39 protein-coding genes, 1 tRNA gene and 1 pseudogene are annotated in these 51,333 nt (G+C 50.2%); 9 read left to right on the top strand and 32 right to left on the bottom strand.

The features are described from left to right. Together rpoC and rpoB are read right to left on the bottom strand one after the other, a co-directional pair. On the bottom strand, positions 1-2,997 hold a 2,997-nt coding region (gene rpoC, locus VGS28_02800), incomplete at its 3' end, for a DNA-directed RNA polymerase subunit beta' (protein HEV2412713.1). Next, on the bottom strand, positions 2,990-6,613 hold the full coding sequence (rpoB, locus tag VGS28_02795) for a DNA-directed RNA polymerase subunit beta (GenBank protein HEV2412712.1): 3,624 nt from the start codon (positions 6,611-6,613) through the stop codon (positions 2,990-2,992). The genes rpoC and rpoB, both read right to left, overlap by 8 nt. Positions 6,614-6,921: 308 nt before the next feature. Here rpoB and VGS28_02790 point away from each other — a divergent pair, with 308 nt between their 5' ends. Next, positions 6,922-7,365 carry a pilin gene (locus VGS28_02790; GenBank protein HEV2412711.1) on the top strand — a complete coding sequence of 148 codons (444 nt, stop codon included), beginning with the start codon at positions 6,922-6,924 and terminating at the stop codon, positions 7,363-7,365. Positions 7,366-7,379: 14 nt separating this feature from the next. Next, positions 7,380-7,925 carry a hypothetical protein gene (locus VGS28_02785; GenBank protein ID HEV2412710.1) on the top strand — a complete coding sequence of 182 codons (546 nt, stop codon included), beginning with the start codon at positions 7,380-7,382 and terminating at the stop codon, positions 7,923-7,925. On the opposite strand, the gene VGS28_02780 is transcribed toward VGS28_02785, so the two are convergent. Further along, entirely contained in the window at positions 7,922-8,401 is a 480-nt protein-coding gene (locus tag VGS28_02780) for a hypothetical protein (GenBank protein ID HEV2412709.1), read from the bottom strand. The two genes, VGS28_02785 and VGS28_02780, sit on opposite strands and share 4 nt — an antisense overlap. A gap of 114 nt (positions 8,402-8,515) precedes the next feature. Here VGS28_02780 and VGS28_02775 point away from each other — a divergent pair, with 114 nt between their 5' ends. Further along, a complete protein-coding gene (locus VGS28_02775) occupies positions 8,516-9,085 on the top strand; it encodes a hypothetical protein (protein ID HEV2412708.1) in 570 nt (189 codons plus the stop codon). 26 nt (positions 9,086-9,111) lie between these two features. On the opposite strand, the gene VGS28_02770 is transcribed toward VGS28_02775, so the two are convergent. Next, positions 9,112-9,711, bottom strand: a complete 600-nt coding sequence (locus VGS28_02770) for an ATP-dependent Clp protease proteolytic subunit (protein ID HEV2412707.1) — start codon at positions 9,709-9,711, stop codon at positions 9,112-9,114. Positions 9,712-9,813: 102 nt separating this feature from the next. On the opposite strand from VGS28_02770, the gene VGS28_02765 reads away from it, so the two are divergent. Next, the gene (locus VGS28_02765; protein HEV2412706.1) at positions 9,814-10,332 is read left to right on the top strand and encodes a hypothetical protein; all 519 of its coding nucleotides are present in this window, start codon (positions 9,814-9,816) and stop codon (positions 10,330-10,332) included. A gap of 13 nt (positions 10,333-10,345) precedes the next feature. Here VGS28_02765 and tig read toward each other — a convergent pair whose 3' ends face one another. The 7 genes from tig to recG all read right to left on the bottom strand — a co-directional run bounded on the left by tig (position 10,346) and on the right by recG (position 17,330). Continuing rightward, on the bottom strand, positions 10,346-11,689 hold the full coding sequence (tig, locus tag VGS28_02760) for a trigger factor (GenBank protein ID HEV2412705.1): 1,344 nt from the start codon (positions 11,687-11,689) through the stop codon (positions 10,346-10,348). Between the two features lie 43 nt (positions 11,690-11,732). Next, positions 11,733-13,043 carry a histidine--tRNA ligase gene (gene hisS / locus VGS28_02755; GenBank protein ID HEV2412704.1) on the bottom strand — a complete coding sequence of 437 codons (1,311 nt, stop codon included), beginning with the start codon at positions 13,041-13,043 and terminating at the stop codon, positions 11,733-11,735. Between the two features lie 203 nt (positions 13,044-13,246). Continuing rightward, the gene (locus tag VGS28_02750; GenBank protein HEV2412703.1) at positions 13,247-13,753 is read right to left on the bottom strand and encodes a hypothetical protein; all 507 of its coding nucleotides are present in this window, start codon (positions 13,751-13,753) and stop codon (positions 13,247-13,249) included. 23 nt (positions 13,754-13,776) lie between these two features. Next, positions 13,777-13,862, bottom strand: a tRNA-Leu gene (locus VGS28_02745). Positions 13,863-13,939: 77 nt separating this feature from the next. After that, positions 13,940-14,488: an RsmD family RNA methyltransferase gene (locus VGS28_02740; protein ID HEV2412702.1), complete on the bottom strand. Its 549-nt coding sequence runs from the start codon at positions 14,486-14,488 to the stop codon at positions 13,940-13,942. Next, a complete protein-coding gene (locus VGS28_02735; protein ID HEV2412701.1) occupies positions 14,478-15,290 on the bottom strand; it encodes a hypothetical protein in 813 nt (270 codons plus the stop codon). Before VGS28_02735 ends, VGS28_02740 begins: the two co-directional genes overlap by 11 nt. 6 nt (positions 15,291-15,296) lie before the next feature. Next, complete coding sequence (recG, locus tag VGS28_02730) at positions 15,297-17,330, bottom strand: ATP-dependent DNA helicase RecG (GenBank protein ID HEV2412700.1); 2,034 nt, start codon at positions 17,328-17,330, stop codon at positions 15,297-15,299. 125 nt (positions 17,331-17,455) lie between these two features. Between recG and VGS28_02725 the strand changes: the two genes are divergently transcribed. After that, on the top strand, positions 17,456-20,194 hold the full coding sequence (locus tag VGS28_02725; protein HEV2412699.1) for a transglycosylase domain-containing protein: 2,739 nt from the start codon (positions 17,456-17,458) through the stop codon (positions 20,192-20,194). Positions 20,195-20,197: 3 nt separating this feature from the next. Here VGS28_02725 and VGS28_02720 read toward each other — a convergent pair whose 3' ends face one another. From VGS28_02720 to nusA, 5 genes are all read right to left on the bottom strand, one after another. Continuing rightward, positions 20,198-20,914 carry a hypothetical protein gene (locus VGS28_02720; protein ID HEV2412698.1) on the bottom strand — a complete coding sequence of 239 codons (717 nt, stop codon included), beginning with the start codon at positions 20,912-20,914 and terminating at the stop codon, positions 20,198-20,200. A gap of 1 nt (position 20,915) precedes the next feature. Next, the gene (gene radA, locus VGS28_02715) at positions 20,916-22,271 is read right to left on the bottom strand and encodes a DNA repair protein RadA (protein HEV2412697.1); all 1,356 of its coding nucleotides are present in this window, start codon (positions 22,269-22,271) and stop codon (positions 20,916-20,918) included. Positions 22,272-22,273: 2 nt separating this feature from the next. Further along, positions 22,274-23,260: a hypothetical protein gene (locus tag VGS28_02710; protein HEV2412696.1), complete on the bottom strand. Its 987-nt coding sequence runs from the start codon at positions 23,258-23,260 to the stop codon at positions 22,274-22,276. Between the two features lie 7 nt (positions 23,261-23,267). After that, positions 23,268-25,745, bottom strand: coding sequence for an ATP-dependent Clp protease ATP-binding subunit (locus tag VGS28_02705; GenBank protein ID HEV2412695.1), 2,478 nt, complete (start codon positions 25,743-25,745; stop codon positions 23,268-23,270). Positions 25,746-25,850: 105 nt separating this feature from the next. Further along, entirely contained in the window at positions 25,851-27,011 is a 1,161-nt protein-coding gene (gene nusA / locus VGS28_02700) for a transcription termination factor NusA (protein ID HEV2412694.1), read from the bottom strand. Between the two features lie 134 nt (positions 27,012-27,145). On the opposite strand from nusA, the gene VGS28_02695 reads away from it, so the two are divergent. Next, positions 27,146-29,671 (top strand): M1 family metallopeptidase, encoded by a 2,526-nt coding sequence (locus VGS28_02695; protein HEV2412693.1) that lies wholly within the window; start codon positions 27,146-27,148, stop codon positions 29,669-29,671. On the opposite strand, the gene VGS28_02690 is transcribed toward VGS28_02695, so the two are convergent. Continuing rightward, positions 29,660-30,217 (bottom strand): ribonuclease HII, encoded by a 558-nt coding sequence (locus VGS28_02690; protein HEV2412692.1) that lies wholly within the window; start codon positions 30,215-30,217, stop codon positions 29,660-29,662. The two genes, VGS28_02695 and VGS28_02690, sit on opposite strands and share 12 nt — an antisense overlap. Positions 30,218-30,463: 246 nt before the next feature. Then, positions 30,464-30,799: pseudogene (gene rplS / locus VGS28_02685) on the bottom strand (50S ribosomal protein L19). Between the two features lie 110 nt (positions 30,800-30,909). Here rplS and VGS28_02680 point away from each other — a divergent pair. Then, a complete protein-coding gene (locus VGS28_02680) occupies positions 30,910-32,052 on the top strand; it encodes an NADP-dependent malic enzyme (GenBank protein HEV2412691.1) in 1,143 nt (380 codons plus the stop codon). On the opposite strand, the gene VGS28_02675 is transcribed toward VGS28_02680, so the two are convergent. Continuing rightward, positions 32,045-33,661, bottom strand: a complete 1,617-nt coding sequence (locus VGS28_02675) for a GspE/PulE family protein (GenBank protein ID HEV2412690.1) — start codon at positions 33,659-33,661, stop codon at positions 32,045-32,047. The genes VGS28_02680 and VGS28_02675 overlap by 8 nt on opposite strands. Before the next feature lie 82 nt (positions 33,662-33,743). Here VGS28_02675 and VGS28_02670 point away from each other — a divergent pair, with 82 nt between their 5' ends. Further along, entirely contained in the window at positions 33,744-35,711 is a 1,968-nt protein-coding gene (locus VGS28_02670; protein HEV2412689.1) for a M13 family metallopeptidase, read from the top strand. A gap of 5 nt (positions 35,712-35,716) precedes the next feature. After that, positions 35,717-36,217 (top strand): TrmH family RNA methyltransferase, encoded by a 501-nt coding sequence (locus VGS28_02665; protein ID HEV2412688.1) that lies wholly within the window; start codon positions 35,717-35,719, stop codon positions 36,215-36,217. Here the strand turns inward: VGS28_02665 and VGS28_02660 are convergent. The 13 genes from VGS28_02660 to VGS28_02600 form a co-directional block, all read right to left on the bottom strand. Continuing rightward, on the bottom strand, positions 36,210-39,857 hold the full coding sequence (locus tag VGS28_02660) for a DNA polymerase III subunit alpha (GenBank protein ID HEV2412687.1): 3,648 nt from the start codon (positions 39,855-39,857) through the stop codon (positions 36,210-36,212). The genes VGS28_02665 and VGS28_02660 overlap by 8 nt on opposite strands. Positions 39,858-39,971: 114 nt before the next feature. After that, the gene (locus VGS28_02655; GenBank protein ID HEV2412686.1) at positions 39,972-40,424 is read right to left on the bottom strand and encodes a YtxH domain-containing protein; all 453 of its coding nucleotides are present in this window, start codon (positions 40,422-40,424) and stop codon (positions 39,972-39,974) included. A gap of 20 nt (positions 40,425-40,444) precedes the next feature. Further along, positions 40,445-40,711, bottom strand: a complete 267-nt coding sequence (locus VGS28_02650) for a hypothetical protein (protein ID HEV2412685.1) — start codon at positions 40,709-40,711, stop codon at positions 40,445-40,447. Positions 40,712-40,756: 45 nt separating this feature from the next. Beyond that, on the bottom strand, positions 40,757-41,641 hold the full coding sequence (locus VGS28_02645; GenBank protein HEV2412684.1) for a UTP--glucose-1-phosphate uridylyltransferase: 885 nt from the start codon (positions 41,639-41,641) through the stop codon (positions 40,757-40,759). Positions 41,642-41,650: 9 nt separating this feature from the next. Next, complete coding sequence (gene gatB / locus VGS28_02640; protein HEV2412683.1) at positions 41,651-43,150, bottom strand: Asp-tRNA(Asn)/Glu-tRNA(Gln) amidotransferase subunit GatB; 1,500 nt, start codon at positions 43,148-43,150, stop codon at positions 41,651-41,653. After that, positions 43,143-44,555, bottom strand: coding sequence for an Asp-tRNA(Asn)/Glu-tRNA(Gln) amidotransferase subunit GatA (gene gatA / locus VGS28_02635; protein HEV2412682.1), 1,413 nt, complete (start codon positions 44,553-44,555; stop codon positions 43,143-43,145). Before gatA ends, gatB begins: the two co-directional genes overlap by 8 nt. A gap of 1 nt (position 44,556) precedes the next feature. Continuing rightward, positions 44,557-44,847, bottom strand: coding sequence for an Asp-tRNA(Asn)/Glu-tRNA(Gln) amidotransferase subunit GatC (gene gatC / locus VGS28_02630; GenBank protein HEV2412681.1), 291 nt, complete (start codon positions 44,845-44,847; stop codon positions 44,557-44,559). Positions 44,848-44,920: 73 nt separating this feature from the next. After that, positions 44,921-45,922 carry a hypothetical protein gene (locus VGS28_02625; GenBank protein HEV2412680.1) on the bottom strand — a complete coding sequence of 334 codons (1,002 nt, stop codon included), beginning with the start codon at positions 45,920-45,922 and terminating at the stop codon, positions 44,921-44,923. A gap of 63 nt (positions 45,923-45,985) precedes the next feature. Then, the gene (uvrB, locus tag VGS28_02620) at positions 45,986-47,953 is read right to left on the bottom strand and encodes an excinuclease ABC subunit UvrB (GenBank protein ID HEV2412679.1); all 1,968 of its coding nucleotides are present in this window, start codon (positions 47,951-47,953) and stop codon (positions 45,986-45,988) included. A 34-nt stretch (positions 47,954-47,987) separates the two neighbouring features. Beyond that, positions 47,988-48,731: a flavodoxin family protein gene (locus VGS28_02615; protein ID HEV2412678.1), complete on the bottom strand. Its 744-nt coding sequence runs from the start codon at positions 48,729-48,731 to the stop codon at positions 47,988-47,990. Positions 48,732-48,856: 125 nt separating this feature from the next. After that, positions 48,857-49,465: a hypothetical protein gene (locus VGS28_02610; protein ID HEV2412677.1), complete on the bottom strand. Its 609-nt coding sequence runs from the start codon at positions 49,463-49,465 to the stop codon at positions 48,857-48,859. A 14-nt stretch (positions 49,466-49,479) separates the two neighbouring features. Further along, entirely contained in the window at positions 49,480-50,739 is a 1,260-nt protein-coding gene (locus VGS28_02605; protein HEV2412676.1) for a hypothetical protein, read from the bottom strand. Positions 50,740-50,774: 35 nt separating this feature from the next. Continuing rightward, on the bottom strand, positions 50,775-51,333 hold a 559-nt coding region (locus tag VGS28_02600), incomplete at its 5' end, for a carbohydrate kinase family protein (GenBank protein ID HEV2412675.1).

The raw sequence follows: 51,333 nt of genomic DNA, 5'->3' as shown, positions 1-51,333 counted from the left end.
AATCTCAGATACGAAAGCTTGACCTTTCGGAGTGCGGGCTTCGAAGAGTTCCTCGACACGTGGCAGACCAGTGGTCACGTCTTCAGCGCCCTTAGTACCGGCATCATGCTTGGTGTCGAGTGTTAGCTGGGTGCCGGGTTCACCGACTGATTGAGCGGCGATAACACCGGCCGGCTGGTAAGCAACCACGGTAACGCCAGTGGCCATATCGATACCGTATGATCGTGGGCTGATACCTCGGAGACTGGTGTCAGAGAGGACGCTCATGATCTTCACTTCATTCAGATCGCTAGCATCAACAGCGTCGGCCACCTCGCGGCTGATGATCTCACCTTTCTTGGTGACTGTCTTGCCATCTAACTTGATAGCCTCAGCTGCAGCACGACCGTAGATTCTGTCTGCGAACGCCACCATAGTATCCTCAGTCTCACTTCGGTAGATTGCAAAACCTGGGTCATCGGAATCTTCGATAGCCGTGAAGACATCCTGGCTGACGTCAACGAGGCGCCTGGTCAGGTAACCGGAGTCGGCAGTCTTAAGAGCGGTGTCGATGAGACCCTTACGGGCACCACGGGTTGCGACGAAGGCTTCCAGTGGAGAGAGACCGCGCTTGAAGCTTGAGCGAACCGGCAGCTCGATGGCTTTGTTAGTCGCATCGACGACGATACCGATCAGACCGGATGCCAGCTTGACGTTATTGAGTGTTCCACGGGCTCCAGAGTCGACCATGACCGAGATAGAGGTGTCCTGGTCGCTTAGTAAGGTCTGGAAGATGTCCTGAGCTTTCTTGTCGACGGCTCGCCAGTTGGCAACGGTCAGGTTGTAGCGCTCCTCGTTGGTGATTAGACCCATCTCGTACTGTTCTTGGATCTCAGCAGCCTTGACGCCACCTTCAGCAATAGCCTCGTCGATGCCAGGAGCCTCAACATAGTCGGTCATGGCCGTTGAGATAGCGGCTTGGGTGGCATATTCAAGGGCCAACTCTTTCATCTTGTCGGCCAGCTGGGCAGTGGTCTCAGGTCCATACTTTTCGAAGACCGCAGCAAGTACTTTGTTGAGCTGCTTCTTGTTCATCGTTGCTTCCTGGTAGGCAAAGTCTTCGGGGAAGATCTCGTTGAAGAGGAAGCGTCCGAGAGTCGTCTCGCGGGTCTTGCCTTTGGCTGGTATGGAGATTGGGTTCTGTAGTTTGATCAGGCCCTGCTCATATGCGTAGACAGCTTCAGCGACCGACGAGAATGGCTTGAGCTTGAGCTGAGCACTAGGCTTCGGGTAGGTCAGGTAGTAACAACCAAGGACGATGTCCTGGGCAATGTTAAGGACCGGAGCACCGTCAGCAGGCTTCAAAAGGTTGCGAGCAGAGGCCATCAGTTCTGCGGCCTCAAGCTGTGAACTCTCTGAAAGTGGCAGGTGGACAGCCATCTGGTCACCATCAAAGTCAGCGTTGAAACCCTTGGCAACCAGCGGGTTGAGCTGGATAGCCTTACCTTCGATCAGTTTGGGCTGGAAAGCTTGGATTGAGAGACGGTGAAGGGTTGGAGCACGGTTCAGAAGAACGTACTTGCCCTTAATTACTTCGTCGAGGGCATCCCAGACGACACTGTTCCCTGACTCGATCAGGCGTGTGGCCGACTTGATGTTGTGGGCATGCTCATTGTCGAGCAAGTAGTGGATAACAAACGGCTTGAAGAGTTCGAGGGCCATCAGCTTTGGCAGACCGCACTGGCTGATCTTTAGCTCGGGGCCGGCAACGATGACCGAACGGCCAGAGTAATCGACACGCTTACCGAGCAGGTTTTGTCGGAAACGCCCCTGCTTACCTTTGAGCATGTCGCTTAAGGACTTGAGGCGGCGACGTCCACCGGCTGAGGAGACGGCTCGGCCACTTCGAGTGGCATTGTTATCGACGAGGGCATCAACGGCTTCTTGGAGCATACGCATCTCGTTGCGGCGGATAACTTCAGGGGCATTGAGGTCAATAAGCTTCTTCAGACGGTTGTTTCGGTTAATAACTCGCCGGTATAGGTCGTTTAAGTCACTGGTTGCGAAACGACCACCAGTCAATTGCACCATCGGTCGAAGGTCGGGTGGAATGACGGGCAGGATTGAGATACACATACTGTTGGCCTTGATACCGGCCCGCTGCATACCCTCAAGCATCTTGAGGCGCATCATCAGTTTGCGCTTGCGTTGGCCTTTGGCGGCTTCTACTTCAGTATTGAGATTGGCAATTAGCTCCGAGATGTCGATCTCGTCAAGGAGGGTCTTAATGGCCTGGCCGCCCATACCAACCTTTATAAGAGCAGCATACTCATCTGGCAGGTTGCGGTAGTCAACTTCACTGATAAGGTGGGCTTTCTCAAGACTTTCAAGCTGATTCTTCTGATCGGTGAATTCAGCCATAGCCGTCTCTAGTTCCTTGGTCTGCTGTTCGGCAAGAGCCTTTACGTTAGCCTCTTCCTTAGCCGCTTCAGCCTCAAATCGCTGCTTGATTTCGTTCTTCTTAACGTCCAGTGCAGCTTCGGCATCGGCAAGGTACTGGTCGCGCTTCTCGGTATCAACACTCAGAATCAAGTAACTTGCAAAGTAGGCTACCCGCTCGAGGTTCTTGACCGTTAAGCCAAGTAGTAAACCGATGGCTGACGGTGTGCCGCGGAGGAACCATATGTGCGTAACTGGTGAGGCTAGGGTGATGTGGCCCATTCGCTCACGACGAACGATCGACTTGGTAACGATCTCACCATTCTTATCGACGGCGATCTCGCGCGAACGGACACCTTTTAACTTGGCGTCGTGTGGTGAGAGGTCTTTTACTGGTCCAAAGATTCTTTCACAGAACAGACCGTCGCGCTCCGGCTTCTGGGTGCGGTAGTTGATAGTCTCTGGCTTGGTAACTTCACCGTATGACCAGGATAGAATGTCATCGGCTGAGGCAACTGCAAGCTGCACAGCATCGAAGTCAGAAATAGCGGTGGTCATGGGCGCGCTAAACTTACTCATTGTGGGCCCCCTCTCCTTCATCTTGTAGGTCATCATTGACGAGGTCGTCCTCATCATTTATTACGTCATCGACAACGGCAGCGTCGTCGTCACCTCCGCCCGAGTCATCATGAACGGGCATGTCTGGCACATCGCCACTGACTGGCGTCTCCAGTTCGTCAGCTACCTTTACGGCATCGAACTCATTCACGACCGATTCGTCGCTGACATCTATTGAAGAGATATCAGGTTTGATCTCGGGAGTATTGGCGGCGGCGTCGGCTACTGCGTCGCGGAGAATCTCCTCAGCATCAACCTCTTTTTTCTTGCTGGCTATCAGGTCAACACGAAGGCCGAGACCTTGAAGTTCCTTGACGAGAACATTAAATGACTCAGGAACCTTCGGACCGCTGATGATATCGCCCTTGATGATCGATTCGTACGCCTTGGATCGTCCGAAGACGTCGTCTGACTTGATTGTGAGCATCTCCTGAAGCGTAGAGGCAGCGCCGTAAGCTTCGAGGGCCCAAACTTCCATTTCACCGAATCGCTGACCACCATTTTGGGCCTTACCACCGAGCGGCTGCTGGGTGACCATGGTGTACGGCCCGATTGAACGGGCGTGAATCTTGTCATCAACCATGTGATGTAGCTTGATCATGTGCATAACGCCGACTGCGGTGCGCTCTTTGAAGTATTCTCCAGTGCGACCGTCGATCAGAGGCATCTTACCGTCTTCTGAAAAACCGGCTTTCTTAAGCTCGTCCTGGATGGTACTGATAGGAACGCCATTGAATGGCGGAGTGACGACTTTGTAGCCGAGCGCCCGAGCGGCCATTCCGAGATGGGTTTCGAAGAGCTGTCCAAGGTTCATACGGCTTGGCACGCCGAGTGGGTTTAAGATGACGTCAACTGGCGTCCCGTCTTCGGTGAATGGCATATCTGCCTCCGGCAGAATACGTGCGACAACGCCCTTGTTCCCATGGCGTCCAGCCAGCTTGTCGCCAACTGAGATCTTACGCATTTGAGCGACAAAGACTTGGACCTGCATGAGGACTCCTGCCTTTAGTTCGTGGCCGTTCTCACGGCTGAAGACCTTAACACCAACGACCTTACCGTGCTTGCCGTTCGGCATGCGCTGTGAAGTATCACGGACGTCCTTGGCTTTCTCGCCGAAGATGGCGCGGAGCAGTCGCTCTTCAGAGCTCAGTTCTTGTTCACCCTTTGGAGTGATCTTACCGACGAGGATGTCACCGGCGTGAACCTCTGCTCCGATACGGACAATACCGTTCTCGTCGAGGTGACGCAGCGCCTCCTCTGAAACGTTTGGGATGTCCCGGGTAACAATTTCGGGGCCGAGCTTGGTTTCACGGACTTCAACCATGAAGTCGACGATGTGGATCGAGGTCAGCTCGTCTTCGCGGACGATACGGTCGCTAAGAATGATGGAGTCGTCCATGTTATAGCCGCCCCATGGCATGAAGGCGACAACGAAGTCTCGACCGAGTGCGAGTTCGCCATCAGCGATCGACATACCTTCGATAAGGACGTCGCCTTTCTTGACTTTATCACCCCTGTTAACGACGACTTTCTGGTTGCAACTGGAACCTTCGTTGGTTCGTACAAAGTGCTGCGGCTGGTATATCTTGACGTCCTTCGGGCCATATTTGACCTGAACTTCGTTACCTTCTGCTTTGACGACTTCACCATCGCCTTCGGCGACTATTAGCTGGCCGGTGTTCTGAGCGATATCGGCTTCCATGCCGGTGCCGACGGTCGCAGACGTCGTTCGAATTAGCGGGACAGCCTGCTTCTGCATGTTTGCACCTGTCAGGCTGCGGTCGACACGGTTCTTCTCGATGAATGGAATCAACGAAGCGGTAGCTCCTAGAATCTGTTTACGAGCTGCATCGAGGTAGGTTACCTCATCAGCATCGATCTCACCTGGGATGGAGTTGATTCGGGCACTAATACGGTCACTCGTAAAGTGACCGTTCTCATCGACTGAGCTTCCAGCTTCGGCAATAATCTCCTGTGATTCAGTCGCAGCGTCTAAGTAGATTACTTTGTTAGACACCACTGCCTTTACTGGGAAAGTGACACGGTCAAGCTTGGCGAGCTTAGCGGCAATCTCCTTGGTGATCTTGGTACCTTTCTTAAAGATGACCTTGCCCTTGTCATCGGTAACGCCTTGACGAAGTACATGTCCTTCAGCGTCTTTGGCGGTGACTGCGTTGATAACCTTTCTATATGGAGTCTCCAAGAAACCGTACTCGTTAATACGGGCATAACTTGCAAGGTTGAGTACCAGGCCGATGTTCGGGCCTTCTGGTGTCTCAACAGTACAAAGACGCCCATAGTGAGTAGCGTGAGCATCGCGGACGTCGAAACCTGCACGCTCACGGCTTAGACCACCGGGACCCATTGAACTGAGGCGTCGCTTGTGGGAAAGCTCGGAGAGCGGGTTGGTCTGATCCATAAACTGACTTAGCTGACTGCTGGCGAAGAATTCGCGGACAGCAGCGACAATTGGGCGAGCATTGATTAGCTGGGTTGGAGTAACAGTTTCGATGTCGCTCATCGACATGCGATCTTTTGCGTTTCGCTCCATTCTGAGCATACCGATACGGAATTGGCGCTGAACAAGTTCACCGACCTGCTTAACGCGGCGGTTGTGTAAGGCATCAATGTCGTCCGGTGCTTCCTGGGTGTTATTCAGGCGGATCAGTTCGGCGATAATGGCAGTTAGATCTTCAAGTCTGAGAACGCGGTTTTCGACCGTGTTAGATACTTTAATATCTAGTCGCTGGTTGATCTTGTAGCGGCCGACGCGGCTGACGTCATAACGCTTAAAGGTAAAGAACATATTCTCCAGAAGCCCACGAGCGTTGTCTACGGTAGCCAAATCGCCTGGCCGCAGACGGCGATATACCTCGATCAGGGAGTCATTCTGACCATGGGTCGGATCCTTTTCAAGGGTTGCGTCGATGTAGTTCAAAGGGCCGGTGTCAACGTGTTTGAAGAGATCTTTGATCTGGGCATTGGTTGAGTAGCCGAGGGCGCGCAAGAATGTCGTGACGGGGATCTTACGACGACGGTCAATCTTTACGTAGAGTGCTCCGTTAGCTGAGGTTTCAAACTCGAGCCAGGCACCTCGCCCAGGAATGAGCTTAGCGCCATAGAAAGAGCGGTTTCCAATAGTATCTGCCGTAAAGAAAACACCCGAAGAGCGGATGAGCTGGTTGACGACCACGCGCTCAGCACCGTTGATAACGAACGTTCCTCGTTCTGTCATCCATGGATATTCACCAAGATAGATCTCTTGCTCTTTAACCTCACCGGTGACTTTGTTGGTTAGCTCGAGAATGGCTTTGAGGGGTGCCTCAAAGTTTGTATTGTTCTCGCGAGCTTCACGTTCGCTTAGTTTTGGCTCGCCAAAACGATACTCTTTAAATCGTAGGGCTAGTTTGGTCCCGGTGTAGTCATCGATTGGGTTGATCTCAGCAAAGATTTCGCCTAATCCTTCTTCTACAAACCATTGGAATGAGCTGAGCTGATGAGCGATCAAGTTTGGCAAAGCAATCGCGTCATCTATTTTTGTAAAAGTTTTGCGCTTTAAAGCCGTACTAGTGGGCATGCAGAGTGACTCCTCCCGCAAATTAATATGTGTTGGGGCCAAAACGGCGCGTTAACTCACTGACCCAGAGTTACAACGCGCACAAAAAAGAACTGCGCCGAAGTTCTTCCAAGCGAAGCTACCCCATTGGATATACATTCAAAGATATACACCTAGCCTCAGCTTACACTACTTCTTAATACTCTATTATTCACGGTCTGTTGGTAAGTGTCAAGGATGTTTTAGATCAAATATGGAATTAGTTATAGGTTGATTAGCAAAAGCATTGTATAATCCCAGGCATAAGGAGTGAAAAATAAAAACCAATCATGAAAATACTACAGACTATCGATACCCACCTGGCTGTAATAGCTGTAACCTTTTTGTCTCTTTTCGCTGTGTCGCTAGTGCCTGCGCTGACTACTCACGCCGCTGACCTGAAAAACTCTAAAAATCCAGTCCAGAATGGAGTATGTAACGGAGTCATCTCTTCAGGTACAAATGACTGCCAAGACACCACAAACACTGGGATCGACTCTGTCGTAAAGAGCGCCCTGACCATCCTCTCTTTCCTAATCGGCGCGGTCTCAGTCGTCATGATCATAATCGGCGGGTTTCGCTACATCGTCTCAGGTGGCGATTCGGGACAGCTAGGCAACGCCAAGAACACCATAATCTACGCGGTCGTTGGGCTGATCATCGTCCTATTCGCTCAGATTATCGTCCACTTCGTGATAGGCAATGTTTCAACGGCGGCTAACAAGAACAGTTAATATATTGTTATCTCATGGCAGACGTCATTGTAGATCCAGAAAGATTGTCTCCTCTAGAGCATGCCCAACTGGTTACTCGAGAACTTGATTACCTTGGTCTGCTCCGACCGCCACACAGTGGAGAGTTTATCCTGGTTGGAAAAGCTGGCCTGTGGGCAGCGGGTCTTTTAAGAACAACACCGACGCTTGATCTGTTAGTGACTGATGATGCTATGTTTGCACTCGTCGGACAGTTGGGTAAGACGCCTACAGGTATCTATCCATCGGGTCACGAACTCGAGCTTGGTCACGATGAATGGAGTCATCGCCGACTGGCGACGGGAAGGTTGGGCGCACATGGGCTCTTTATAACCACTACGCTTGATAATGCCGGACGCCCACTTGAGTTCGAGAGAGCTTCTGGACATCAAGTAGACTTCGCTGGGTTACCTACACTCGATCCTGAATTAACTGCACGAGTGATGCTCTCAAGTATCGATAACGCGACTGTTCAGATTGGCCACGATGCGTTAGTCGCTCTTGCAAGTCGCCGAACGACACCTGTGGGCCGAGTCGGCTAACGACTGCGCCGTCTTTTGCGGCGCTCAGCAGCTTCTCGGTAGCCGGGTGTCCAGACGAGACCTTCCATGGCGAGCGAGAACAGACCACTGGCAGTCGCAATCCATACGACGTCTGTATCTTCTTTTGATGCGTTTTCGGCACTAACGGCCGCCGAAGCATCTGCGGCAGTGTTCGATTCGGAGCCCAATGCGGAGATAGCGATCCCTGTAGCTCGAGACATGATGTCATAGGCTCGACGGTAATCACCCGACTCAGCGGCATGTTCGGCTCGTGAGCGAAGTTGACCTAGCTGGCTATCGCCACTCTGTGCGCCACCCGTATCCATCGCAACATATCCCGTGTCTCGAAGGGCTTGGGCATTTTGCTCGGAGGATGCGTGAAAGAACCCGAACGCAATAATCCCGGCTGTAATAGTCGCAACGGCCCAGTTAACTCGGGGATTGGTTAGGGGGATGTCAAACTCAGGCAGCTTCATGGCCTTACTCACAAATCATTAGGTTGACAGTACGTCAATTATACACTAAAAACAATATAGACTAAGTCTGGGGCGGTGTGACATACTGATTATGAATAAGTGGAAAACAAAAATATGTCAAACGATCAAGAGAATGCAGCCACAGATGGCGTTGAGGAACCACATACTAGATCCTCATCGCAAGCCGGGCTTCAGGCGTATGTGGGCGGTTCGGCAGTGCGTATCGGCGGACAACATGAGGTAGCCACGGAGCCAGTGACAGCCGAGCTTGGCGTTCGTACGTATACTAATATGTCAGAGCGTGTTCCGATTACACATCTATTCATACCAGAAGGCGAGGAAGGCTATGAAGCAGATGTGTTAGCAGTCCTCACTGGACCATCGGAAGGGGATGCGGAGCAATCTAGACGCTACATTGCACGCGCTCCTGATGGCCAGTATGTCGTCGTGGGTTCTGATGGGGACGTATTGCACGTCGACCCGTTTGCGCAAGGAAGTAGCAGGCCTGAAGAGAGAACACGGGTTACTTTTGACTCCGACCACTACGCACTCGTTTACGATGGACGCATCAATGGACGTGACGAACTGTCAATCGAGCGTGACACTGCACATCCAGAGAGCGGCGAGGGTATCACAGTGACAATTGCGCATCTACGTCCTGCAGAAACAGTACAAGCTGCTTAAACTGTTACCGTCGCACTCCTCCTCTCTTAGGCGTGCTCAATGACATCGTCAACGATGCCATACTTTTTGGCTTCATCAGCCGTCATGTAGAAGTCTCGTTCCATATCTTCATGAAGCCTCGACTGTTTCTGGCCGGTATTTTTGACCATGATCCCTTCAATGAGAGCTTTCAGGTTTAGAGCTTCTCTGAGATCGATCTCCTGATCGGTGATCTTACCTTGAGTGCCGCCATGTGGCTGGTGAATCATGATTTTGCTGTGCGGCAGAGCGAAACGCTTACCTTTCTTACCTGAGGCAAGCAGGATGGCTGCGGCGCTGGCTGCCATGCCGGTGCAGATTGTCTGTACGTCAGGCTTGATGTAGTTCATGGTGTCGTAGATAGCAAGACAGTCGTAGACAACACCACCGGGGCTGTTGATATAGAAGAAGATGTCCTTCTTTGCATCCTCTGCTTGGAGGAAGAGTAACTGAGCGATTATAAGGTTGGCGGTTGTTGAGTTAACCTCTGTTCCCAAGAAGATGATTCGGTCCTTAAGAAGCCGTGAATATATGTCGTAGGCACGTTCCCCCATATGGGTCTTTTCGATAACCGTAGGTACGAGAATGCTGTTTGATACGTCTGTCATATACAACTATAGTAAGGCTTTAGCACTCGTCAGTCAAGAGTGCTAAATCGTGATGATCCTGCCTGCGTTGACAGAGGTTATATCATATTATAAAATAATTTTATGTATAGAGCCAGAAAGACCGGCCTCAGACGAGTTGCCTCTTTCATGGAGAGCGCATTCCCGTTTGAGTACGTCTCACGTGCGCCAGTCAGAACTGCCCTAGCAGGTATTGCCATTATCGCCGGCTTTACCTCGGCGTTTGAAGCGGGTACCAGTTTTATTGCCCAACAGACTTCATACGAAGCTGCATCGAATATGAGTAGTGACAGCCCGCCCGTAACAGTTGGCGGCCACACCTATCGTGCTCCGTTTTCGACTCGACAACAAGCACGCCTATCGAGCGAACTTTACGGTCGTTCTAATCACCAAACCGACACGGGTGTCATCGAGCTTGGTGTCTTTGCGGTACTTGAGTTTGGTGGTATCTGGTCGATACGAGATGCTAGAAGACGAGGGGCTCGGAGGTTCCTGCTCGACAGGTTCGCAGATCATCCAGATAGACATATCGTTCGTTCCCTCGAAGCACCACCGGATCGCAAGCACGATAGAGGCACACCTCGTCCTCCGTCGCACGGCTAGCAAGCCTGAACGGCTATTTCTTGGCTGGACTCTTTTTCTTCGCTGTCTTAGTTGTAGGCTTCTTGGTTTGCGCAGCACCTGTGGCCAGATCGTAGAGCTTGTTAAGCGTCTTGGTGGTAACGATCTGATTGAGAACCTGGCGCTTGGCATCCTCAGTATCTAATTGGGCGCGCATTTGGGGATCTGTATATCTCTGTTTAATTGTTTCAATCTCGGCTGCAAGCTCTTCCTGGGAGACATCGATTTCCTCATCCTTGGCAAGCTTGGCCAGGACCAGCCCGGTGACGACCCGTTTTTCTGCTTGACCATGGATCTCGCTCTGCATCCATTGGTCTTCGGTCTGTTTTGTTTGGGCCAGGTAATCATTCAGGGTCTGTCCGCGGTATGTCAGGTTCTGTAATACGTCATGACGAACGGTTGCCTCCTGTTCAGAGATGAGTGTTGCTGGAAGCGGCACCTTGCTCTTGGAGACAATCTCTTCGATCAGATCGCTCTTGAGCTTGTTGCGAGCCTCCTCCTCGCGCTGGTCATGCAACTCTTTCTTGATGTCATCTTTGAGTTCTTTGATGGTCTTGAACTGGCCAACTTTCTTAGCAAATTCATCGTTGGCATCGGCCAGTTTCATGGCTGTTACTTTTTTGACAGTCACAGAAAATGTGACGTTCTGACCAGCCAAAGCGGCTACACCATAATCTTTAGGAAACGTGAGAGTGAACTCTTTCTGGTCGCCAACTTTAAGACCGACTAGCGCTTCTTCAAAACCTGGGATAAACGTATGCGAGCCCAGCTTCAGCGGATAGTCTGTTCCGCTCGCTCCACTGACAGGGGCACCGGCGATGTCCGTGCCGCTGAAATCGATGGTCACCTCATCCCCGTCTTTAGCCGCTCGTTTGACCTCTTCTTTTTCCGCGAGCTGAGTACGTAGACGCTCGATAACTTCATCGACGTCAGCCTGTTTGACGGTTACTTTCGGTACTTCTTTTCTTATCTTTCGGTAGTCGGGAAGTGTGATGTCAGGGACAACTTCAACTTCTATGGTGAAGTTTAAGAGCTTGTATGGCTCGAACTTTGTCACTTCTACCTTCGGTTGTGCTAGTGGGCGAGCTTTCGACTCCACCATAGCCGGTGTGTAGTATTTTTGGACTGCGGCTTCAGCAACTTGCGCATCAAAGGTGGCTCTATTAATATGCTGTTCGGCCACTTTCGCTGGGATCTTGCCGGGTCTGAAGCCGGGTATCTTCATTGTAGAAGTGGCGGACTTAAGGGTGGCATCTTTGACTGGGCTGATCTCTTTGGCGTCGAGCTCGACTGCCACTTTGATCATAGTTGGGGAGAGTTTTGTAACCGTGTATTTCATATCTTGCCTAGTATAGCTTCACCTTGCCCTTTTCCAAAACTAACTATTCGTCAGTCCGGTAGTCCTTAACGCTGCTGACTACTCGCTCAAGCGCCACTTTCTCTTCTTCGCCCGTAGCAACGTGCTTAAGAGTAAAGAGCTCATCCTCAAGCTCCTGTTTACCGATAAAGAGAATGTATGGGATCTGTTGCTTAACGGCTGTCTTTATCTGTTTATCGAGTTTGCGTCTGGTTATATCGACGGCTACATTGACGTCCTCTTCACGAAGCTGCTTGGCGACTGCCTGAGCTTCTTTCATGACATCTCCAAGAACGATCATGTAGATTTCAGTGGATGATGGGAGCTTAGGGAGTAGTTTGTGGGTTTTGAGGAAGTCGAGAATCGTGACGTCCCCTTTACCAAAACCAACCACCGGAACTGGTTCAACACCGAACAGACCGACAAGGCCGTCGTAGCGACCACCACCGAACAGGGACCGGCTGTTTTCTGGGTCAATATCGTAGACCTCAAAGACAATATCAGTATAGTAGTCAAAGCCGCGCATGAGAGTGATATCGAATGTGGCATTCGTGATCCCATGTTCACGAAGTAGGCTGAAGAGCGTCTGGACCTCCTGCATAGCCGTTGTCTCTTGGAGCTCCTTCGGTAGTTCCGCCATGGTTGTAGCACTCAGGAGTGCAGCTATTTTGCGTAGTCCCTCACTCCGCTGCTGGTCGTCAAAGATCTCAGCTGCCTGGCGGCTGAACTCGTTGATATCAATCTTATCCTTGCGGTCGAACAGCTTGATCATCAGCTGTGATTGAATGACATCGAGCCCAAGATAGCTCCCCATCATTGTGTTTACAAGCAGGCGACTATTAATCTTGATGGTGTACATCTTACGTGTCGCGCCAAATGCCTGCATCAAGCGATCGGCTACCGAGATGATCTCTAACTCGGCATCAACCGTATCAACGCCGAACAAGTCAACATTAAGTTGCCAGTGCTCACGCAGCCGCCCTTTCTGGGGTCGTTCGTAGCGCCAGAGGTTGGGAATCGAGTACCAACGGATTGGGAAAGCTAAGTCTTGGCGCCGACCGGCCACCATACGGCTGACTGTCGGGGTCATCTCAGGCCTGATGCAGACCTGCCGTCCGCCGCGGTCCGTAAAAGTATAGGTCTGTTCGTTGACGATCTCCTGTCCCGACTTAGCGGTATAGAGCTCGATCGGTTCTATGAGTGGCGCATCATACTCTTCATAGCCGAAGCTTTCAGAGACTTTGCGCCAAGTGTCGTATACGTAGTTTTGAATGCGCATGTCCTCGGGGTAGAAGTCCCGAGTGCCTTTGTATGGTTGTGTAGATAGTGCTGCCATAGTTGTTAATGCTCACTTAATAGATGATATGAAGGTTTGATTCTATAACTCGGTATGGCACCATACACTAACGACCCACATGGCTTTGAGCCTTCTCATGTAAGGGTTGCGACGTCTGTAAATGGTGGTTGCGGCAGGCATCATAAATACGTTCTTCAATCTGTTGAACATTATACTATAGTCTTGAGATTTGTCTGCGGTGATCAGGCGGCCAGACTCTCCTGGCAACTGCCAGGTCTCTGGGCGATCCGCGGGGCTGACCTATCTTCATCACAGACAAGGCTTAAGCTTTGGGTTGTCAACGGCAGACTGATCTGATCGGTTATACCCCAGCGACCTCCACCTGCTCTGAAACAGCCTATTCGCGCTATGACGTTGCGCTGGTGTACGCTTGTCGGAGTGGTCACGGGGAACTGGAAGAGTCCTATTCTACCACCGTCTCTCTCGTCTAGGTGGACGAACTTGCCCACTGCGTATATACCAGCAAGCTGCTGAGCACCGCAACTTACTGTGCCCGATTCAACGACTGTTTCGAGTGAGGGGCGACTGCTCGGCCCCCCACTCAAGAAAGCACCGGTGAGTGCACCGGCAAAAATCAATGCCATCGTTACCCCGTAGCCAACTGGGTGACGTACCTCGTGTCTGCGAAAGCGCGTTGGCTGCCATTGCTCGCCGATATCTTTGCGTCGTTCAATTGTAATACCTAGCATAATCTGAACTCACTGATGAAATATGGTGCGCGGGGTGGGACTCGAACCCACAAGCCTTTTGGGCACGACATTTTAAGTGTCGCGTGTATACCAATTCCACCACCCGCGCGAAGATGGTCTGCGCCACATTATACTTCGATACTCAGTTAGCAAAAATGCTGAAATTACAACAGAAAAAAGAGCACCTCAGATTTTGGAGGGCTCTTTGCGGTAGAAAGCCAACGCCGCATCTCCGTAACGCATCTTGTCCACCACAACAACTCCATTAACGGTCAACGATGACTCCCTACCTGGGTGCGATAATATCATAATGCCTGTGCTTTTTAAATGTTTGACGAGCAGTCCAGCTGTGGATAAGTCAATCGCCCCGTATGGTTGTTCAAGAACGATAATATCGAAGGTTTGATCCTCGTTTCGTCTGCTCCATGCTCGACAATCGGCCTTAATGAGTTTGACCTTATCAGCAACATCCAATGACTCGATATTGCGAAGAATTGTCTCTTGAGCTCTTCGATCACGTTCTATCATGATGGCAAATTCGGCTCCGCGGCTGATAGCCTCAAAGCTGACCGCACCACTCCCGGCATACGGATCAAGTAATGTCTTCCCGGTAAGATTGCCGAGTGAGTTGAACATGCCTCCTCTAGCCCGCTCACTCATCGGGTGAGTAACGTGACCAGAAGGAGCTTGGATGAATCGTCCGCCGAGTGTGCCACTGATGATCTTAAGTCGCACGCTTGCTCTCCAAGATGGCAAGATACCAGGCGATGACAACGATTTTGACGATTACAGGGATAAGATCCCGACGCACTTGTTTAATCAGCTTTGCATTCCAGCCAAATCTGTAGTGGTTCTGGTACATCTGGAGACTGTCAATCTCATTGGCCGCGTCAATAAAGAGTGGAACGATACCTCTTTTCTTAGCAATCTTTAACTCTTCTTCAGTCGGGGTTGCTAACAGCTTAAACCGTCTGCCGGCGATAATCATTGCTACCCCGATCTCAAACGAGCCATGAGTCGTCATTAAACCTTTTGCACCCCACATCTTCCAGTTTCGAGCTAGCGTATCGAAAGTCGACTCACCACCTATAAATAGCTTGTCCTTAACGCTGGTACGCGTCTCAATACCTTCACCGCGGAGCTTGATTAACTCTTGTTCGTACGGGTAGTGGTGAGCCGGGGTCAGGCCGTCAACAAGCGCATGAGCCAACCAAGAGGCTTGAAAGGCGGCACTCTCCATGTCGTTGTCGTGGAGCTGCTCAACTAGACTTTTGTAGTGGTGTCTGACCAGATCAAGGAATGGCTTATTGTTCTTGCCGCTTGGCTCATAGTAGTGCCAGGGCTCATCTTGGGCTGGAGATTTAAGTTTGACGCCATCTGGCCCATTGTTGCCTTCAAAGTGAATGATAAGTTGGATCGATGGAAAGACCTCGCCTGGTAACAGTGTACTAAGAATCTGCCGAGCGCTGCGGTCAATCTTCTGATGTGTCCCGGCGATGTTGCCAGAAGCGTTTCGTAGTGTTGTTCCAGAGTACATCTGTGTCTAATTAAGCACTGTAAGGCGGCGAAGATACTCCACGCGCTGCCTCAACTGAGGATATTGTAACAGATCAGGTTTGGTCGCCAAAAACTTCTCGACTGCTTGCTGGACAAGGTACAGGAAGCGAGTATCGGTCATGCGGGCGATCCTGAGATCGATGGTTCCGTGTTGCCTGTAGCCGTATAGCTCACCGGGGCCGCGAAGTTCGAGGTCCCGCTCGGCCAGATAGAAACCGTCATTGGAGTTGGCTAGCTCTTGGAGACGTTTTGAAGAGGCCTTAACTGATGAAGGGATCAGTACGCAGTATGACTGCGCGTCACTTCGACCAACGCGACCTCGGAGTTGGTGTAGTTGGGCAAGTCCAAAGCGATCGGCGCCCTCAATGAGCATAATGGTTGCGTTTGGCACGTCGACGCCCACCTCAACGACGGTCGTCGCGACAAGAATATCGAATCTAGCGACTTTAAATTGGGACATGACATCGTCTTTCTCTTGCGAGGAGAGCTTACCGTGGAGCTTGCCAATCTGTCGATCTTTAAAGATCTTCTCCTTCGTCAGCTTTGCATACTCCTCCTCAACACTCGTAAAACCAAGCACGTCTGATTCACTGACGAGTGGACAGATAATATAGGCTTGGTGGCCCTTAGCTAATTCGTCCTCGATCATCTGATAAGCCTTCGCTCTGTTTGTGGGCTGGATGATCTTAGTAATGACCGGCTTTCTGTTTGCTGGAGGCGTCTTTATGATAGAGACATCAAGCTCCCCATAAACAGTCAGCATAAGACTACGTGGAATCGGCGTGGCGGTCATTGATAAGATATGTGGCATATTAGATCCTTTGGCCAGCAGTACCTTACGCTGGTCAACACCAAAACGGTGCTGCTCATCGACAACGATGAGACCCAGTTTGGCGAAGTCAACGCCATTCTGAATAAGTGCGTGAGTTCCGACGACGATATCGATATCACCTGATCTAAGTCGTTTAAGTAACTCTTCGCGTGGCTTCTTCTTAACGCTTCCGACCAACAACCCGACCTCAACCCCAGTCTCATTTAAGAGTCTCTGCAACGTATCGGCATGTTGGGCGGCCAACACTTCCGTCGGGGCCATAAAGGCCGCCTGAAGGTTGTTGCTGTGAGCCATAAAGGCCGCCAACGCTGCCACTACTGTCTTGCCGGCCCCAACGTCACCCTGTAAGAGTCGGTTCATCGGCTGATTCTTGCTGATATCTTGGAGGATCTCCCAGGCTGCAAGCCTTTGAGCGTCAGTCAGGGTGAAGCTTAGCTGATTAATGAACGTATCGGCTGCATTCTGACGATATTCGATCGCCCAACTGGGGTTAGAGGCACGATCCTGTTTATTAAGTTGGCTGGCAAGCAGAAGCTCAAAGAGTTCTTCAAATCCGAGTCGCTCCTTAGCACGGGCCAGCAGCGTATCGCTCTCTGGAAAGTGAATCTGTGTCATGGCCTCGCTGTAGCTCAGCAGCTGGTTACTTTTTACCACTGAGGCAGGAAGAGTTTCGGGTAGCTCCTTTATATACGGCAGCAGGAGAAAGATAAGTTGCCGAATCTGGTTGGACTTGAGACCTTTTGTTTCAGGATAGATCGGCACAATTCGAGCGGTGTTCTTGGAGAAGTTACTAACCTGTTCTACGGCCGGGTTTTGCAGAATATATCTGTCACGCTGGAGATCAAATGTGCCGGACATATAGAACTTTCCACCAGCTTTTAAATGCGCTTCGCGATACGGCTGATTAAACCAAACAACCCTTAGCTCGCCTGTTCCGTCTTCGACGATCACGTCAGTTATATGAAGACCACGTCGGGCATACCTGGCTGTTATCTTGACCACTTTGCACAAAATAGTGACCGGACCAGGCTTAATGTCCTTAATCTTTATAATGTGCGAAAAGTCATTATATCGACGAGGGAAGTGGCGTATCAGATCGCCGACCGTCTCAATACCAAGAATGGCTAACTTTTGAGAGAGAGATGGGCCGACACCTTTAAGAACAGTTATGGGGTCATCTAACTTCACCTCTCTAGCATATCAGCTAAATACCAGTCACATTTCGTAGTATTTGCCATAGCTTCGTGCATGAGCGGTTGCTATAATGTGTAGCATAATCATTGCCAGCAATGTTGGAGCAAGCATAGATCAGCATGAAGAAACCGGTACCAAAACACTGGCCTTTTCTGCAAAAAGCGTCACGTCATTGGCAGTACTTTAGACCCCGTAATCGTAAGACGAACGGCGTGCGGGTCTATTCGAATCTCTCGAACCGAGATGTCCGTTCGAGACGCAAAGCAGAGTATCTGGCAAGCCTACCGAAGAACCCCGTTATGCGGTTCATCTATAGGCTTCATCCAAAGCGTTTGTATCACTACTGGTTTAGTCGGCAGGGCGCTATTATGTTCCTCAAGCTCTGCGGTATTGGCTTCATTCTCCTGACGGTTCTGATCATCAGCCTCTTTGCCGTCTACCGCAAAGACCTCGATCAGCTGAACCCAAACGATCTCTCTAATCTCGTCAACAACTCAGCCACTACGTACTGGGACAGAAGCGGCAAAGTTCTTTTATATAGTGATAACGCCAGTGTCGATAAGACGATAGTGGCTTCCAATCAGATTACCCCCTACATGAAGGAAGCGACGGTCTCTATTGAAGATAAGAACTTCTACAAAGAAGGTGCCATCAGTATCCCTGGTCTTATTCGAGCCGTTCTGGCCCACTTGGTTGGAGGTAGCGGGGGTGGCTCAACCATCACTGAACAGCTTGTTAAGAACGTCTTTCTGACAGACAACGCCACTATCACTTATAAGATTAAGGAGATTATCCTAGCCGAGGAAGCCAGTCGTCTCTACTCGAAAGATCAGATCCTAACGATGTATCTTAACGAGGCACCGTATGGTGGTGATCGCGTCGGCGTTCAGGCTGCTGCCCAGGCCTACTTTGGCACTACTGCTGATCATCTCAGTCTTGCACAAGCCGCAATGCTAGCCTCTATCCCCCAGCTACCGACAGCCTTTGATCCTCAGAGCCAGTACTTTGACAAGGAAGGGCTTGTTTCGAGAGAACAGACCACTCTCCAAAAGATGGCTCAACAGGGCTACATTACTTGGGCTCAGGAGAAAGCCGCAGCTCAGGTCAATGTTGTCGCCGAAGTTCTACCTCCGACAACCAATACCCAAAATATCATTGCGCCGGCCTTTGTCTTTAATGTTCAACATCAGCTTGAGCAGCAGTATGGCACTAAGCTAGTCACCCAAGGTGGGCTAAAGGTCATTACTACGCTCGACGTCAGTATGCAGAACCTCGCAGATAAATTGATGGCCCAAGACATCCATTATGATGAGGCTCAAGGTGGTAATAACATGGCTATGGTGGCAGAAGACAACCAGACTGGGCAGGTACTTGCCTACGAAGGTAGTCGTGACTACAACTATCCAGGTTATGGCGCCTTTGACGCTGCAACGGCCATGCTGGAGCCGGGTTCGAGTGTTAAGATCTTCGACTACGGCCAGCTCTTTAAACAGCGTCCTGGCACCAACTATGCGCCGGGCAGTGTTCTCTCTGACGAACCGATCAACATTGCTGGGTACTCGCCGAAAGACTTCGATGACAGATATCGTGGTAACATCGACATACGTAGTGCTCTCGACGAATCTCGTAACATCCCGGCTGTAAAAGCGGCCTACATCTCTGGAATGTCCAATGTCGCAACCTTAGCTCATCAGATGGGTGACCTTGCCTTCTGTGATAGCTACTGCGGTCTCTCAGCGGCCATCGGCGGCTACCCGCTCGAACTGGTCCAACACACCAACGCCTATGCTACACTCGCCAGGCAGGGCCTTTACATCCCGCAGGACTACCTTATCGAGATTAAAGGCTCGAATGGCGACCCGATCTATCAATGGAAGCAGCCAACTGGCACTCAGGTTATCAGTAACCAGATTGAATATGAATTAACTAACATCTTGAACGACGCGAAAGCTCGTGAACCAACCTTCGGGTCGCCTATACCGAATCGTTCGCTGACTGATGGCCAGGTCGGTTTCAATCCGCCAGGCATAAAGATTGCCGTTAAAACAGGTACGACAGACGATGATAAAGACGGTTGGATGATGGGTTATAGCACGGTCATGACTCTTGGTGTCTGGGTTGGTAATGCAAACGGTACCCCAATGGTAGATCCATATACCGGTCAAGGTGCCGTCACTCACCTTCAGACTGGTCCATTCTTCGGTGACTTCTTCCAGCAAAGTGAGCCATTTATGTATGGTTACGGCTGGAAAGGGGCTAATGACTGGTTTACAGCACCATCAGGTATCCATTCAACAACTGTTGATGGCAACTATGATCTCGTTCCTTCTTGGTGGGGCCAGATTCAAAGCGCCACCAATGGGTCTCCGACGACCATCACCATGGATGAGGTCTCCAAGCGCAAAGCAACCAGTTGTACGCCACCACTTGCCCAGCAGCAGATCACCGTCTACGAAGTAACCGACCCGATTACACACCAGACAGTCTACAATGGTGTCCCAGCTGGTTACGACATCAATGATTCGGATAACGTCCACAACTGTAGTGATACGCTTCCACAAGTTAGTACCCCAACGGCAGACACGTCTGCGGGCACAATCTCGTTTGTCATAACCCAAGGTACATTCCCGCTACAATCTTTCCAGGTTCAGGTTAACGGTCAGACTGTAGCCACTCAGAACATCTCATCGGGTGGTCAGGAGACAATCAGCTACGCGTTTACTAATCCTGGTTCAACTGCTACGATCTCTGTCTCAGTTACCGATACTGGCCTCTACCAGGCTACCAGCCAACAGACTGTCAATGTCATCAACGGCCAAGGTGGTGGCGGTGGTCAGGGTGGCGGCCACGGCCACTAGATACTAGTTCTTTTGCTGATCGTTTGGTTGCAGATAGGCAAACATCATCCGGCCTGCTTGGGTCTGGAGCATCCGACTAAACTGGACCGACACCTGCCTGCCCGTCTTGTTGGCGGCTTTCTCGACGACAACCATAGTGCCATCGTCTAGATAACCGACCCCTTGACCTTTCTCCTGACCCTTTTCGACGATCTTTAACTTGGCAGTCTCACCCGGCAAGATGGGTGGTCGTAAGTATTGGGCAAGCTCGTTGATATTGAGAACGGTGACGTTATCCAAACTTGCAACCTTGTTCAAGTTGAAGTCAGTCGTGTAGAGCTGGGCGCCTCGTTTTTTGGCGAGAGCGACGAGTTGGGCGTCAACCGGTCCAGCCTGAAGTGAGCCACCATCTTTGAGTATGGTAGCGCCTGAGATCTCTTGAAGTTGCTTGGCCACATCAAGACCATAGCGGGCTCGTTCGCGCTTATGTGAATCTCCGTGATCGGCAAGCAATTGAAGCTCGTCAATAACAGTGCTTGGAATGATTAGCCTGTCTGGCACGAAGCCCGCGCGGGCTAGATCGACTATCCGGCCATCTATAAGGCCGCAAGAGTCGATGATGACCTCACGCTTTCTTAGGCCAATCGTCTTAGGGCCAGACGAGCCAGGTTTCTCCATCATTAGAAGTCTGACAAGCACGAGGACTAGAAGAACTGAGTCAATGATTAAGATTGGTAACATATTAAATTTCCTTTTTGGTTGATTTGAGATAAGTATTGAGGGCGTCCCTCAGATTCTTGGTCGGAGCTAGATGGGTGTATTTAGACCCGTAGTTTGGCCCAATGAGGGTTTTAAAGCCCGCCTTGGCCGCCTCACGGCAACGACTTTCAATAAACGGTACACGACGTATTTCACCACTCAAGCCCACTTCTCCCGCTACGACGTACGACTCAGGCAGCTTCATCTGGCGTGCTGACGAAGCGATAGCCATACAGACGGCCAGATCCGCGGCTGGATCATTTAACCTCATACCACCTACTATATTGATATAGATATCCATATCGCTCAAGCTGAGGCTCGTACGGCGCTCAAGAACTGCAACTAGCAACGTTAAACGGTTCATATCGAAACCAGAGGCTGTCCGCTTCGGGTAGCCGAAATTAGATCTGTTAATTAATGCCTGAACCTCGACTAAAAGCGGCCTGCTTCCCTCGATAGTGGCTAAGACAACCGAACCATCGGTCACCTGTCTCTCGGCGAGGAGTGCTTTAGAGGGATTGAGAACGGCCCGGAGGCCATCCTCGGCCATCTCGAGAATGGCAGTCTCCTGCGTAGAACCGTAGCGGTTCTTGGCAGCCCTTAAAATCTTAAAACCACCGTAGACGTCACCTTCGAGGTGCAGGACCACATCAACGAGGTGTTCAAGGACTTTCGGACCCGCTATACTCCCCTCTTTTGTCACATGCCCGACCAGAATGAGGGCGCTATGGTGTCGTTTAGCTATCTGAGTCAGAAGGCTGGCACAGTTGGTCACCTGGCTTATGCTGCCGGCATTCGAAGCAACTGAGCCAAGCGAGATGGTCTGTATGGAGTCAACAATGACAACGCCGTACTCCCCATCAGCAATCGTGTGGGCGATATCGTCGGCCGATGTGCTACTTGCCAGCATGAGATTACTTGAAGATGCCACACCAAGCCGCGAGGCACGCTCGTGGACCTGAGAAACCGACTCCTCGCCGCTCACGTAGAGGACCTTCTGCTTCTTGGCACACTCTCCGGCGATTTGCATCAGAAGCGTTGATTTACCTATGCCTGGCTGTCCCGCGAGTAGCGTGACACTATCTGGCACCAACCCGCCACCAAAGACGGTATCGATCTCCTTTAAACCTGTGATAATCCGCTTCTGCAGGCTATCCCGAGTCGATACCTTATTGACTGGAGTGGTGGTTAGAGATCTGCCTTGTGCCGTCAATTCTTTCTCGCTAAGCTGAGTATTTTCGATTAGTGAGTTCCATTGGCCACACTTATCACATCTACCCGACCACTTGGTGTGAAGCGCTCCGCATTCTTGGCAGACAAACTGTGGGATCTTAGCCATAACTACTGTCCTTGAGCCGAAAGCGTTGTGAATCGGCTGTTCAGGTCGTTATTGAGTTGGTTGGTGGCTGTTGCGATTTGATTACGCTGGGCAACGAGCTGGTTGTACTGATTGATCAACTGCTGATCAGTGGTTAATAGGGAGTTAAAGGTATCTACTTTCTGGTTATACGGCCCGACGTCTTGATTGTATGGGCCGACTTGGCCCGAGCTTTTGAGACCGTTCATGGTCTGAGCCATACTAGTAATACCTTGTTGTTGGCTAGTAAGTTGGGCATTGTCGCTCTGGATAGTTGTGTTGAGTGTCTTGAGCTGACTGTCGATGCTCACTATCTCGGCATTGTTCTGTTGGAAGAGTCCGACATATGCGGCCGTATAGTTAACCAGTACCTGTCGGTTCGTAAAGTACTGGTTATAGATAGCCTGGAGATCTGGGTTGAGTGTGGCGACTTGTGTGCCAAAGACTGAAAACATCTCGTCAAGGAGTTCACCCGGTTCAGTGGTGCTGTAAATACTCTCTAACTGTAGCAACCGTGGATCGGTCGTCTCCTTCATCTGTGCTCGGAGAAGATTATCAACTGACGTTTTCTGGGAACCAAGGCGGGCATAGACAACGTGTAGCATCTCGTGAGCCGCAGTCACTTGCTGGATTCCATTGAGCTGCGGCTGGGTTACATCATAGATGTAGATGATGCCGTTGGTGCCACCTGTGTAACAGCCGAGAACGATCGTGTTGTCGCCTTTGTTGGAACAGTGGGCGTTAAAGACCTGCCGTGAGTCTACTGTGGCATTGGCGACATAGAAAAGATGCTGCGCCTGTGGTGTCATCGTGTCATCCTGCGCCAAAGTCTTAATGGCCGTTGACGGAGTATAGCCCTGTAGTGACCACCAGTCTTCGATATTCTGAAAATAGTAGACACCAGCCAGTAGCACAACTAGGATTGCTAAGCATGCACTGAGCACCCTCGTTCGTGTCTGAAACCACTTCATGCTGTGCTTATCTTAACGCGGCTGCGGCGTCAAAGACAAATCCCTCTTTACGATGTGCGATCTTGATCTCTGATCCGAACTGGTAGGCATCGGATAAGATGCCATCGGCGATGACATCCTCAAGCTCTTCTTCTATGACCCTGCGCAGCGAGCGTACGCCATTCGCCTGGTCGTATCCCTTAGCGATGAGTGCTTCTTTAGCCGAGGTTTGAACTTTAATCGTAATCCCTCTGTCTGCAAGACGCTTAGAGAGATCGCCCAACTGCAGGTCTAAGATGGCTTTTACGTCGTTCATAGTGAGCGAGTCGAAGACCACGATCTTATCGAACCTGTTGAGTAATTCGGGTCTCATCAGATTTTTTAGCTCATTGAGCGCTTGTTCCTCGCGGTACTCACCAAGGACAACGGTTGGGTCGGCATCACTCGCACGTGATCGGAAGCCAAGTGCTGCCTCTTTCTGGAGCTTCTCTGCGCCGATGTTGCTCGTGAGGATGACGATGGTGTTTCTGAAGTCGACACGCCTACCTTTTGCGTCTGTTAGATAACCGTCTTCCAATATTTGAAGGAGCAGGTTGAAGATATCTGGGTGGGCTTTCTCTATCTCGTCAAAGAGCAAGAGAGAGTATGGTCTGCGTCTAACTCTTTCAGTCAGCTCACCACCTTCTTCGTAACCAACGTAGCCCGCTGGAGCGCCGATCATCCGTGAAGCGGTATGCTTTTCGCCAAACTCGCTCATGTCTATCTTGATAAGCGCAGTCTCGTCAGCAAAGAATTCCCTAGCTAGAACACGCGCTAGCTCAGTCTTTCCAACTCCTGTCGGGCCGAGGAAGATGAATGAGCCGATCGGTCGGTTCTTCTGGGTAATGCCCGAACGTGTCCGTCGGATGGCTCTTGCGACTGAGGAGACGGCCGTCTTCTGGCCAATGAGCGACTTAGAGAGACGATCCTCAAGGTGTAGCAGTTCGCGGGCTTCTGAGCGGATGACCCTCTTAACAGGTACGCCAGTCATGATAGCTACGGTTTTGGCGATGTCATCGTCAGATATGTTGAGGGGCTGACTCCGTCTAGCTCGCTTTTCAGTGAGACGTGTCTTGATCTGGCTGATGCGCATCTTGTAACGTGCGGCTCGCTCGTAGTTTTCGTCACTAGCGGCCTCTTCCATGAGATCATTCAAGTGGGTCAGTTCACGCTTCAGCTTGCTGATCTCCGGTGAACTTCGTCCACGTTCGATCCTGACCCTGGAGGCCGCCTCGTCGATTAGATCGATAGCCTTGTCAGGCATAAATCGATCGCTAATATAACGACTAGCCATCTCAGCAGCAGTCTTAATCACCTCGTCATTGATCTGGACGTGATGGTGTATCTCGTACTGCTTCTTAAGGCCTTTGAGTATCTCGATAGTTTCTTCGATGGTCGGTTCAGGGACCTGAATAGGCTGGAGACGACGCTCGAAAGCCGTGTCCTTCTCAATATGCTTCTTATATTCGTCGAGAGTTGTTGCCCCGATGAGCTGGAGTTTGCCGCGTGCAAGGGCTGGTTTAAAGATGTTGGCTGCGTCAATCGCACCCTCAGCTGCACCGGCACCGACAAGTAGGTGTAGCTCATCTATAAAGACTATGACACGGTCATCCTCTACAATCTCGTCGATGATGTGTCGCAACCTCTCCTCGAACTCGCCGCGGTATTTGGTGCCGGCTATCATCGAGGCCAGGTCGAGCATAATGACCTGTTTCTGGAGTAGTCGCTCAGGTACCTCTTCATCGGCGATTCTCTGAGCAAGACCCTCTACAATGGCTGTCTTGCCAACTCCTGGTTCGCCGATTAGGACTGGATTGTTCTTCGTCCGGCGACCAAGGATGGTTACGATACGTGAGATCTGTTCTTGTCGGCCAACGACTGGATCCAGCTTGCCTTCACGGGCCAAGATGGTCATGTTGACGCCGAAGTATTCAAGTAGGCGCTTCTTTTTGGTCCGACGCTTGTCGAGTTGGACTGATGACTGTTCGTGTTCATACTGCTGTCTACCCAAATAGTCTTCGAGTTCGCTAATGAGGGCGTCAACGTTAACATTCATGTCTTGTAGGAGAACCGTTGCTCGAGCATTCTTCTGTGTCAGTATGGTATAGGTAATATGCTCGGTACCACACATATCCTGATGGAACTCTTGGGCGACATCTACACTGAGACGGAGGGTCAACTTAGCAGTCTCACTGAGGCCTTTCGCACTACTACCGGGTGCTCCGATAGTCAGTGCTTTTGGCGTTAGGTTTAGTGCCAGTTTTGCACGGTCATATGTTGCGCCTGAAACAGCCAACATTTTAGCGGCTATTGAGCTGCTCTGTGCCATTATTCCCAAGAGAATGTGCTCAGTCCCAATATAGGCTGAACCAAGTTTATGTGCTATGCCCTCTGCCTGTCGCAAGCTGAGTCGGGCGTTGTCTGTCAGCAGGTGATAAAACTCATCGAGTTCGTTTTGTGCTGCCATCTATTTCTATTGTACCCCGCATTTAGCTACTGTCATACAACCATAGTACTGCTATTGGCACTCGCAAGTCAAGAGTGCTAGAAAAGTGTTGTTTTACGGAGTGGATTACTCTTTTTTCTTGTCTTCTTCAGAGGCCTCATTGAGGGCAGAGATCAGTGAATCTTCGACGTTCTTACGCTTCGGTCGAGGTGCATCATCTTTCTTAGTGGCAGTCGCCGTCGTTGCAGATTCACCGACAATGTCGATTTCGTAGCCGGTCAGCCGGCTGGCAAGGCGAACGTTTTGACCGCCGCGTCCGATCGTGATTGAGAGCTGGTCTTCCGGAACCTGGACGGTTGCCTTCTTGTTGGCTTCATCAATCTTAATCGAGGTAAGTCGAGCGGGAGCGAGTGCATTGGTAATGAACTGGTTAATATCTTCGCTATATGGCACGACATCGATCTTCTCTTGCTCGCCAATCTCGTTGATGACGGCCTGGACTCGTGTTCCGTGCCCACCGACGAATGTGCCAACCGGATCAACACCAGGCACTGTCGAATGAACGGCCACCTTGGTGCGTTTACCGGCTTCACGGGCGATAGCTTTGATCTCAACTGCTCCGCTTTCCATCTCAGGAACCTCTTGGCGGAAGAGATACTCAATAAATGGCTCATTGGCACGACTAAAGATCAGCTGCGGCCCCCTGTTACCTCGCTCAACATCTTTCAGGTATACCTTGATGCGCGAACCGACTCCGTAGTACTCACCAGTAATCTGTTCGGATTGAGGTAGAATACCACTGGCGCGGCCGACTTCAACACGGACGAATCGCGGTTCAACTCGTTGGACGGTACCAACCAAGACAGTGCCAATCTTATCCTCAAACTCTTCCAGAACAACCTCTCGCTCTGCTTCCCGCAGGCGCTGGAGAATGACCTGTTTGGCAGTCTGGGCGGCCACCCGGCCGAAACTGGTAGGATGGTACGCAACCTCGATGGTTTCACCAACCTTGGCGTCTTTGTTGATCTTCTTGGCGTCATCGAGTGAGATGTGCATTTGGTTATCGATAACTTCTTCAACGACTTCCTTGGTGGCATAGACGGTGACGTCGCCAGTATTGGAGTTTAGGTTAACTCTGACTTCCTGCTCTTTTGCACCATAATCGCGGCGCCACGCTGCGGCGATGGCCTGCTCAATGATCGAGTGGACAGAATCCTCTGGGAGATTCTTCTCCTCAGCGATCTGTCGTATGACCATGACAAGTTGTTTGACATTCAGATCTTCCATATGCGGATTCTCGTTTATTTGACCTTTTCATTAAAAAAGCCGACCTTTTGGCCGGACTCAAGTACTATTTCATTGTAGAACATTCTGTTTAATCACGCAAGATGTTCAGCACGAAGGAATGATACACTTGACGTATGCAGAAGGTACGACAACTGGTTGACCAGTTTCAACCGGCACACTATACACTTGATCTCGACGTCAGACGGCAGACGCGTCGATTCAGTGGCGCAGTCGTAGTCCAAGGCTACCTGCCGTACGCCACTAACGGGATCATTCTTCATGCTCGAGGCTTGATGATCTCAGAAGCAACGATCGACGATATGCCAGCTAAAGTCTCTTCTGGTAAAGATGACGAACTCACGTTACAGGTCAGTGAAACATTGGCCCGAGGTGACCATGAGGTTAAGGTAGTATTCGCTGGTCGTATAACAGACAGTCTTCATGGGCTGTATGCAAGTTACTACAACCTCGAAGGCAAGAAGAAAGAACTCCTAATGACTCAATTTGAGAGCCACTACGCGAGAGAAGTCTTTCCATGTATCGACGAGCCTGCCGCTAAGGCTACCTTCGAATTAAGCGTAGAAGCAGAACGAGGCGTCGATATTGTATCGAACACGCCAGCGGTTAAGCAGTCAAACAAAGACACACGACAGACAGTGGAGTTTGCGAAAACACCGAAGATGTCCACCTATCTTCTCGCTTTCGTAATCGGCGAACTTGAGCATATCAGGGCGAAGACAAAAGGGGGTACGATAATCGGTGGCTACGCCACTCAGGGTCAAGCCAAGCATATGCAGTTTGCTGTCGATGTTGCGGTGCAGGCATTGGATTTTCTTAATGACTTCTTTGGTGTTCCCTATCCTCTGCCAAAATGTGACTTTGTTGCCGTACCCGACTTTAGTGCCTTGGCTATGGAGAACTGGGGCTGTGTTACGGGCCGTGAAAGCTATCTGCTGGCCGATGAGTCTGAATCGGATATAAGTGTTAAGCAGTACATCGTCATCGTGGTCATACATGAGCTGGCTCATCAATGGTTTGGCAACCTTGTCACTATGGAATGGTGGAATGACTTATGGCTCAACGAGGGCTTCGCCCGGTTTATGGAATGCTACGTTGCGGATAAACTCTATCCAGAATGGGGAATCGGCCTCGATTTCTTGGCCAAGAAAGTCTCACTTGTCCAGAGCCTTGATGGGCTCACCAGCACGCACCCCGTACAATTTGTCATTAATCACCCAGAAGAGATTGAAGCAGCCTTCGACTCGATCAGCTACGAAAAGGGTGCTTCAACGCTGGCCATGCTACTCAACTATGTTGGTGAAGAGGCATTTCGTGATGGTTTACGTCGGTACGTACGGGCACATCAGTACGCAAACGCTGTCACTGATGACCTATGGGACGCCCTCAGTGATGTCTCCGGAAAAGACGTTAAAGCCTTTATGGCCAACTGGGTAGGTCAACCCGGCTATCCAGTCGTTACGGTATCGGAAAAGGGCGATGGCTATCTGCTAAGACAGGACAGGTTTTTCGCCAATCCGAGGCACCGCCAAGATGATCCCACTGTCTGGCAGATACCACTTCTCGCGAACATATATGAAATGCCATCTCAGTTATCGACAAGAACACTCAAGACCGAAGCCATTCACTCCCCTGAACCGCTCAAACTCAACAAAGATCAGGTTGGCTTCTATTTCACGCTTTACTCTGATGAACTACGCCAGCGGCTCAACGCATCGATATTAGGGCCGTCCTTCTCAGTTAAAGACCGACTCGGCTTGCTCAACGAGACCTTCGAACTGGCGCGAGCTGGGTATCTTAAGACAGTTGAGGCGCTCAAACTCATCGATAGTTTCAGCAGCGAGGGCGAAGTGCACATCTGGGATGTGCTGTCGCAACAGTTTGGCGCCCTACGTGTCCTCATTGATGCTGATCGTGAGACTCTCGAAGGTTTTAATGATTATGTCTCACAGTTTGTGCGGCTTCAGGTCGAGCAGTTAACCTGGCGCTCTTTCGAGGGTGAATCTGAAGGCGACCGGCTGAAGCGAAAGATTGTTTTGAGCCTGGCGTGTGGGGCAGACGATGTGGGTGCTGTCATGCAGGCTAGACAGCTTTTTGAGAACTCAAAAACGTTTAACGAGGTCCCACCGGATCTGCGCGTTGTCGTCTACTCGTCAATTGTCCGAAATGGCATGCAAGCTGACTTCGATAGCTTGATGCGAAGATATCTTAAGACAGACTTTGCTGAAGAACGCAGGAACATCCTGATGGGGCTCTGTGCGACTACATCGCCAGACAATGTAGAAAAGCTGCTCGACCATATTCGTAACAATGGTCGAATTCAGGATCTAATCTACTGGCTGACCGAACTATCCATAAACCCTGTTGCTCGTCCGATTATGTGGAAGTGGTTGAAAAAGAACTGGAAGTGGCTGACTGAGCTCTACGCCAACGACCCGCAGTATACCTACCTACCACGCTATACTGGCCGGACATTTAGCAAACGGACCGAGTTAGCCGACTTCCAAGAGTTTTTCGAGCCAAAGCGAAAGGACCAGGTCCTTAATCGAGCTATAGATCAGAATATCGAAGCCATTGATATGAGAGTCCAATGGCGTTCTCGAGACTACTCGGCCATATCACGGTTCTTTTCAGGTACTTAGTAACTGTATAGGAGAGTAGCTCTGCCTATGGATCTGGCAGGCTCCATACTGCGCAAGGGCCAAACGATGTGCTTTCGTCCCGTAGCCTACATTTGTGTTGAAGCCATAGGCGGGGAAGCTGTTATGGATAGCAGCCATAAAGTTATCTCGAGCGACCTTAGCTACGATCGAGGCTGCTGATATCGCAGGTTCCGTCTGATCGCCGTGGATGATGGTCCGAACCCGTCGGTCTCCGATATAGTCGTGGTTACCGTCTAGGATAATCTCAATATCTCTTACTCTCCAGAGATCAGAAAGTGCCTGGAACGCTGCCGCACGCTGCGCTGCAGTAAGGCCGTTTTTATCAACGAATATCGACGAAGCCCAGCCGATTCGCATATACCGAGCATGTTCCTTAATGAGATTAGCAAGTTCAGTCCGCTCCCGAGAGCTTAGCTGTTTTGAGTCCCGAAGACCATCAATCTTCTTCTCGCCAAGAATAACTGCAGCAACGCAAACTGGTCCCGCCCAGCTACCTCGTCCGACTTCGTCAACCCCCACAACCATTGTGAGTTCAGTATAGCACTGGCTCGAAGATGACTACTTTTCGTCTTTTTCGGGTTGTTCAACGCCTTCTTGGCGATCCTTGACGGCCTTCTCGAAAGCCTTTTCATCGGCCTGCTTCTGCTCTTTAGCGGCGGCAGCCTCTTCCTCATGCTTCTCGGCAGCCTCTTCCTTGAGTTGCTCGATCGCTTTTTCTGCTTCTTTGTTGGCTACTTCGTTGACGGCTCGCCTGTCGAAGTCGACTGCATTGAGGCGAGTAGACTTACCAGAACGCTGGCGCATGTATGTCAGGTAGTTGCGTCGGACCTTCGAGCGCTTAGTAACTTCCACTTTCAAGACAAGTGGCGAGTGGGCCAGGAAGCTCTTCTCGACACCGACACCGCTTGCAATGCGCCGGACTACTATGCGATTAGAGAGGCTGTTCTTGCGATCAGTTCGGATAACAAGGCCTTCGAAGATCTGGACACGCTCTTTGTTACCTTCTTTAATTTTCTGATGGACACGAACGCTGTCACCAGTGCGTACGTCTACAACGGCCGGTTTGCGGTACTTCTGCTCTATCTGTTGGATTAACTGGTGCGACATAAACAAACCCTTTAGGTACTTTATAGTCTTTATCTTCTGTAAATCAGAGGTTATTTTAGCACAACTTACTCAATATGAAAATAGCGATCACAGGACAGTATAATAGAACTATGACAACCAAAGACATAAACTCAGAATCGCTCGAATTACATAAAAGGTTGAAAGGAGTTCTCACGGTAACGCCGAAGGGTGAACTTAACACTCGTGAGGAGTTGAGTCTCTACTATACGCCTGGGGTCGGAGCGGTTTCGTCCTATATTGCTGAGCATCCTCACGAAGCTAAGGATTACCTGTGGTCCAACAACCTCGTTGCGGTCGTTTCCGATGGCTCGGCAGTGCTAGGTCTTGGCGACATTGGTCCTGAAGCAGCTATGCCGGTCATGGAGGGCAAATCGATGATATTCAAGCACTTCGGACGTGTTGACGCTGTACCGATCGTTCTGGACGTCCACACGGCCGATGAGATAGTGGCAGCAGTTAAAGCTATCGCGCCAAGTTTTGGGGGGATCAACCTCGAAGACATTGCTGCGCCGAAATGTTTTGAGATTGAAGAGAGACTCAAGAAAGAGCTTACCATCCCGATTATGCATGACGACCAGCATGGAACAGCCATAGTGGTCTTGGCGGGCTTAATGAACGCGATGAAGGTGGTTGGTAAATCCCTGTCAGATACTAAGATAGTCCTGATGGGAGCTGGGGCTGCGGGTGTTGCAGTCGCACGCCTCCTCCACGATTACGCCAATCCGAATATTGTCGCTGTAGACAGCAAGGGTGTTGTCAGTCCTGATCGTGACGACCTTAACCCGCAGAAGAAGCTGCTAGCGAGCTTTTCCCACGGCACCGATAACGGCCGAACTATCCAGGATGCCCTTAAAGGGGCTGATATCTTCGTCGGTGTCTCAGTCGGCAACCTTCTTACTCGTCAGGACATTGCTCTTATGAACAAGGACGCTGTGGTGGTTGCTATGGCCAACCCTATACCGGAGATCTACCCAGACGAAGCTCGTGCGGGCGGTGCGAAAGTGGTTGCTACCGGCAGAAGCGACTTTCCGAATCAGGTTAATAACGCGCTCGCCTTTCCCGGAATCTTCCGCGGGGCACTAGACCATAAGGTCAAAGCCATCACCGAGCAGCACAAAGTAGCCGCCGCAAAAGCAATCGCAGAGTTTATTCCAAACCCAACACCTGACACCATCATCCCCTCAATATTTGCTGAAGGCTTGGCTGACAAGATTGCTTCGGTGATTAAATAACTCGGTTGATCTCTTCGAGGGTGGTGAGGCCTTGGAGGGCTTTGAGTATGCCATCCTGCTGGATGGTCATCATTCCCTGGGCGATAGCGGTCTTTTGAATGACTGTGCTGTCGATATGCTGTACGTCTTGTCTGATTAGGCCTTGAATGGCTTCGTCGACAAGTAGTTGCTCGAGGATCATCATGCGCCCGGCGTAACCAAATGGGTTCTCTTCCGATTTGCCGGGTTTATAGAGCGTCAGCTTTGTGTAGTCAGGTTGCTGAGCATTTTTCGGCAGATCCTTGAGAGCGTTCTTGATATACTCTACTGTTCTCTCGTCTGGCGTATATGACTGCTTGAGCTTGTCGTCGAGCCTTCGCACTAGGCGCTGGGCAATGATCATCTTGATGGCACTGGCAAATATTGGGTTTGGTCCTATCATGTCTATCATTCGGCTGAGAGCTGCTGGTGCGTCGGTGGCGTGGAAAGTGCTAAGGACAAGGTGGCCGGTAATTGAAGCTTGGATAGCCGTCCGTGCGGTGTCGACGTCACGAATTTCTCCGACCATGATAACGTCGGGGTCGAGACGCATGACGGCTCTCAGCTTCTCTGCAAAGCTCTCCCCTTTTCGCGATGCAACTGGAATCTGGCTGACTCCGTCGATAGCATACTCAACTGGGTCCTCAAGGGTGATTATCTTCCGCTGAGTTGTGTTAAGAGCGTTTAGAATCGAGTAGAGCGTGGTCGATTTACCGGAACCAGTCGGGCCAACGACCAATACGAGTCCATGGGGGTGCGCTATGACGTCATCGATGTTTTGTCGTTCTTGCTTCGAGAAGCGCAGCTTATCAAGATCCATCATCGTCTCGTCGATCTCAAAAAGCCTCAAGACGGCATCTTGTCCATAGACAGTTGGGACGGTCTCGATGCGCATATTCAAAGTCTCTTCGCCACCGTCTGGGCCCTGAACGACTTCTGAGATATGGCCGGTCTGAGCGTCGGGAGCGTCTATCGAGATGTTAGCTCGACTGGCGATCGAGCTTTGGAGCATTCGATATTTCTCCTTGCCGATACTGGCGATCTGATGGAGAGCTCCGTCAACCCTAAATCGGATTCGAACATCATGCCTGTTACATTCCAAATGGATGTCGGAGGCGTGTAGGCGGATTGCCTGCTGTATCAGATAGTTGACGATGTCCTCTGAGCGCACTTGGTCGAGAGTCTTTGACACTTCAGCAAGTGTCGCACTGTCACCCTCGGTGGCGATTGTGACGTCATCATAGTGGACCTCTTTTGGCGGGTCGAAGCGCCTCATCAGCTCCTTGTAGCCGAGATTGCTGATCATGACGTATTCGACATTGCGGCCGATGAAACGCTCACGAAGTTCACGGAGAACCTGCTGAGAGGTCTGAATGGTAATACCGAATGTCAAAAGACTCCCTTCACCGAGGTCTCTCATCGGTACGATCTTCCAGTCATACATCTCCCTAACGCTCAAGATGCCCTTCAAGAGCGGCATGTCATTGAGGTTTCGAGAGTCAACGTAAAGCAGCCCGAGCATATTAGCCCGTTGCTGTGTAGCTTCCTCTTCTTGTTCTCGGAAGCGCATTTGACTGCTAGCATCGGTCATTGCCCATATTGTACACCAAGCATAAGCGTCGGTCAGCAGATGAGTTGCCTTCAAAACGAAGAGTTGCGCTACAATGGTTCCAATGACAAAACTACACAGTATGCGTGATTACGGTGGTTCTCTTAGTAACTCCGTAAGACCGCAAGATGACTTCTATAGCTATGTAAACAGTAAATGGCTGAAAGAGAACCCCATCCCACCGACCGAGAGCCGTTGGGGTACATTCTTAGTCCTCCGCGACAAGACGTGGCAAGACATGCGGGCAATCTACAATGACCTCCAAGAAAAGAAGCTGTTATCGCCAAACAGCGTTGAGCAACAAGCGCGCGATCTTTACTACACCATTATGCATGTCGACGACTTCAGTAAAGACCACTTAAAGCTCGTCGATAGTTATCTGAAACGTATTGATGAAATTAAAGACCTGAATGACCTGGCAACTGTCATTGGTGAGCTGCAAGCCATCGGTATCAGCGGTCCGTGGCGTGCGATGGCGGATATGGATGATAAGGATAGCACTCGCTATCTCTTTCGGCTGGGTCAAGGGGGCCTGACGCTACCGTCCCGGGACTACTACTTGGAAGATAAGCCCGAAATGAAGGCAGTACGAAAGGCCTATACTGCTCATCTTGCCAAAGTATTTAAGCGGTTACCGGGGCTTGGCGAGAGCGCAGATAATTTTTCGAAACAGGTCATCGACTTTGAAACCAGTCTAGCTCGCCACTCTCTACCAAGTGCGGAACTGCGAGATGTTGAAAAGAACTATAACAAAGTTACCTTTACCAAATTGAAGGCTGGTTACCCAAACATAAACTGGCCGGCATACGCTAGCTCGCTTGGTTGGCGACCTGGTCGTGATCTTAGTGTCGACCAACCAAAGTTCTTGGCCTATGTCGATAAACTATTTATTGAGAGTAAATTAGAGTCCTGGAAGACATACCTCAAATGGAAGTTTGTCGTTACCTATTACAGCAAGATAGATGAGAGTTTCGCCAAGCTTAGGTTTGAATTCTTTGGTAAGACTCTGACGGGCTCTCGTGAGCTCATGCCAAAATGGCAACGAGCTGTCATGCTCATAGACGCGGTCTTCGGACAAGGTGTCGGTAGGCTCTATGCCAAGAGGTACTTTCCAGAGTCGTCAAAGAGGCAGATACTCGAAATGGTCGAGACCATCAGGGCCACCTACAAAGAGCGTCTGAAACGTCTGAAATGGATGGATCCAAAGACAAAACCACTAGCCTATAAGAAGTTGGCTAACATGAAAGTTTTGATCGGCTATCCAGACAAGTGGCGTGATTTCAGTAAGCTTGAGATTAACCGGGAATCCCTCATAGGTAACCTTATAGCTATTGAGCGCTTCCAGAACGACTACTATCTCGACCGGCTTCACAAAAAGACATCACGTGACGAATGGTTAATGGACCCTCAGACAGTCAACGCCTACCACGATCCGAACCGTCTGGTTATCTGCTTTCCAGCAGCTATTCTGCAGTCGCCGTTCTTTGACCCAAAGGCTCCGATTGTCGCCAACTTGGCCGGTATTGGAACAGTCATAGGACACGAGCTGACACATGGTTTTGACGACCAAGGATGCTTGTTTGATGATGTAGGGAACATGCGTATCTGGCAAACGAAGAAAGATCGTGCCGAGTTTGCAAAGCGAGCGAAGATCATTATTGATCAGGCTGATCAGTTTGAAGTTCTGCCCGGGCTTCATCTCATTGGCCAACTAATTATCGGTGAGAGCATCGCTGATCTGGGTGGGCTAGAGATCGCCTATGAGACCTTCAAGAAGCTCCCTAAGCAACAGCAGGTTGGTGAAGGTAAACTAACAGCAGAACAGCTCTTCTTCGTGGCTTACGCAACCACAGAGTGCGACGTGAACCGGCCTGAGCGTGTCCGTGAGTTTGCACTCCGCGATCCGCATCCTGAATCACGGTTTAGGGTCAATGGTATGGTTACGCACGTAGATGGCTTCTATGATGCGTTCAGACTAAGCGAAAATGACAGGCTATATCGCCCTGCTGAGAAACGTACCAAAATCTGGTAGTTGAAATGAAAACTGTGGTTGTAGCCCACAATATCAGGAGTACTCTCAATGTCGGTTCGTTCTTTCGTACTTGTGATGGCTTCGGCGTAGACCGTCTATACCTAACGGGGTACACTCCCTACCCTCGTGTCGATAATGACGATCGTCTCAGACATATCGTCGAAGGACTGACGGATAGGATACATAAAACGGCCCTCGGAGCTGAAAATTCGGTACCGTTTAGCCACTACGAGGACGTATTAGAATTGATCTCGAAATTAAAGACTGAGGGATATACGGTCGTTGGATTAGAGCAGAGCAATAGAGCGATGGATATTCGCTCCTTTCACCCAGCTAGTAACGAAATGGTAGCCTTAGTCCTCGGAGAAGAGGTTAACGGCATCCCAAAGGTCGTTCTCGATCACTGCCCGACACTCATCGAGATACCTATGAAGGGCGCAAAAGAGTCATTTAACGTCAGTGTGGCTCTCGGTATAGCCCTCTATCAACTCAGCCTGTCTATTTAAGGGCGATACATTCTTCGCCGTAAAGCTGCTTAATGGCGCTGAGTAGATCAGTGCTCGGCTCGATCGTGAACGGTAGCTTAATGGCCGAGCCCTTATCTTCGCCTAGGACGAGTATGGCTTCAGATTTTCCAGGGTAGTTGTTGAATGAGCGCTTTAACTCAAGAAGAGATTGGTGATCTTCTGGATTTCGGACGTGGACGTAGAGCTTCTGGGGCCTTATCTGGAGCGGTTCACTCCGGCTCGTTATAGTGCTGCTGGGTGCTGATTCGGCAACTGACTCAACTGGTGTGGTGGTACGTCGAAACTTGGCTCTGGACTTTTTGGGCTTAGAGGGCTCAAATAAATAGGCCACGCCGGTCGGCTCATAAGAAGCGGCCGTCTGACCATCTATCTCCTTCAAGCTGTCAACGAGTACTTTGTATTCGTCTACCAGGTTTCCGGCTTTATCCCTGGCGGTGAGAGTGCCTTTGGCTAGAACGATCTTATCTTGCTTGAGTAATTCCTTGACCGATTCGTAGACCTTGGGGAAGACTATTAACTCTAATTCACCAGTCTTATTCTCCAGTTTGACGAAGGCCATCTTGTCGCCATTTTTTGTGCTGATCTGGCGGATGCCGATAACGACACCACCGACAGAAACGGCGGCCCCGTCCATCTCTTTACTAAGCGTGTCAAGTGGCAACGACTGTTCATCGAGATAGGTATCGTAGCGATCAAGTGGGTGACTAGATAAGTAGAGGCCGAGTAGCTCTCGCTCCCACTGTAGCCTCTCCTGTTCACTGGCTTGCTTTGGCGCCTCTTCAAGCTTGAGGGCAGCGCTTGTCGTATCATCAAGCATCTCCCCGAACAAGTTTACTTGTCCGCTAGCTGCCTCCTTCTGGAGCTTGCTCCCAAAAGCAAGAATGGTATCGAGGTTGTAAAGTAGATCAGCACGAGATGCAAAACGGTCAAAAGCACCAGCTTTGATCAGGCTCTCAAGGTTTTTGCGGTTAACGACTCGGGCGTTCACACGTCTCATGTAGTCTTCCATTGACGTGAACTCTCCACCGGCCTCGCGAGCTCTCAGTATCTCTTCGACAGCACCACTACCCACATTCTTAACAGCGTTCATCCCAAATCTGATCTGATGGGTATCTGGTACTACGCCAAATTCACCAAAAGATTGATTGACATCAGGTGAAAGGACTTCAATACCCATCCGCTTGCACTCGGAGATCTCAATAGCTAGACGGTCAGTATCTCCGTGGTCACTAGTCATCAGGGCAGCCATGAAGGCCGAAGGGTAGTTTGCTTTAAGATAGGCGGTCCAGTATGAGATCGTTGCATAACAGGCCGCATGCGACTTGTTGAAACAGTAGGCTGCGAAGTCTTCAAGTTGTTTCCAGAAGTCTTCCATGTCCTTTCTATCGGCGCCACTATTCTTGACGGCACCTTCAATGAAGTCGGTTCTCAGTTTCTGCAAGACATCCATCTTCTTCTTACCGATAGCCTTACGGAGAGTGTCGGCCTGTCCACCGGTGAAACCACAAAGGTCCTTACTTATCTGCATGACCTGTTCCTGGTAAACAAGGACTCCATATGTAGGTTTGAGGGCCGCCTCCATTCTCGGGTGGAGATACTCAATCTCCTTCCTCCCGAGCTTTCGATCGATAAAAGCTGGGATAAACTGCATCGGACCTGGTCGGTAGAGTGCGCCCATAGCAATTAGATCGTCGAAGACGGTCGGCTTGAGTTCTTTTAGATAGCGCTTCATACCAGCTGATTCAAACTGGAAAATGCCTGTAGTGTCACCTGCTGCGCACAAGGCGATCGTCTTCTTATCATCGAGCGGCATTTTCTCTAGGTCGATCTCAACGCCGTAGACTTTCTTAACGATGCGCATGGCATTCTTTACGATAGTAAGGTTGCTTAAGCCCAAAAAGTCCATCTTAAGAAGGCCTAGTTCTTCAACTATTGTGAACGAGAATTGCGTTGCTACGGCGCCCTTTTGTGACATTTCTAGAGGAATAAACTTGACCAGTTCGTCGGGTGCTATCACAACTCCAGCAGCGTGGACACCACGAGAACGGATGGTGCCTTCTAGTTTGATGGCAAGATCGATGACTTTCTTGCTTGTTGGGTTGTTTTCGTACTCAGCCTTAAGGTCGGGCTCTTTCTGGATATGCGTACTTAGTGGTGTGTGGTGGCCCTGAACAGGAGGCGGGATCATCTTTGCGAGTCGGTCTGCCTCGGCGTATGAGACTTCAATGACCCGAGCAACGTCGCGGATTGCTGCTCTTGCAGCCATTGTACCGAAAGTGACTATGTTTGATACTCTGTCACGACCGTATTTCTCCGTACAGTAGGCAATGACCTCATCACGACGAGTATCCTGAATATCAATATCAATATCAGGCATACTAATGCGGTCAGGATTTAAGAAGCGCTCAAAAAGTAAGCCGTATGCTAGTGGATCGAGGTCAGTTATGCGTAGTGCATACGAGACAAGTGAGCCAGCTGCCGAGCCTCTACCAGGACCAAAGACGATATCATGGTCCTTACCCCAGTTTATGAAGTCTTGGACGACAAGGAAGTAACCGTTAAAGCCCATCCTATCGATGACACCAAGTTCATACTCTGCCCTCTCAAGTACTTCCTTGGTCAAAGTAGTCTTTGCTTTGGGGATGGTCAGCAGTTTTGCCTCGTTTCTTTCGACGTTACCATATCGTGCAGCTAAACCCTGGTAGACTAGCTCGTCGAGGTACTGTTTTTCCGTGTAGCCCTCAGGGACATCAAACTTAGGAATGAGCGTCTCACCGAACTTCAACTCGACTGAACAGCGGTCCGCAATCTTTCGAGTGTTCAGGACGGCTTCGGCGTATTCTTCTCCCCATCTGTTGATAATGTTCGATGAGCTCTCAACGAAGAGGTCGTAGTCATCCATGCTGAAGCGTCCTTTGTCGTTGAGGTTGGCGGTCGTTTGAACACAGAGTAAGATTTCATGGGCCTCTTTATCCTCGGGTTTACAGTAGTGGGCATCGGTTGTAACGACGAGTGGGAGATCTAGGTCTTTGGCTAGTTTCTGAAGTTTCTTGTTCAGCTTTGCTTGATCTTTGGAGTGCTTCGGATGCTTCGGATGGCCTGAATCCTGCATCTCCAAATAGTATCGATCGCCAAAGATTGATCTATACCATTTAGCGATCTCATAGGCTTTTTCGTCCTGGTCCTGCGAGAAGAGTTCACCGAGCTCTCCACCCAGACAGCCTGAGAGGCAGATTAACCCTTCATTGTATCTCTCTAGCAACAAGTGGTCGATGCGTGGCTTGTAGTACATACCCTCGAGGTTGGCGATGGTGCTGAGTCTCATTAGGTTCAGATAGCCTTGCTGGTTCATAGCAAGCAGGATCAGATGGTATCTGGCTTTGTCTTTACTCGGGTCTCTATCGGCAATCGTTCGGGCGGCCACGTAGGTCTCGATACCAACGATTGGCTTAATGCCACGCTCTTGTGCGCTCTTAACAAACTCGACGGTTGCCGAAAGAGTACCGTGGTCAGTTATGGCTACAGCTTCCATACCACATTCTTTAATGCGGTCGAGCATCTCGGGGACTTTCTGAAGACCATCGAGCACACTGTAGTGTGTGTGATTGTGCAAATGCACATAATCACTCGCAGCGAGTGTTGGTCTTTTTGTCACTTTTGTCCCCCTTCTGACATCTATTATAGCACGCAAAGGGGGCACCTAATGTGCCCCTCTCGCCCCTTTCGTCATAACCTATTTTGAGTGTTTTGCCTTTGGCGCTTTGCTAACCTTACGTTCAACCTCTTCAAGATTAGAGATAACAGTCTCTAGTTCCTTGACGAGTGTCTCGTCGAGTTTTGTCTTTCCACCCTTCTTGAGCGAATCGATTGCCTTCAGGGCACGCCCTTTAGCGGTCACGGCGCCTTTCAGCAAGGTTTCAAGCTCGGTCTTCGCCTCGCCTGTTAGATGTGGTAGAGCCTTCTTTGATTCGGAGATTCGCTTGTTGAGTTCTCCTTCAAGCTTACGAGCATCACGAAGAGCATCCTGGCCGAGATCAGTCGCCTTCTCTTTGATGACAGCTCGGGTCTCCTTGCCACTCTTCGGGGCGGTTAGTAGAGCTGTTACTGCTCCGGCAACTACACCTACCACTGCTCCAAGTAGGAACTTCTTTCCCCCACCATCACCAACTTTCTTTTTCTGGGCCATTTTATGTAGATCCCCTCCTATTATTTAGATTTTTTGCCCTTACTGTGCATCTCACTCTTCTTCGAGAGTAACTCTGTAAAAAAGCGGAACGCGCTGCGTGGGATGCCGACACTTGTCAGTGATTTAACAGATGACTTGATAAGATCCACTGTGCTCTCGGCCTGATTCATGACCGTTTGCACCTGACGGACAATCCGTATCAAGTAGATGGTTAGTATGATGGCTAAGATCAGGAAGATGGCTAGAGTTATACTGAGGATAATGGCTAAAAGATCAAATCCTGTCATGGCTTCTCCTTATTGTGCCGACGTTTAACCTATGATACCACCAAATCAATCCTTCTGCTTGAGCCGCCGATCAAGATAATTCCGGAGTTCTGGTCCGACTGTAGGATCGGTCAGAGCTAGATCAATGACAGCTTCTAAGTAGCGTGATTTATTACCCGTATCATGCCAGACTCCGTCAACGATGCAGCCGTAGACCGGCGACTTCTTCATGAACTCGGAGATATGTTCAGTCAAGACAATCTCGCCCCCTGTACCGACAACCTCTTTCTCAAGGAGGGGCAGAATATCGGGGGTTAGAATGTGATGACCAGTTACCGCGAAATTGGATGGGGCTTTGCCCTGTGGTGGTTTTTCTACGAGCGACTTCAGTTTTATAGTCCGCTCATCTAGATGCTCGGCAACATCAGCTATACCATATCGATGGGTCTCTTCTTCAAGAACTTCGGTAAAAGCGATTACAGTGCTTCTTGTTCGCCTATAGACATCGAGGAGCTGAACAGGCTCAGGTATGTCTGAGCGAAAGAAGTCATCTGCGAACGTGACGAAGAAAGGCTCGTCCTTATTGAGCAGATGCTTTGCGCTAAGAACAGGCCGTGCCGTGCCTTTTGGCGAGCCTTTTTGCCTGACATAGGCGAAGTTGGCCAGGTTACTTATGGCTCGTACTTCTTCTAGAAGCTCAGTCTTGCCTTTCGTCTCCAGTTCATTAGCTAGTTCTGCGGGGACATCAAAGTGGTCTTCGATTGCCCGTTTGGTATAGCCGGTGACGATGATAACGTCGGTCACGCCGGCAGCAACTAGCTGTTCGACGATAATCTGAATGACAGGTTTATCAACTATTGGCAGCATCTCTTTTGGCATCGCAATAGTTTGAGGCAGAAAACGGGTACCGTAACCGGCAGCCGCGACAATTGCCTTTGTCGGCAGTTTCATGGATCCCTCCTAGCTGTTAAGTAGCTTTTTGCGTACGAGCTCGCTCACCACTCCTGGGTTAGCCGTCCCTCTTGATTCTTTCATGACCTGGCCAACCAAGAATCCGATAGCATTCATCTTTCCCGCCTTAATGTCGGCGACGGCTTTCTGACTGGCCTGGTTACTAAGAACCTGATCGATAATCTTCTCCAGCTCGCTGCTGTCGCTCACCTGCAACATACCTTTTTCATCGGCGAGTGATTCAGCCATCAGCTCATCGTGTCCCGCTAGATGGCCTATCAGCTCATCTGAGTTGTTTGAGCTTATCTTGCCGGACTTGTACATGCGAAATACATCTGACAACTGAACAGCTGTTGGAAGAGCGGATGCAGCCATAACGTCTTTTTCATCGTGGTCGCTAGCTTTCGAAGCAATATCCCTGTTCAGAATCCAGTTAACAACAAAGCGAACGACCTCATCCTCGGTCTCATCGATAAGCTTGATATACCCGCGGCCCTGAAGTACTGCGTCGGCCTCTAGTAGTGTTTCGATCTCGTTGGGCTTGAGGCCACGTGACGACAGACGTGCACGAATTGCAGCCGGTAACAAAGTTGCGACTTCGTCATGGATCTCTCTAATATGCTCTCTTGTCAACACGACGGGCGGGATATCTGCCTCTGGGAAATACCTGTAATCGTCTGCGTCTTCCTTGGTGCGTTGGCTGAACGTTTTCTGAGTTGCGTCATTGAAGCCGCGCGTCTCCTGGACGATCTTCTGACCTTTCTCCACCAAGTCAACCTGGCGTCGAAATTCGAAGTCGACAGCGCGTTCAACGCTTCTGAATGAGTTGAGATTTTTAGTTTCGGTGCGTGTACCTAACACACCCGAACCTTTCTTAGCAACGGATACGTTAACGTCGAACCGCATGTTGCCATAGTATAGGTTTCCTTCTGTAACGCCTGAGTACATCATGCGAAGCCACAGTTCCTGGACATAAGCTCGTGCTTGAGCAGCACTATGTATATCAGGCTCTGAAACGATCTCGATGAGTGGCGTCCCGGCTCGGTTATAGTCGACGAGACTGTAATCTGCCCCCGGCGGATGGACAAGTTTCCCGGCATCCTCTTCCATATGGGCTCTGGTGATACCGACCGTAAAGCTTCCTCCATTGAACGGCACTTCTATTTCACCTTTCCCGATGATAGGACGATCTAGCTGAGTGATCTGGTAGCCTTTGGGTAGGTCAGGATAAAAATAATGTTTTCGATCGAAGTTACTGACTTCTGCGACTTTGGCGTTTAAGGCTGCTCCTGCGCGAACTGCTAATTCGATCGCATGTCGGTTAAGAACTGGCAGTGTGCCGGGTAGTCCGAAGCAGATCGGTGAAACGACGGTATTCGGAGATTTATCTCTGGCATCGTTGTCCGCACCGCTAAAAAGTTTGGTCTTTGTCTTGAGCTGGACATGGCACTCCATACCAACGGTAACTTCATATAGATCTAAGGCTGAAGCGAGAGTCATTCTACTCATCTCCTTCTAGCCACTCGGCTATGTCAAGTACTGATGCATCGTCTTTCTGTGCCCCCGAAAGCAGCACGCCGATCGGTAGCCCACTACTATCGTTACCAGCTGGAATACTAACACTTGGCAGTCCGGCAAGGTTCATGCCGACCGTCATAACATCTGCCAGGTACATTTTGAGCGGATCGTCGGTATTTTGACCGAGTTTGAAAGCTGTAGTGGGTGTCGTTGGGCTTATGAGCACGTCGTACTTCTTGAATGCTTCTTCAAAATCTCGGATAAGCAGCGTGCGAGCCTGGAGGGCGCGTTTGTAGTACGCATCGTAGTAACCCGAAGAGAGAACGTACGTGCCGATCATGATTCGCCGTACGTTCTCTGGCATAAATCCTTCTGATCGAGTCATGCTCTGGTACTCTTCAATACTTTTGAACTGGCCATTCGCCGTGTGACCAAACTTGATCCCATCGTAGCGCATGAGATTCGAACTGACCTCCGCAGGCACAACAATGTAGTAGATCGCCAAAGCAAGGTCCAGTATGGGCATGTCAACTTCTTCAATCATTGCTCCGGCAACTTTCAGCTTATCGATAGCCTTGTTGACTGCCCCTAGAACCTCAGGATCGACACCTGCGCCCATATTCTGCTTGATAACTCCGACGCGAAGGGATTTTAGATCAGTCTGCCCTTTCTTGGTGTCGACTGTGTGGGAGGTGCTGTCCATCGTGTCTTGACCTCCCATAATATCTAATATGATGCGGGCGTCACCGATACTGTGTGTTAGTGGGCTGATAACATCAGTCGAACTAGCCATTGCAACTGCGCCGTAGCGTGAGACGGCTCCAAATGTTGGCTTGAAACCGACAACACCGCATAGAGCAGCCGGTTGTCGGACTGAGCCACCTGTATCTGTCCCGAGCGCAAACGGCACGAGATCAAGCGCTACGGCCGCCGCAGAACCACCAGAGCTTCCACCAGGGACACGTTCCTTATCGTGAGGATTGTGGGTTGGTCCAAACGCACTATTTTCTGTAGAAGAACCATGTGCGAATGAGTCTAGGTTTGTCTTAGCAACCATGATGGCGCCTTCGGCTTCAAGTCGTTCGATGACAGTCGCCTGATACGGAGCCTCGAAGTTATCTAAGATTTTGCTTGAAGCAGTCGTCTTTGTGCCAAAAGTGAGTATGTTGTCCTTAACTACGAAAGTAACGCCTGCCAGACGACCAACATCCTGGCCATCGGCAATTTTTCGATCAAGCTCTCCAGCTCTCTGCAAGGCGCGCTCACGAGCCGTCTCTAAAACCGCATGATACTCGCTAGCTTTTTCGATTCTTGTAAGGGTGTCCTCGACAATTTGGGTAACACTTTTTTTGCCAGAGCTGACATCACTGACGATCGGATCTATTCTGGACCGCATACTACAGTACCCGCTTCACTTTAATACTTCCCTCTTCTTTTGTGGGCACGTTTTTCATGAGTGCAGATTGATCGGTACCATAGTCAACCTCAACGTCGTCTCGCATCACGTTGGTCATGCCGGTCACCTGGTAGGTCGGTTCAGTGTCTTCAAGGTCAAGACTCTCAAGGCGCTCTACATAACCTAGGATCGCACTGATCTCGTTCATAAAGGCGCTCACCTGGTCATCGGTTAGCGTAATTCGAGCGAGACGTGCGAGTTTTCGCACTTCATCTTCTGTAATATCTGCCATGGTTTAGCCAATTATAGCAAATGCCGTCCCTGAGAGTATACGGGGACGGCAACTTACTGCCAGTCGGATTTATTTATTGGGTAATGGCACCTGTCGATGCGGCACCCTGTGACCCAAGAGCTTGAAGCTCGGATTGTAGGTTCTGAGAGCTTGAGTTTGTCTGCCCAACAGCCAAGGTGAAGCATTGGAAGCCTGCGCCGTGTAGCTTGAAGTCCGGTCCCTCATTAATCTTGCCTGTACCAGCGCTTGCCGCCTTGAAGTCACCGCAGACTTTGAACTCACCATTTCCAGTCGCTGCATAGCTGTAGCCGTATTTATTGCCGCGAACTAAGACGGAGTTTGGAAGATTCAAGCTGGCCAGACTCGTCGGCATTGCACCCTGAGCGTTTGCGTAGTTGTTTACATAGGTGGCAATCTGTGCGAGATCGGTACTCGTTTGGTTGTCGATAACCGAGTCTCGCGCCTTGCCGAGACCAACTGCAAACAGTAGAACGAAAACGATGACGGCTATGCCCCCGAAATAACGGACAAAGCGCTGTGTCGTCAGTTGGTTATTAACTTGCATCGTCTGCCAGATAATCGCCTTGCCGACGACTGCCGAGAGGAGTGCAGGCAGAAAGAGGCCGACAAGAGCTTCACGAGGTAACTGAGCGTCGAAGATCCAGAGAAGCAGCCCTCTTATGGCAAAGTAAGCGAAAACGGCTGTCGATATAACGATAACGGTCATGAAGACGAAATAGAAGAAGCGGCGGAGCTTATTCTCTTCAAGTGAGCGTTGAGCCTGTTCCTGGCTACGCGTCCGAAGATAGAGGACCATTGCCAGCGGTAGCCAGACGACTGCTAGCCCAACCGTATGTACGGCTACTTCACCAAGATTCTCTACCGTCGATCGATCATTAATATATTGAAACAGTACATATAATGCGCGGTCGAGAAGCAATGCTGCGACGAGGAGCGCCAGTAAGCCTATGGCGTACTCGAAGATATAAAAGTTCGTCTTGGAGAGCCACGTTGGTAGCTTCATTGGCAAACCAGATGCGGTCTTCCCCTTACTTGCTGATTGTGCGGCACTCATAGATTTATTCCCTCCTGTTGCAATTTATGATAACGCTAGATATGCAGGGTTGTAAAGTATATGCTAAAGCTTACTTTCCACTTCTTTTATCAGATCTCTCAATTCGGCGGCCTTTTCAAATTGTAAGTTGGCGGCCGCGAACTCCATTTCTGTAGTCAACTCATCGATCAGGCGCTGGTAGTCTTCTTTTGGTACTTTTCTAAGATCTAGGCCCTGTTTCCCATCCTGTTTCGGCACAATAGCGCGCAGACCCTCGTCGACCTCTTTTGCAACGCCAGTGGGGGTGATGCCGTGCTCATCGTTGTAAGCTTTCTGAATGGCTCGCCTGCGCTCCGTCTCGTCAATCGTCTGCTTCATGGAGTCGGTTATGCTATCTGCGTACATGATGACATGCCCGTCACGGTGCCTGGCTGCCCGACCAACTGTTTGCACGAGAGCTTGTGTTGATCTGAGAAAGCCTTCCTTGTCTGCATCAAGAATTACGACAAGACTAACCTCGGGTAGATCGATGCCTTCTCGAAGAAGATTGATGCCGATAAGCACGTCGTAAACGCCAAGCCGCAGATCCCGCAAGATATCCGTTCTCTCAAGTGTGTCGACATCAGAATGGAGGTACTGGGCCTTGATGTGGGCCTCGCTTAAGTATTCGGCTAGATCCTCTGCCATACGCTTAGTCAGGGTCGTGACTAAAACTCTCTGGTGTTTGTCTACCGTCTCCTTGATCTCTGCCATGAGATCATCGATCTGGCCCTTAGTTGGTCTGATGACAATCGGCGGATCAAGTAATCCTGTCGGACGGATGATCTGTTGGACTGGTTTACCCCCTCTCGAGAGCTCGTACTCTGCCGGTGTAGCTGAGACATAGATGACTTGATTTATGTGACGCTCAAATTCGCTGAATGTTAAGGGGCGGTTATCTAATGCGCTCGGTAGCCTAAAGCCATGCTCGACGAGAACCTCCTTTCGAGCTCGATCGCCATTATACATGCCGCGTACTTGCGGGATGGTCATGTGCGACTCGTCGATAAACATCAGGAAGTCATCTGGAAAGTAATCGAGAAGTGTAGCCGGCTGTTCGCCTGGTTCACGGTCAGTCAAGTAGCGCGAGTAATTCTCAATGCCCTTGACGAAACCAGTCTCTTCAAGCATCTCTAGATCGAACTTACAGCGTTGCTGAAGTCTCTGAGCTTCGAGGAGTTTACCATGCTCATTGAAGTAAGCGAGGCGCTGTTCGAGCTCATTACGGATCTTACCAATAGCCACTTCAAGCTTCTCTCTGGGAGTGACATAGTGGGAGCCAGGATAGATAGTAATCTCCTTTGGCTCCGTTAGTATTTCTCCTGTGAGTGGGTTTATACGTGTGATCCTCTCGACTTCATCACCAAAGAACTCGATTCTTAGTGCCGACTCATCCCCAGCCGGAAAGACATCGACAACGTCGCCCCTAACTCTAAAGGTCGATCTGCGAAAATCGATGTCATTACGATGATATTGGATATCAGTTAAGTGACGAATGAACTTATCCTCTCGCCTCTTCTCGCCAACTTTGAGACGAATCGCCATTGAGCCATAATCGTCAACCGAGCCAATACCATAAATACAGCTCACGCTCGCTACGATGATCGTGTCCCGCCGGGATAAAAGTGAACCGGTAGCCGCGTGTCTCAGTCGATCGATCTCTTCATTGATCTTGGAATCTTTTTCGATATAAGTATCAGTTGACGGTAGGTATGCCTCGGGCTGGTAGTAGTCAAAGTAGCTGACGAAGTAATGCACCTCGTTGTCGGGAAAAAATTGTCTGAATTCGCCATATAGCTGAGCGGCAAGCGTCTTATTGTGACTGACGACAAGAGTGGGCTTCTGAACTTTCTCGATGATATTGGCCATAGTGAAGGTTTTGCCCGAACCAGTCACACCGAGCAATACCTGCTCTCTGGTCGGCTTTTCAAGACCTTGGGTCAGCTCGGTAATCGCTAGCGGCTGGTCGCCAGTCGGCTTATAGCTACTGGATAAGTGAAAATGTTGATCCACGCCTGTCATTGTACCAAGTAATACACCCTACAGGCTACGAGCGATACTCTGGGTTTTCAAAATCAAAGCGCGTACCTGCATCCCATTTACTTCGTTCGTTACCATATGCGGGGATACCACCTGCTTTCTTGAGCATATTAGCGATGTGCATAAGGTTCCAGCTCATAAATGTAGTATTACGATTTGTAAAGTCATTTTCGGGGCCACCTGAGCCCGGGTCAAGATAGCTCGGGCCGGGACCTGCATCACCTACCCACCCAGCGTCAGCCTGAGGAGGAATGGTGTAGCCCAGATGCTGCAGGCTATATAGCACGTTCATCGCGCAGTGTTTTATACCATCTTCATTGCCGGTGATCAAGCATCCACCAGCTTTACCATAATAGGCATATTGACCGGCATCGTTGAGTAGACTCGAGTTGCCGTAGAGACGCTCAATGACGCGTTTAGTCACGGAACTGTTATCACCGAGCCAGATTGGCCCACAGATAACAAGAATGTCTGCCGCCATGACTTTTTTGTATATCTCTGGCCATTCGTCTACCTCCCAGCCATGTTCTCGCATATCTGGGTAAACACCGGTCGCTATCTGGTGATCGACAGCACGCAATAGTTCCGTCTTAACCCCATGCTTCTCCATGATGTGCCGGCTTATCTTAATCAAACCTTCGGTATTGCTAACCTCAGGGCTCTTCTTAAGCGTGCAGTTGATATAGAGTGCGCGTAGGCCTGTAAAATCCCAATCCTGCGCCATTGATGCCTCCTTATTAAACTTAAGCATAGCAGAAAAGCACCGAGGAGTACCGTGACGTTATACAGTAAGAGGTGTAGATAAGGGTGGAAGAGTTGCCCACTTTTAGATCACAGCTGCCAACCCAGGCTTCTCCTAGAGAGGGTAAAAGTTAGTTAACCGCCACGCTTTCTATTTGTCGGTTTCTCTTCAACGTCACCGGCGAGCTGGTCTTTGAAGTCAGCATATTCCTTATCAAGAGCCTCTATGACTCGCTTGACGATACGCTGGGCATCCGTGTCAAAGATGATCTTTTCTTTATGAGGAACTCTTAGGCGATCAATAAGGGTGGGCAGAAAGTCAGCCAGACCCCCACTTCCGAGCAAGACAGCAATGACCTTATGGCTCTCTACGGCGGTTGAAAACTCGTGCAAGCTGCCTACTTCACCCCCAACAGTTATCAGTGCGTCGCTTGAACGAACGAGGTAGACGTCCCGCCCTACATAGTCCATGCCTGTAAAGTTGATGTAGTCGAACTCTTTCGTTGGCAGACGGTAGGTGTGAACATGCTCACGATAACTACTGGCCGGCGAGAAGCCAACCGATAAGCCACCATTCTCTTTTGCGCCTCTCGCACCATAACGCGGCAGGCCGATCGTTGCCCCAGTCGTCGTGGTGTGACCAGCTTCTGCGATCGCTTTGCCAAGGTCATATGCTAACTGGTGGGCGTACTCGATGGTATCACCTGAGTGGGCTCCGGAAATACAGATTTGGTAACGGCTCATCAGATATCACCTCTTTATTTTGACGGCTTTAAATCCTCTGGTCGGATCATCGAATTATCGAGCTGTTCAAGGACCTGATCTTTAAGATCACCCATACCCATGTAACTGACGAATACCTCATTCCAGAGGCTCTCGCGGAAGTGATAGATAACTCTAAATTCATACGGTGTGTCGTTACTGTAGGCAAAGGAATTGTCAATCAAATTGAAAGAGAGCGGACGATCCCCGAACATCAGTCCGACATAATCCATATCCTTCCAAAACTTAAGCTCTGGATCGATCTCATACATCGATTCTTCTGCTTTGCGCCAGTGAAGATCCTCTGGTTGGACATGTGGCTGAAAGATTTCGGGGTGCTCATTATTGTCATGTCTGCCGAAGTAGCGCTGGATGACGCGCCAGTGAATGTGTTGGCCAGCCATGATAGGACCAAGATCGGGATCGGCTATCAGCGTGTCTGAAAACACTTTGCCAAAGTTTCGCTTCACTTGCATGAGCTTAAAGTAGGCGCTATAGAGTCGGATCTCGTTATGGTAGTGGAATAAAAGTGGCATTGCCGAGATGGTTATGCCTGGCAACCTCTCCGCCTTAATGGGCAACATCATGACCACCCCGAGCTCCTTAAGATGTGTGATGTTGTGTCGTTTCTTTTCAATAAAGTGAGCCGCTATATCGCCCCAGCGCTCTTTTGGCATCACAACAACTTCGATATCACGTGTCTCAAAGTCCTTTGGCGTTACAGTCTCATAGTGTGCATCGAATCGATTAAGCCACTCCGGGCCTTCAGCAAAACGAAGAGCTCCGTAAACTTCTGCAAGCGGCTCTTTTCGCAGCATAAGGTTTATATCCTTGTAGCCGAGTATTTTCATAATATGTGGAGGTGGCGTTTTGCGCAGGAACTCCTTAGCTACAGAGTGCTTGAGGACCCAGCATCTCCTCGGTATGTGGGCTTTCTCAACAGCCTTTTTCATTAAAGGCAATAACTCTTGAATGTCGTCAGCGTTCTTTCCACCAATCGACTTGGCAAGATGTTCGTCATTACTGTGCACCAAATTCTTTAAAGCCTGGTAAAGCTCAGGTCCGGAAGTATCCTGTGGATCAAGGCCAAGCTCAGCAATAGCGGCATGTGCCTTTTCAATGATTCGGGCTTGAAGTTTGAGATCGGCTCCTTGGCGCCCGCTGGCATCTTCTAATTGAGCAATCGCTCGTTTAAACAAGGGTTCTTGAGCATCAAGAAGTGCCTGTATGGTCGTATGTTGTTTATCGGTGCCCACTCGTTTAATCTTCCTTATGTTTAGCCTACCATGATCTAGCGAAATGGTGTTACTTTCAGTGGCATATCATGTAGTTCGGTGTCACGTTTGAGTATGCCTGTTTTAGCGCCTATGTGACCGACGACAGATGTAGAGTTAGCGCTACCAAAGACGATGGCGTCCTCTAAGCTTCGCCCCTGAGCCAAGTAGGCTATGACTCCCGAACAGAAAGCATCTCCTGCGCCGAGACGATCGACAACAGGCGCGTCTTCGTACATACCGCCTACGACTAGCTTGCCTTCACCGACCGCTGCAACGCCCTTCGGGCCGTCGGTAACAACTGCGAACGGAACGTAGTGTGCGGCGTGTTGGGCAAGCTCTTCGGGCGTACTGCCCTCTACGATCTGCGCCATCTCCTCCTTGTTGCACTGAAGAACTTCTATATCGTCGAGAAGTCCCTTAAGCTTAGCCGGCTGGGCGAGTTCATCCTTGCCAGGATTGAAAGCGACTTTGATGTGGTTCTCGGCAGCGTAGCTGACGAGTGCCTCCAAAGTCTCCATACTGCCAGCCAGGCTTGAGATGTAGAACCAATCCGCTTCAAGATTATCAACTTTG

The organism is Candidatus Saccharimonadales bacterium (assembly GCA_035945435.1).
Classification (GTDB): domain Bacteria; phylum Patescibacteriota; class Saccharimonadia; order Saccharimonadales; family DASZAF01; genus DASZAF01.
The sequence above is the reverse complement of the archived record's forward strand: the minus strand, read 5'-3'. Positions and strand labels throughout refer to the sequence as shown.

What these genes read in the sequence shown, in the direction of transcription:
- VGS28_02675 (HEV2412690.1), bottom strand. Translation starts at nt 33,661, where the DNA reads ATGACCGATGCTAGCAGTCAAATGCGCTTCCGAGAACAAGAAGAGGAA.
- VGS28_02750 (HEV2412703.1), bottom strand. Translation starts at nt 13,753, where the DNA reads ATGCTAGGTATTACAATTGAACGACGCAAAGATATCGGCGAGCAATGG.
- VGS28_02725 (HEV2412699.1), top strand. Translation starts at nt 17,456, where the DNA reads ATGAAGAAACCGGTACCAAAACACTGGCCTTTTCTGCAAAAAGCGTCA.
- VGS28_02625 (HEV2412680.1), bottom strand. Translation starts at nt 45,922, where the DNA reads ATGAGTGCCGCACAATCAGCAAGTAAGGGGAAGACCGCATCTGGTTTG.
- tig (HEV2412705.1), bottom strand. Translation starts at nt 11,689, where the DNA reads ATGAAATACACGGTTACAAAACTCTCCCCAACTATGATCAAAGTGGCA.
- VGS28_02720 (HEV2412698.1), bottom strand. Translation starts at nt 20,914, where the DNA reads ATGTTACCAATCTTAATCATTGACTCAGTTCTTCTAGTCCTCGTGCTT.
- VGS28_02735 (HEV2412701.1), bottom strand. Translation starts at nt 15,290, where the DNA reads ATGTACTCTGGAACAACACTACGAAACGCTTCTGGCAACATCGCCGGG.
- VGS28_02680 (HEV2412691.1), top strand. Translation starts at nt 30,910, where the DNA reads ATGACAACCAAAGACATAAACTCAGAATCGCTCGAATTACATAAAAGG.
- VGS28_02655 (HEV2412686.1), bottom strand. Translation starts at nt 40,424, where the DNA reads ATGGCCCAGAAAAAGAAAGTTGGTGATGGTGGGGGAAAGAAGTTCCTA.
- gatC (HEV2412681.1), bottom strand. Translation starts at nt 44,847, where the DNA reads ATGGCAGATATTACAGAAGATGAAGTGCGAAAACTCGCACGTCTCGCT.
- VGS28_02765 (HEV2412706.1), top strand. Translation starts at nt 9,814, where the DNA reads ATGTATAGAGCCAGAAAGACCGGCCTCAGACGAGTTGCCTCTTTCATG.
- VGS28_02705 (HEV2412695.1), bottom strand. Translation starts at nt 25,745, where the DNA reads ATGGCAGCACAAAACGAACTCGATGAGTTTTATCACCTGCTGACAGAC.
- VGS28_02670 (HEV2412689.1), top strand. Translation starts at nt 33,744, where the DNA reads ATGACAAAACTACACAGTATGCGTGATTACGGTGGTTCTCTTAGTAAC.
- gatB (HEV2412683.1), bottom strand. Translation starts at nt 43,150, where the DNA reads ATGAGTAGAATGACTCTCGCTTCAGCCTTAGATCTATATGAAGTTACC.
- rpoB (HEV2412712.1), bottom strand. Translation starts at nt 6,613, where the DNA reads ATGCCCACTAGTACGGCTTTAAAGCGCAAAACTTTTACAAAAATAGAT.
- VGS28_02780 (HEV2412709.1), bottom strand. Translation starts at nt 8,401, where the DNA reads ATGAAGCTGCCTGAGTTTGACATCCCCCTAACCAATCCCCGAGTTAAC.
- VGS28_02650 (HEV2412685.1), bottom strand. Translation starts at nt 40,711, where the DNA reads ATGACAGGATTTGATCTTTTAGCCATTATCCTCAGTATAACTCTAGCC.
- VGS28_02775 (HEV2412708.1), top strand. Translation starts at nt 8,516, where the DNA reads ATGTCAAACGATCAAGAGAATGCAGCCACAGATGGCGTTGAGGAACCA.
- VGS28_02665 (HEV2412688.1), top strand. Translation starts at nt 35,717, where the DNA reads ATGAAAACTGTGGTTGTAGCCCACAATATCAGGAGTACTCTCAATGTC.
- nusA (HEV2412694.1), bottom strand. Translation starts at nt 27,011, where the DNA reads ATGGAAGATCTGAATGTCAAACAACTTGTCATGGTCATACGACAGATC.
- VGS28_02645 (HEV2412684.1), bottom strand. Translation starts at nt 41,641, where the DNA reads ATGAAACTGCCGACAAAGGCAATTGTCGCGGCTGCCGGTTACGGTACC.
- VGS28_02610 (HEV2412677.1), bottom strand. Translation starts at nt 49,465, where the DNA reads ATGAGCCGTTACCAAATCTGTATTTCCGGAGCCCACTCAGGTGATACC.
- VGS28_02770 (HEV2412707.1), bottom strand. Translation starts at nt 9,711, where the DNA reads ATGACAGACGTATCAAACAGCATTCTCGTACCTACGGTTATCGAAAAG.
- VGS28_02790 (HEV2412711.1), top strand. Translation starts at nt 6,922, where the DNA reads ATGAAAATACTACAGACTATCGATACCCACCTGGCTGTAATAGCTGTA.
- radA (HEV2412697.1), bottom strand. Translation starts at nt 22,271, where the DNA reads ATGGCTAAGATCCCACAGTTTGTCTGCCAAGAATGCGGAGCGCTTCAC.
- VGS28_02690 (HEV2412692.1), bottom strand. Translation starts at nt 30,217, where the DNA reads ATGGTTGTGGGGGTTGACGAAGTCGGACGAGGTAGCTGGGCGGGACCA.
- VGS28_02615 (HEV2412678.1), bottom strand. Translation starts at nt 48,731, where the DNA reads ATGCTTAAGTTTAATAAGGAGGCATCAATGGCGCAGGATTGGGATTTT.
- hisS (HEV2412704.1), bottom strand. Translation starts at nt 13,043, where the DNA reads ATGGCAGCACTATCTACACAACCATACAAAGGCACTCGGGACTTCTAC.
- VGS28_02710 (HEV2412696.1), bottom strand. Translation starts at nt 23,260, where the DNA reads ATGAAGTGGTTTCAGACACGAACGAGGGTGCTCAGTGCATGCTTAGCA.
- VGS28_02695 (HEV2412693.1), top strand. Translation starts at nt 27,146, where the DNA reads ATGCAGAAGGTACGACAACTGGTTGACCAGTTTCAACCGGCACACTAT.
- VGS28_02785 (HEV2412710.1), top strand. Translation starts at nt 7,380, where the DNA reads ATGGCAGACGTCATTGTAGATCCAGAAAGATTGTCTCCTCTAGAGCAT.
- gatA (HEV2412682.1), bottom strand. Translation starts at nt 44,555, where the DNA reads ATGCGGTCCAGAATAGATCCGATCGTCAGTGATGTCAGCTCTGGCAAA.